Annotated in this window: 44 protein-coding genes and 1 pseudogene (1 of these 45 running past the window's edge); 25 read left to right on the forward strand and 20 right to left on the reverse strand. The window is 59.5% G+C overall.

Annotation, left to right across the window (positions count from 1 at the left end):
* From HXW87_RS19300 to HXW87_RS19320, 5 genes are all read left to right on the forward strand, one after another.
* Positions 1-1,082, forward strand: partial view of an aldehyde dehydrogenase gene (locus HXW87_RS19300; protein WP_239777509.1) — the 3' portion only. 400 nt of this gene lie to the left of the window's left edge; only the last 1,082 of its 1,482 coding nucleotides appear in the window; the start codon falls outside the window, past its left edge; the stop codon is at positions 1,080-1,082.
* Positions 1,083-1,094: 12 nt separating this feature from the next.
* Entirely contained in the window at positions 1,095-1,580 is a 486-nt protein-coding gene (locus tag HXW87_RS19305; RefSeq protein WP_041062538.1) for a flavin reductase family protein, read from the forward strand.
* 206 nt (positions 1,581-1,786) lie between these two features.
* Positions 1,787-2,176 (forward strand): carboxymuconolactone decarboxylase family protein, encoded by a 390-nt coding sequence (locus HXW87_RS19310; RefSeq protein ID WP_047293876.1) that lies wholly within the window; start codon positions 1,787-1,789, stop codon positions 2,174-2,176.
* Positions 2,177-2,234: 58 nt separating this feature from the next.
* Complete coding sequence (locus HXW87_RS19315; RefSeq protein WP_007968636.1) at positions 2,235-2,987, forward strand: GntR family transcriptional regulator; 753 nt, start codon at positions 2,235-2,237, stop codon at positions 2,985-2,987.
* A 1-nt stretch (position 2,988) separates the two neighbouring features.
* Positions 2,989-3,552, forward strand: coding sequence for an NUDIX hydrolase (locus tag HXW87_RS19320; RefSeq protein WP_047293875.1), 564 nt, complete (start codon positions 2,989-2,991; stop codon positions 3,550-3,552).
* Between the two features lie 57 nt (positions 3,553-3,609).
* Here HXW87_RS19320 and HXW87_RS19325 read toward each other — a convergent pair whose 3' ends face one another.
* From HXW87_RS19325 to HXW87_RS19335, 3 genes are read right to left on the reverse strand one after another with little or no spacing between them, the layout of a single operon-like run.
* A complete protein-coding gene (locus HXW87_RS19325) occupies positions 3,610-4,086 on the reverse strand; it encodes a hypothetical protein (RefSeq protein ID WP_047293872.1) in 477 nt (158 codons plus the stop codon).
* Positions 4,061-4,759, reverse strand: a complete 699-nt coding sequence (locus HXW87_RS19330) for a hypothetical protein (RefSeq protein ID WP_239777510.1) — start codon at positions 4,757-4,759, stop codon at positions 4,061-4,063. The genes HXW87_RS19325 and HXW87_RS19330 overlap by 26 nt, the downstream gene beginning before the upstream one ends.
* Positions 4,759-5,265, reverse strand: a complete 507-nt coding sequence (locus HXW87_RS19335) for a PAAR domain-containing protein (RefSeq protein ID WP_080963269.1) — start codon at positions 5,263-5,265, stop codon at positions 4,759-4,761. Before HXW87_RS19335 ends, HXW87_RS19330 begins: the two co-directional genes overlap by 1 nt.
* Positions 5,266-5,788: 523 nt before the next feature.
* Between HXW87_RS19335 and HXW87_RS19340 the strand changes: the two genes are divergently transcribed.
* Positions 5,789-6,055 carry a hypothetical protein gene (locus tag HXW87_RS19340; protein ID WP_047293867.1) on the forward strand — a complete coding sequence of 89 codons (267 nt, stop codon included), beginning with the start codon at positions 5,789-5,791 and terminating at the stop codon, positions 6,053-6,055.
* A gap of 94 nt (positions 6,056-6,149) precedes the next feature.
* Here HXW87_RS19340 and HXW87_RS19345 read toward each other — a convergent pair whose 3' ends face one another.
* Positions 6,150-6,443, reverse strand: coding sequence for a DUF1330 domain-containing protein (locus tag HXW87_RS19345; RefSeq protein ID WP_239777511.1), 294 nt, complete (start codon positions 6,441-6,443; stop codon positions 6,150-6,152).
* Positions 6,444-6,512: 69 nt separating this feature from the next.
* On the opposite strand from HXW87_RS19345, the gene ribBA reads away from it, so the two are divergent.
* The 5 genes from ribBA to HXW87_RS19370 all read left to right on the forward strand — a co-directional run bounded on the left by ribBA (position 6,513) and on the right by HXW87_RS19370 (position 11,874).
* Positions 6,513-7,622: a bifunctional 3,4-dihydroxy-2-butanone-4-phosphate synthase/GTP cyclohydrolase II gene (gene ribBA, locus HXW87_RS19350; protein ID WP_239777512.1), complete on the forward strand. Its 1,110-nt coding sequence runs from the start codon at positions 6,513-6,515 to the stop codon at positions 7,620-7,622.
* A 327-nt stretch (positions 7,623-7,949) separates the two neighbouring features.
* Positions 7,950-8,975, forward strand: coding sequence for an ABC transporter substrate-binding protein (locus HXW87_RS19355; protein WP_239777513.1), 1,026 nt, complete (start codon positions 7,950-7,952; stop codon positions 8,973-8,975).
* Complete coding sequence (locus HXW87_RS19360) at positions 8,972-9,886, forward strand: ABC transporter permease (RefSeq protein ID WP_239779173.1); 915 nt, start codon at positions 8,972-8,974, stop codon at positions 9,884-9,886. Before HXW87_RS19355 ends, HXW87_RS19360 begins: the two co-directional genes overlap by 4 nt.
* A gap of 6 nt (positions 9,887-9,892) precedes the next feature.
* Positions 9,893-10,702, forward strand: a complete 810-nt coding sequence (locus HXW87_RS19365; RefSeq protein WP_239777514.1) for an ABC transporter permease — start codon at positions 9,893-9,895, stop codon at positions 10,700-10,702.
* A gap of 17 nt (positions 10,703-10,719) precedes the next feature.
* Complete coding sequence (locus HXW87_RS19370; protein WP_239777515.1) at positions 10,720-11,874, forward strand: ABC transporter ATP-binding protein; 1,155 nt, start codon at positions 10,720-10,722, stop codon at positions 11,872-11,874.
* Between the two features lie 127 nt (positions 11,875-12,001).
* Here HXW87_RS19370 and map read toward each other — a convergent pair whose 3' ends face one another.
* The 3 genes from map to HXW87_RS19385 form a co-directional block, all read right to left on the reverse strand.
* On the reverse strand, positions 12,002-12,793 hold the full coding sequence (gene map / locus HXW87_RS19375) for a type I methionyl aminopeptidase (protein ID WP_239777516.1): 792 nt from the start codon (positions 12,791-12,793) through the stop codon (positions 12,002-12,004).
* The gene (locus tag HXW87_RS19380; RefSeq protein WP_003225727.1) at positions 12,790-13,017 is read right to left on the reverse strand and encodes a ParD-like family protein; all 228 of its coding nucleotides are present in this window, start codon (positions 13,015-13,017) and stop codon (positions 12,790-12,792) included. Before HXW87_RS19380 ends, map begins: the two co-directional genes overlap by 4 nt.
* Positions 13,018-13,196: 179 nt before the next feature.
* Positions 13,197-13,448 (reverse strand): hypothetical protein, encoded by a 252-nt coding sequence (locus HXW87_RS19385; RefSeq protein WP_239777517.1) that lies wholly within the window; start codon positions 13,446-13,448, stop codon positions 13,197-13,199.
* On the opposite strand from HXW87_RS19385, the gene HXW87_RS19390 reads away from it, so the two are divergent.
* On the forward strand, positions 13,447-14,382 hold the full coding sequence (locus HXW87_RS19390; RefSeq protein WP_239777518.1) for a Ppx/GppA family phosphatase: 936 nt from the start codon (positions 13,447-13,449) through the stop codon (positions 14,380-14,382). The two genes, HXW87_RS19385 and HXW87_RS19390, sit on opposite strands and share 2 nt — an antisense overlap.
* 125 nt (positions 14,383-14,507) lie before the next feature.
* Here the strand turns inward: HXW87_RS19390 and metE are convergent, their stop codons facing one another.
* On the reverse strand, positions 14,508-16,796 hold the full coding sequence (gene metE, locus HXW87_RS19395; RefSeq protein ID WP_239779174.1) for a 5-methyltetrahydropteroyltriglutamate--homocysteine S-methyltransferase: 2,289 nt from the start codon (positions 16,794-16,796) through the stop codon (positions 14,508-14,510).
* A gap of 392 nt (positions 16,797-17,188) precedes the next feature.
* On the opposite strand from metE, the gene HXW87_RS19400 reads away from it, so the two are divergent.
* From HXW87_RS19400 to yecR, 5 genes are all read left to right on the forward strand, one after another.
* Entirely contained in the window at positions 17,189-18,565 is a 1,377-nt protein-coding gene (locus tag HXW87_RS19400; protein WP_121185011.1) for a cystathionine beta-synthase, read from the forward strand.
* Positions 18,562-19,734, forward strand: a complete 1,173-nt coding sequence (locus tag HXW87_RS19405) for a cystathionine gamma-synthase (RefSeq protein ID WP_239777519.1) — start codon at positions 18,562-18,564, stop codon at positions 19,732-19,734. The genes HXW87_RS19400 and HXW87_RS19405 overlap by 4 nt, the downstream gene beginning before the upstream one ends.
* Positions 19,735-20,266: 532 nt before the next feature.
* Positions 20,267-21,031, forward strand: a complete 765-nt coding sequence (locus HXW87_RS19410; RefSeq protein WP_239777520.1) for a hypothetical protein — start codon at positions 20,267-20,269, stop codon at positions 21,029-21,031.
* 185 nt (positions 21,032-21,216) lie between these two features.
* A complete protein-coding gene (locus HXW87_RS19415; RefSeq protein WP_121185009.1) occupies positions 21,217-21,531 on the forward strand; it encodes a hypothetical protein in 315 nt (104 codons plus the stop codon).
* Between the two features lie 31 nt (positions 21,532-21,562).
* Entirely contained in the window at positions 21,563-21,871 is a 309-nt protein-coding gene (yecR, locus tag HXW87_RS19420) for a YecR family lipoprotein (RefSeq protein WP_095666814.1), read from the forward strand.
* 1 nt (position 21,872) lies between these two features.
* Here yecR and HXW87_RS19425 read toward each other — a convergent pair whose 3' ends face one another.
* Positions 21,873-23,498 (reverse strand): hybrid sensor histidine kinase/response regulator, encoded by a 1,626-nt coding sequence (locus tag HXW87_RS19425; RefSeq protein ID WP_239777521.1) that lies wholly within the window; start codon positions 23,496-23,498, stop codon positions 21,873-21,875.
* Positions 23,499-23,612: 114 nt separating this feature from the next.
* On the opposite strand from HXW87_RS19425, the gene HXW87_RS19430 reads away from it, so the two are divergent.
* Both HXW87_RS19430 and HXW87_RS19435 read left to right on the forward strand, forming a co-directional pair.
* On the forward strand, positions 23,613-24,227 hold the full coding sequence (locus HXW87_RS19430) for a response regulator transcription factor (protein ID WP_239777522.1): 615 nt from the start codon (positions 23,613-23,615) through the stop codon (positions 24,225-24,227).
* A gap of 54 nt (positions 24,228-24,281) precedes the next feature.
* The gene (locus tag HXW87_RS19435; RefSeq protein WP_027613057.1) at positions 24,282-24,476 is read left to right on the forward strand and encodes a PLD nuclease N-terminal domain-containing protein; all 195 of its coding nucleotides are present in this window, start codon (positions 24,282-24,284) and stop codon (positions 24,474-24,476) included.
* Between the two features lie 40 nt (positions 24,477-24,516).
* Here the strand turns inward: HXW87_RS19435 and HXW87_RS19440 are convergent, their stop codons facing one another.
* Positions 24,517-25,515, reverse strand: coding sequence for a bile acid:sodium symporter family protein (locus HXW87_RS19440; RefSeq protein ID WP_239777523.1), 999 nt, complete (start codon positions 25,513-25,515; stop codon positions 24,517-24,519).
* Between the two features lie 85 nt (positions 25,516-25,600).
* On the opposite strand from HXW87_RS19440, the gene HXW87_RS19445 reads away from it, so the two are divergent.
* From HXW87_RS19445 to HXW87_RS19455, 3 genes are all read left to right on the forward strand, one after another.
* Positions 25,601-26,389, forward strand: a complete 789-nt coding sequence (locus HXW87_RS19445; protein WP_145596954.1) for a helix-turn-helix transcriptional regulator — start codon at positions 25,601-25,603, stop codon at positions 26,387-26,389.
* A gap of 139 nt (positions 26,390-26,528) precedes the next feature.
* The gene (locus HXW87_RS19450; RefSeq protein ID WP_239779175.1) at positions 26,529-28,241 is read left to right on the forward strand and encodes an amidase; all 1,713 of its coding nucleotides are present in this window, start codon (positions 26,529-26,531) and stop codon (positions 28,239-28,241) included.
* Positions 28,242-28,425: 184 nt separating this feature from the next.
* On the forward strand, positions 28,426-29,403 hold the full coding sequence (locus tag HXW87_RS19455) for a TerC family protein (RefSeq protein WP_041062608.1): 978 nt from the start codon (positions 28,426-28,428) through the stop codon (positions 29,401-29,403).
* A 94-nt stretch (positions 29,404-29,497) separates the two neighbouring features.
* On the opposite strand, the gene HXW87_RS19460 is transcribed toward HXW87_RS19455, so the two are convergent.
* Positions 29,498-30,598: a polyamine ABC transporter substrate-binding protein gene (locus tag HXW87_RS19460; protein ID WP_131670242.1), complete on the reverse strand. Its 1,101-nt coding sequence runs from the start codon at positions 30,596-30,598 to the stop codon at positions 29,498-29,500.
* A gap of 298 nt (positions 30,599-30,896) precedes the next feature.
* The gene (locus HXW87_RS19465; RefSeq protein WP_182401526.1) at positions 30,897-32,318 is read right to left on the reverse strand and encodes a cytosine permease; all 1,422 of its coding nucleotides are present in this window, start codon (positions 32,316-32,318) and stop codon (positions 30,897-30,899) included.
* A 323-nt stretch (positions 32,319-32,641) separates the two neighbouring features.
* Here HXW87_RS19465 and HXW87_RS19470 point away from each other — a divergent pair, with 323 nt between their 5' ends.
* Together HXW87_RS19470 and HXW87_RS19475 are read left to right on the forward strand one after the other, a co-directional pair.
* Positions 32,642-33,127 carry a flavin reductase family protein gene (locus tag HXW87_RS19470; protein ID WP_239777524.1) on the forward strand — a complete coding sequence of 162 codons (486 nt, stop codon included), beginning with the start codon at positions 32,642-32,644 and terminating at the stop codon, positions 33,125-33,127.
* 149 nt (positions 33,128-33,276) lie between these two features.
* Positions 33,277-34,320, forward strand: a complete 1,044-nt coding sequence (locus HXW87_RS19475; RefSeq protein WP_239777525.1) for an LLM class flavin-dependent oxidoreductase — start codon at positions 33,277-33,279, stop codon at positions 34,318-34,320.
* Positions 34,321-34,444: 124 nt separating this feature from the next.
* On the opposite strand, the gene HXW87_RS19480 is transcribed toward HXW87_RS19475, so the two are convergent.
* From HXW87_RS19480 to HXW87_RS19505, 6 genes are all read right to left on the reverse strand, one after another.
* The gene (locus HXW87_RS19480) at positions 34,445-34,699 is read right to left on the reverse strand and encodes a hypothetical protein (RefSeq protein WP_182401528.1); all 255 of its coding nucleotides are present in this window, start codon (positions 34,697-34,699) and stop codon (positions 34,445-34,447) included.
* A 67-nt stretch (positions 34,700-34,766) separates the two neighbouring features.
* Positions 34,767-35,342, reverse strand: coding sequence for a transposase (locus HXW87_RS19485; RefSeq protein WP_239777526.1), 576 nt, complete (start codon positions 35,340-35,342; stop codon positions 34,767-34,769).
* Between the two features lie 213 nt (positions 35,343-35,555).
* Positions 35,556-36,038, reverse strand: a complete 483-nt coding sequence (locus HXW87_RS19490) for a hypothetical protein (RefSeq protein ID WP_239777527.1) — start codon at positions 36,036-36,038, stop codon at positions 35,556-35,558.
* Positions 36,038-47,623, reverse strand: a complete 11,586-nt coding sequence (locus tag HXW87_RS19495; RefSeq protein WP_239777528.1) for a filamentous hemagglutinin N-terminal domain-containing protein — start codon at positions 47,621-47,623, stop codon at positions 36,038-36,040. Before HXW87_RS19495 ends, HXW87_RS19490 begins: the two co-directional genes overlap by 1 nt.
* 24 nt (positions 47,624-47,647) lie before the next feature.
* Positions 47,648-49,354 carry a ShlB/FhaC/HecB family hemolysin secretion/activation protein gene (locus HXW87_RS19500; protein ID WP_239777529.1) on the reverse strand — a complete coding sequence of 569 codons (1,707 nt, stop codon included), beginning with the start codon at positions 49,352-49,354 and terminating at the stop codon, positions 47,648-47,650.
* A gap of 154 nt (positions 49,355-49,508) precedes the next feature.
* Positions 49,509-49,958 carry a helix-turn-helix domain-containing protein gene (locus HXW87_RS19505; RefSeq protein ID WP_239777530.1) on the reverse strand — a complete coding sequence of 150 codons (450 nt, stop codon included), beginning with the start codon at positions 49,956-49,958 and terminating at the stop codon, positions 49,509-49,511.
* A 172-nt stretch (positions 49,959-50,130) separates the two neighbouring features.
* Between HXW87_RS19505 and HXW87_RS19510 the strand changes: the two genes are divergently transcribed.
* A complete protein-coding gene (locus HXW87_RS19510; RefSeq protein WP_239777531.1) occupies positions 50,131-50,949 on the forward strand; it encodes an alpha/beta hydrolase in 819 nt (272 codons plus the stop codon).
* A 45-nt stretch (positions 50,950-50,994) separates the two neighbouring features.
* On the opposite strand, the gene HXW87_RS19515 is transcribed toward HXW87_RS19510, so the two are convergent.
* The gene (locus tag HXW87_RS19515; protein WP_131670234.1) at positions 50,995-51,708 is read right to left on the reverse strand and encodes a DUF72 domain-containing protein; all 714 of its coding nucleotides are present in this window, start codon (positions 51,706-51,708) and stop codon (positions 50,995-50,997) included.
* A 1,001-nt stretch (positions 51,709-52,709) separates the two neighbouring features.
* A pseudogene (locus tag HXW87_RS19520) lies at positions 52,710-52,971 on the reverse strand (thiamine pyrophosphate-requiring protein); the annotation flags it as partial.

The raw sequence follows: 52,971 nt of genomic DNA on the forward strand, positions 1-52,971 counted from the left end.
ACCTGTTTGCCTTCACCGTGCACGAAGCGATGGGTGTGGTTGCCGCGATCATTCCGTGGAACAGCCCGCTGTACCTGACCGCGATCAAACTGGCGCCGGCCCTCGCCGCCGGCAACACGATTGTGATCAAGCCGTCCGAACATGCGTCGGCAACCATCCTTGAGCTGGCGCGTCTGGCCCTCGAAGCCGGGATTCCACCGGGCGTGGTCAACGTTGTCACCGGTTACGGCCCGAGCACCGGCGCCGCCCTCACCCGCCATCCGCTGATCCGCAAGATCGCCTTCACCGGCGGCGCGGCCACGGCCCGGCACGTGGTGCGCAGCAGCGCCGAGAACTTCGCCAAGCTGTCGCTGGAACTGGGCGGCAAATCGCCGAACATCATCTTCGCCGACGCCGACCTGGACAGCGCGATCAACGGTGCGATCGCCGGGATCTACGCGGCTTCGGGCCAGAGCTGCGTGTCCGGTTCGCGCCTGCTGGTACAGGACGAAATCTACGACGAATTCGTCAGCCGACTGGTGGAACGCGCCCGTCGCATCCGCATCGGCAACCCGCAGGACGACCACAGTGAAATGGGCCCGATGGCCACTGCGCAGCAATTGGCGGTGGTCGAAGGTCTGGTGGCGGATGCCATCGCTGAAGGCGCGCGGTTGCGCACCGGCGGCAAGCGTCCGGCCGACCTCGGTGACGGCTGGTTCTACGAGCCGACGCTGTTCGAGTGCGACCGCAACTCGATGAAGATCATGCAGGAAGAAGTCTTCGGCCCGGTGGCTTCGGTGATTCGCTTCAAAGATGAAGCCGAAGCGCTGGCGATTGCCAACGACTCGCAGTTTGGCCTTGCCGCCGGCATCTGGACCCGCGATCTGGGCCGCGCCCATCGTCTGGCCCGGGACGTGCGCTCAGGGATCATCTGGGTCAACACCTACCGCGCGGTATCGGCCATGGCGCCAATTGGCGGTTTCAAGAACAGTGGCTATGGACGCGAAAGCGGCATCGATTCGGTGCTGGCCTACACCGAACTGAAAACGGTGTGGATCAACCTCTCTCAGGCCCCGATGCCTGATCCGTTTGTGATGCGCTAGGAGTCCTGCGACATGATCGAACCCGGCATTTACAAAGACGTCATGAGCTCGTTTCCGTCCGGGGTCACGGTGGTCACCACCCTCGACCCGGACGGCGCCATCGTCGGCATCACTGCCAGCGCCTTCAGCGCGCTGTCGATTGACCCGGCGCTGGTACTGTTCTGCCCCAACTACGCCTCCGACACCTACCCGGTGCTGCGCGACAGCCAGAAATTCGCGATCCATTTGCTGTCCGCCGAGCAGACCGCCGAGGCCTACGCCTTCGCCGGCAAAGGCAAGGACAAAGCCAAAGGCATCGAGTGGCACTTGAGCGAACTGGGTAACCCGATCCTCGCCAAGGCCACGGCGATCATCGAGTGCGAGTTGTGGCGTGAATACGACGGTGGTGATCACGCGATCATTGTCGGCGCGGTGAAGAACCTGATCCTGCCCGAGCAACCGGTGACGCCGATGATTTATCACAAGGGCAAGCTCGGGCCGTTGCCGACCCTGGCCTGATGGATACATAGATCCCACTGTGGAACTGCCCATTGTGGTGAGGGGATTTATCCCCGACAGGCTGCGAAGCAGTCGTAAGATCCTTGCACGCGGTGTGTCTGGCAATTCGCAGTTGCAGGTTTGGGGGCGCTTCGCGCCCCGTCGGGGATAAATCCCCTCACCACAGGTTTCATTCCAAAAGGGGGTCTCTGTTGTGAGGAGGCATGATGAGCAACGAAAAGTACAAAAAAGGCCTGAAGATCCGCACCCAGGTGCTGGGCGAAGCCTACGTGCAGCGCTCGATCGAGAATGCCGACGACTTCACCCGCCCGCTGCAGGAAATGGTCACCGAATACTGCTGGGGCCATGTCTGGGGCCGTGAGGGTTTGTCGCTCAAGGAGCGCAGCATGATCAACCTGGCGATGATCTCGGCGCTCAACCGTCCGCACGAACTCAAGCTGCATGTGCGCGGCGCCTTGCGTAACGGCCTGAGTCGTGAGCAAATACGCGAAATTCTGCTTCAGGTCGGTATTTATTGCGGCGTCCCGGCAGCCGTGGACAGTTTCCGGCTCGCCCGTGAAGCCTTCGCCGAAGCCGACGCCGAGGCCTCCAGTTAACCCCTCGGCTGTTTAGATGCCCGTCTGGCATGGACAGCCAACATCAAGAGCGGACCCCATGAAACGCCAGCCACTCGACGACAGCTTCAAGGTCAATCGCAACCCCGTTACCCTGCGCGAAATCGTGCTGGACAAACTGCGTAGCGCGATCATGAATTTCCAGCTCATGCCCGGCGATCGTCTGGTTGAGCGCGATCTGTGCGATCGCCTCGGTGTCAGCCGCACGTCGGTGCGCGAAGCCTTGCGTCACCTGGAGTCAGAAGGCCTGGTCGAATTCGCCGATGCCAAAGGCCCGCGCGTAGCGATCATCACCCTCGCCGATGCAGTCGACATCTATGAACTGCGCTGCGTGCTCGAAGGCCTGATCGTCCAGCTGTTCACCCTGCGGGCCAAGGCCAAGGACATCAAGGCCCTGGAAAAAGCCCTCGACGAGAACCGCAAGGCGCTCAAGGACGGCGAACTGCAACAGGTGATCGACTCGGTGCAGGGCTTCTACGACGTGCTGCTCGAAGGCTCGGGCAACCATGTTGCGGCCACGCAGTTGCGCCAGTTGCAGGCGCGCATCAGCTACCTGCGCGCAACCTCCGTATCGCAGGAAAACCGGCGCGGCGCGAGTAACCACGAAATGGAAAAAATGGTCGAGGCGATCAAGAGCGGTGATCCGCTGGCGGCGCATCAGGCCTGCGTCGACCACGTGCGTGCGGCAGCCGCCGTGGCCCTCGATTACCTCAAGCGCAAACAGGAAGAGACCGGCGCCACGCCGAACATCACCCTGCCGATCGCGCTGAAAGAACCACGCATAGGTCACTGACATGTTCAGCCCGAGCTTTTGCCCGAAATGCGGTGGCCCTGACCTCGGTCAGCAGGTGCCGCCGGGCGATACGCACGAGCGCCTGATGTGCCGCGGCTGCGGCTACATCCACTATGTGAACCCGAAAATCATCGCCGGCTGCATCATCGAGCAGGACGGCAAATACCTCTTGTGCCAACGGGCGATCCCACCGCGCCCGGGCACCTGGACGCTGCCCGCCGGCTTCATGGAAAGCGGCGAAACCACCGAGCAGGCCGCCCTGCGCGAAGTCTGGGAAGAAAGCGGCGTACGTGCGGAAATCGTCTCGCCGTATTCGATCTTCAGCGTGCCGAAGATCAGCGAGGTGTACATCATCTTCCGCGCGATCGCGCTGGAGATCACCGGCCAGTTCGGGCCCGAGACGCTCGACTACAAGTTCTTTGCCCCTGAAGACATTCCGTGGGAGCAGATCTACTACCCGGCGATCCGGCAGATCCTCGAGCGCTATATCGAGGAGCGTCAGGCCGGGGTCTATGGCATGTACATGGGCAATGACGACAGCGGCAAGATTCATTTCATGCGTTGATCAGCCGTCACTTGCAAGAGATACAGAGCCCGGCCCGATTCCTCGGTAGATAGGTGCTCAGTCCGGCATCGCACGAATGATATCCGCCAGATCATCTTTGGTGATTTCATTGGCTTTGAGAGCAGCGGAGATATCTTTTTTGGAGAGCGGGAAACGCTTGAAAATGTCTTTCAAGGTATCGGCATCAATATTGGCCAGCCAAAGAGGATCGATAAATGAACCGCCATATTCAGGCTTCATTGGGACCTCTTCGTGGGCAATGGCACCTTTGTGATTCAGATACACAACATAACGATCGTGCCCTTCTGGAAAGCTTTTATCGTGATATAGCGTTGTCCCCATCGGCAGGACATAGTAATTGTCATCGCCACCTTGCCCTTCGATCAGCAGGGGTTCTTTGGTTTTAATCATCTTCATAGTGTGTTCCTTTGCAGTATCGCCAAAAATAAGAAAAGCCATAAAGACTGCATTTACAAATAAAGCCGCCGTCAGCCAAAAGCCAATCTGCCTATTTGTAAACATTCTTTTTATCATAGTGCGCCTCAGTATTTGCTTCGAGCATGGCTTGTAAATCCGCAGGCATGAAAATCCCGTCCTGAGGTTTAGTCTGCGTGCGCGCAGCTTGCCTTTCCAGGAATGACAATCCACGCATTTCGCTATATTTAGAGGGATTCTGCACGATTGGCTTACCCGAAATTTTGGCTCCTGCAATCGTTACAGTCGTGCAGTTATTGGTGGTTGGATGATAGTTGGACGGCAATACATAGCGCGCAGACGTTGCTGTCTTTCTTCTCAGCTCCTTTTTCTGGGCGACAATACCGTCGAAGTGAGCGATAACGGCCTCAGCGGTTGCACTATCCAAAAAATAAACAAAGCCAGTTGTTGTGCGCCCCAAGCTGTTCTCACCCGAGATGTACGCTTTGAAGGATGTCCAAACGTTCAGCACTCCCTCCCCTTCGCTATCAAACGTCCCCCAGGTTTTTCCATAGCGCCCAAAGTCATAGGTGATGTCTTTAGAACCAACCACTACATGTAAAGCAGCATGCCCGAAAGGATGCTCTTCCTTGTCACGGGTGTAAGGGCCACCCACAAGTATCTCCATATATGCACCCGACACGACGACTTGGTTGGTTTTCGTAGTTTTCCCCGATGCGCCTGTACTTTTTGCGGCCTGTGTTGTGCTGGTAGTTTTAGTAGGCTGAACCATTAAAGATGTTCCGTATCTTCAAGTTTCGGGAATTTTATACTGCAACTTCCCCTAGGAATGTTTGCGACATGCACGAAGCCGTTTTCGTCAAGGACGCCTGTCATCAACGTTCCATCGGGGAGTGTCAGTTCGTACGCCTCGTTGGCGACAGGCTCATCTCTATCGTTCAGCAACTGAAACTCGACAAACGTCTTTTCTTTCAGGAACTGCGAGAAAAAGCTAGTGGGCGCCCCTCCACCGGATTCACCCACGAAGGTATCGGGAGATCCGGCAGTGATCGTCGCTCCGCATGCTGTCTGCGAGCCGACGTGTGCTACATCTTTTCCCAGCCCGAACACGTGAGGAGCACCGGACGTTATGGGATTACTGCCGTGAACAGGGCAGGAATAGGTGTCTCCTACCAAAGCTACAGGCATCGAGTTAACGAAAATTGGGCTCGATCCAGTGGTGATATTTCCGCCGTGACTTCCTGGATCTCCAAGTCGCGCTACTGGCTTTCCTGCCATCGTTTCTCTCCTTTGAACATCACAATGGCTGGATAGTAACCGATCCTTGATCCCTCCTGAACGAGCAAAATACGAAACGGAACCGGCTTACAGGACACGCAGCGTTTTCCGGCGCGACTCTGGTTGACGACCCTAGTCCCACTCCCTATCCTCGCGCCTGTCACGACTCATTCGTGATCGGGTTTGACGGCCCGTAATCTTCTCACGACGTGCATAGCCTTCTCTGCTCGAGCACTCCTGTGTCCGATGCATTCTTAATGGCGACTGTGCGCGGGGCATCTTCGGATGCGCCGGTGTCCGTGAGAGCCGGTCCGTCAACCCACGCACAGTTGCCACCCAATTTCGTTTGACGGCGTTTTTGTGGCAGCTCTACTGGATCTTACGGAGCTACACCCATGACGGAATCGACCATAGAAATCATCCCCTACACTCGCCGCGATCGACTCAGACAATTCCTAGTCGACAATATGTCGATAGCGCTGAGAAGAACCTTCACATGTAATCTTCAGGCAGGTGCTGGCGTATGAATACCCACATTTCTATGACCCACAACGAAGACAGCATTCCAGTGCTCCTGGTCTCAACACAGGCACCGCTGGACATTTTGCACAGCAGCGCGGCGAGCAGGTTTTTGGCAGCTACACAGATGATGGAAAGCCTCGCCAGCCTGGATATCTCAGCTGCCAAGGGTGTCGATGTGCAGCAACTCGCCCACGCAGCAGCGATTTTGCTTCGTGATGGCTGTGATGTAATGGACGTATTAGGGCGGAAGATTCAAGCACAAGGCTGAGCAAAGAATCACAGTCCTTAACCGCTGATAGCTGCGATCTTCTGATCACGAAAAAGAGCATCAAAAGATCGCAGCTGGACTCGTAAACAAGCGCTTACGGCGCCATCCCTTCCACAATAATGATCTCCGCCCTCGCCCACTCCTCGCGGTAGCTTCTCGCCTCCTGATACGCCGCCGAGCGGTAGCACGCCACCGCCTGTTCGTAGTTGTCGAATTCGATCACCACGCTGCGCTGGGGCGTCGTCCGGCCTTCCATCGCTTCGCTGCGCCCGCCCCTGGCCAAGAATTTCGCGCCGAACTTGGCGAACGCTTTCGGCGCGCGCTGGGTGTATTGGTTGTAGTGCTCGGCATCGTCGACATCCACGTGGGCAATCCAGTACGCCTTCATAGTGACCTCTTTGTTGATTTTGTATTATGGTATACCAATATTATTTGCAACCAACCCTGAGAGTCCAGCATGGCCTTTAACAGCATCGAAGAAATCCTCGAAGATTATCGCCTCGGCAAAATGGTCCTGCTGGTCGATGACGAAGATCGGGAAAACGAAGGCGACCTGCTGCTGGCCGCCGATTGTTGCACGCCCGAGGCGATCAGCTTCATGGCCCGTGAAGCGCGCGGATTGATCTGCCTGACGTTGACCGACGAGCATTGCCAACGCCTGGGCCTGGAGCAGATGGTCCCGAGCAATGGCAGCGTATTCAGCACCGCGTTTACCGTGTCGATTGAAGCGGCGGTCGGCGTCACCACTGGCATTTCTGCGGCCGATCGCGCGCGCACGGTCGCGGCCGCTGTGGCGAAAGACGCCCGCGCTGAAGACCTGGTGCAGCCTGGGCACATCTTCCCGCTGCGCGCCAAGGAAGGTGGCGTGCTGACCCGTGCCGGCCACACCGAGGCCGGCTGCGATCTGGCGCGCCTCGCCGGTTTTACCCCGGCCTCGGTGATCGTCGAGGTGATGAACGACAATGGCACCATGGCCCGGCGTCCGGACCTGGAAGTGTTCGCGCGCAAGCACGGGATCAAGATCGGCACCATCGCCGATCTGATCCACTATCGCCTGAGCACCGAGCACACCATCGAGCGCATCGGTGAGCGTGAGCTGCCGACGGTGCATGGCACCTTCCGTCTGATCACCTTTGAAGACCGCATTGAGGGCGGTGTGCACATGGCGATGGTCATGGGCGATCTGCGCCGCGAAGAGCCGACGCTGGTGCGTGTACATGTGATCGATCCGCTGCGTGATCTGGTCGGCGCCGAGTACAGCGGGCCGAGCAACTGGACGCTGTGGGCGGCGCTGCAACGGGTCGCGGCCGAAGGTCATGGGGTTGTGGTGGTGTTGGCCAATCATGAATCGTCGCAGGCGCTGCTCGAGCGCGTGCCGCAATTGACCCAGCCGCCACGGCAGTTCAGTCGCTCGCAATCGCGGATTTATTCGGAGGTCGGCACCGGGGCGCAGATTCTGCAGAACCTCGGCGTCGGCAAACTGCGCCATCTTGGGCCGCCGCTGAAGTATGCGGGGCTGACCGGGTATGACCTGGAGGTGGTGGAGAGCATTCCGTTTACCGAATAACGCCCAGACACAGGTGATTTCCTGTGGCGAGGGAGCTTGCTCCCGCTGGACTGCGCAGCAGGCCCCAGCTTTTCAGAGAAGCGAGGGTCGCTGCGCAACCCGGCGGGAACAAGCTCCCTCGCCACAATTTCATCTATAGAAAATCCTTCAGCGGTCAAAAAACAGCTTCGCCAGATAACCGGTAAGGCAAAGTGCTTGCACAAAGTTTGGAATACCATAATATGATATTCCATAGACCGGGCGATCTGAAAAACCGCCCGGCTACTGCTCCCGACAGGCGGGCAACAACGCAAGCCCGCTCAAAAACACAACAATGAGGGCGTAAAAATGGTGTTGAACAAAGCTGCAACCGCAATCCTTTTTGCGGGACTGCTGAGCGTGACTGGCCAGGCTGCAATGGCCGCCGAGAGTGTGAACTTTGTCAGCTGGGGCGGCAGCACCCAGGATGCGCAGAAACAGGCCTGGGCCGATCCGTTCAGCAAGGCCAGCGGCATCACCGTGGTGCAGGACGGCCCGACCGACTACGGCAAACTCAAGGCCATGGTCGAGAGCGGCAACGTGCAATGGGACGTGGTCGATGTCGAAGCTGACTTTGCCCTGCGCGCCGCTGCCGAAGGCCTGCTCGAACCCCTCGACTTCAACGTCATCCAGCGCGACAAGATCGACCCGCGTTTCGTCAGCGACTACGGCGTCGGCTCGTTCTTCTTCTCCTTCGTCCTCGGCTACAACGAGGGCAAGCTCGGCGCTGCCAAGCCGCAAGACTGGAGCGCCCTGTTCGACACCAAGACCTACCCCGGCAAACGCGCCCTGTACAAATGGCCAAGCCCCGGCGTGCTCGAGCTGGCGCTGCTGGCCGACGGCGTAGCGGCTGACAAGCTCTACCCGCTGGATCTGGATCGCGCCTTCAAGAAACTCGACACCATCAAGAAAGACATCGTCTGGTGGGGCGGCGGCGCGCAGTCGCAGCAACTGCTGGCCTCCGGTGAAGCAAGCATGGGCCAGTTCTGGAACGGCCGGATTCATGCCCTGCAGGAAGACGGCACACCGGTCGGCGTGAGCTGGAAACAGAACCTGGTCATGGCCGACATTCTGGTGATTCCAAAAGGCTCGAAAAACAAGGACGCGGCGATGAAGTTTCTGGCCAACGCCAGCAGTGCCAAAGGCCAGGCGGACTTCTCCAACCTGACCGCCTACGCCCCGGTCAACGTCGACAGCGTGGCGCGCCTGGACTCGGTGCTGGCCCCGAATCTGCCGACGGCCTACGCCAAGGATCAAATCACGCTTGATTTCGCGTACTGGGCCAAGAACGGTCAAGCCATCGCGACACGGTGGAACGAATGGCTGGTCAAATGAAAATGGCGGCCATTGCGCCCCGTCCTGCAACGGTGACCGGGAGCGCCACTGGCGCTGCCGGCTCGACCCCCACCTTCAGACAACGCTGGAAAGGTGCCGGCAATCTCATCCCGGCCCTGCTGTTCCTCGGTTTGTTCTTTCTCGCGCCGTTGATTGGCCTGCTGTTGCGCGGCGTGCTGGAACCGGTGCCGGGCCTCGGCAACTATGAACAACTGTTCGCCAACTCGGCATATGCACGGGTGCTGCTCAACACCTTTTCGGTGGCCGGTCTGGTGACGATTTTCAGCCTGTTGCTGGGCTTCCCACTGGCTTGGGCGATCACCCTGGTGCCACGCGGCTGGGGGCGCTGGATCCTCAACATCGTGCTGCTGTCGATGTGGACCAGCCTGCTCGCCCGCACCTATTCGTGGCTGGTGCTGCTGCAAGCCTCGGGGGTGATCAACAAGGCGCTGATGGCGCTGGGCATCATCGATCAGCCGCTGGAAATGGTGCACAACCTGACCGGCGTGGTGATCGGCATGAACTACATCATGATCCCGTTCATCGTCCTGCCGTTGCAGGCGACCATGCAGGCCATCGACCCGATGATCCTGCAGGCCGGCTCGATCTGTGGCGCCAGTCCGTGGACCAACTTCTTCCGGGTGTTCCTGCCGCTGTGCCGGCCGGGGCTGGCGTCCGGCGGGTTGATGGTGTTCGTGATGTCGCTCGGTTACTACGTTACCCCGGCGCTGCTCGGCGGGGCGCAGAACATGATGCTGCCGGAGTTCATCATTCAGCAGGTGCAATCGTTCCTCAACTGGGGCCTGGCCAGTGCCGGCGCCGCGTTGCTGATCGCGATCACGCTGGTGCTGTTCTACTTCTACCTGAAGCTTCAGCCGGAATCCCCGGTTGGCGCCAGCAACGCGAGGTAAGCCGAGATGCTCCTGACTCCCAATGCCATGAGCCGGCGGATGCGTTTCGGGCTCTACGCCACCACCGGTTTGATCGGCCTGTTTCTGCTGTTGCCGATCGTGTTCATCGTCCTGCTGTCGTTCGGTTCGTCGCAATGGCTGGTGTTCCCGCCGCCGGGCTGGACGTTGAAATGGTACGGCCAGTTCTTCTCCAACGCTGACTGGATGAACGCCGCGGCGGCCAGCCTCAAGGTCGCGGTGCTGACCACGATCTGCGCCGTGGCCCTCGGCCTGCCGTCGGCGTTCGCTTTGGTGCGCGGGCGTTTTCCCGGTCGGGAAATGCTCTACGGCCTGTTCACCCTGCCGATGATCGTGCCGCTGGTGATCATCGCCGTGGCGGTGTACGCGCTGTTTCTCAAGCTCGGTTACACAGGGACGATGTTCGCCTTCGTGGTCAGCCATGTGATCGTCGCGCTGCCGTTCACCATCATCTCGATCATCAACTCGCTGAAGCTGTTCGATCAGTCGATTGAAGACGCGGCGGTGATCTGCGGTGCCTCACGCCTGCAAGCAGTGTTCAAGGTGACGTTCCCGGCGATTCGCCCGGGCATGGTCGCCGGCGCCCTCTTCGCCTTCCTCGTATCGTGGGACGAAGTGGTGCTGAGCGTGATGATGGCCAGCCCGACCCTGCAAACCCTTCCCGTGAAAATGTGGACCACCCTGCGCCAGGACCTGACCCCGGTGATCGCCGTCGCTTCGACGCTGCTGATCGGCTTGTCGGTTTTGGTCATGGTCATCGCCGCCGCGCTGCGCCGGCGCAACGAAATCAGCGCCTGAGCGCCCAGGAGTACGACATGAGTGCCGTGATCAAAGACGCCTCCCAGCAGAACGACAAACCTCTGGTCAGCCTGCGCAACCTGAACAAGCACTACGGCGACTTTGCCGCCGTCGACAACATCTCGCTGGACATCAAGGACGGCGAGTTCCTGACCTTCCTCGGCTCCAGCGGCTCGGGCAAAAGCACCACGCTGTCGATGCTCGCCGGGTTCGAAACCCCAAGCAGCGGCGAGATCCTGGTCAACGGTCAGTCGCTGGTCAATGTGCCGCCGCACAAGCGCGACATCGGCATGGTGTTCCAGCGCTATTCGCTGTTCCCGCATCTGTCGGTGCGCGACAACATCGCCTTCCCGCTGGCGATCCGCAAACTCGCCGCCGCCGAACGTGACAGGCGCGTCGACGCGATGCTGAAACTGGTGCAGCTCGAACAATTCGCCCATCGCCGCCCTTCGCAATTGTCCGGCGGCCAGCAACAACGCGTCGCCATCGCCCGCGCGCTGGTCTACGAGCCACGCATTCTGTTGATGGACGAACCCCTTGGAGCGCTGGATAAAAAACTGCGTGAAGACTTGCAGGATGAACTGCGCCAGTTGCATCGGCGCCTGGGCATCACCATCGTCTACGTGACCCACGATCAGGAAGAAGCGATGCGTTTGTCGCAGCGCATCGCGATATTCAGTCACGGCAAGATTGTCGGTCTGGGCAGCGGTTATGACCTGTACCAGAATCCGCCGAACGCGTTTGTCGCGTCGTTCCTCGGCAACTCGAACTTCCTCAAACTCAAGGCCCAAGGCAATGCGGCGGCGGGTTTTGAGGGGCAGTCGTTGTCGATTCGCCTGACCGCAGGCTTGCACACCGATCAGGATGTGCTGCTGATGGTGCGGCCGGAAAAGGCAGTGGCGCTGAGCGTGCAGCAGGCGAGCACAGAACCGCTGGCAGCGGGTTGGAACGAGGTGTCGGCGCAGGTGGTGGAGGTGTTGTTTCTTGGTGAGAGCCAGACGTGCAGCGTGGTCACCGCAGGCGGTACTTCGATGACGGTAAAAGCCTTGTCCGCCGCCGGCATGCCGCTCAAGGCTGGCGATCCGGTGCGGGTACGCTGGGCGACGGCGGATGCCTGTGTCTACACCGAATGGGCTGAAAGCGACCTCAACAAAGCCGCCGGCTCCCACTGATATACCCCACGCAATACACCTCCCTGTGGGAGCGGGCTTGCCCGCGAAGAGGCCGGTACATTCAATATCAATGTTGAATGTGCTGACGTCTTCGCGGGCAAGCCCGCTCCCACAGGAATCTCAGTGTTCAGGCGATCGGAGTGAACCCTTCAATTTCGTCCGGCCACGCCGTGAGGATTTCGAAGCCTGTCTCCGTCACCGCCACCATATGCTCCCACTGCGCCGACAACGAGCCATCCTTGGTCAGCACGGTCCAGCCGTCCGGCATGTTCTTCACATGGCGCTTGCCGGCGTTGAGCATCGGTTCGACGGTGAAGATCATCCCCGCCTTGAGCTTCATGCCCTGATTGGGGAACCCGTAATGCAGGATCTGTGGTTCATCGTGGTAAACCTTGCCAATGCCATGCCCGCAATACTCGCGCACCACGCTGAAGCCTTCTTTCTCCGCCAGACTCTGGATCGCATGGCCGATGTCGCCCAGCGTCGCGCCCGGACGCACCCTGCGGATGCCGGCGCACATGGCGTCGTAGGTGGTCTTGATCAGGTGTTGCGCCTCAGGCGACGCCGTGCCGACCACGTACATGCGGCTGGTGTCGCCGAACCAGCCGTCCTTGATCACCGCGATGTCGAGGTTGACGATGTCGCCGTCTTTCAACGGCGTGCCGGACGGAATGCCGTGGCACACCACGTCGTTGACCGAGGCGCAGACGGTTTTCGGGAAACCGTGGTAACCGACGTTGGCCGGAATCGCTTTCTGCACATTGACGATGTAGTCGTTGCACAGGCGATCCAGTTCATCGGTGGTCACGCCCGCCTTGACATGCGGTACCAGCATCGCCAGCACCTCGGCGGCCAGCTTGCCGGCAGCGCGTGACTGAGCGATTTCGGCGGGGCTGTTGATCTTGATCTGGTTTCTCATGCGCTGACGGCTTCCTGAGTCAGTTGGTGCAGATCCAGCCCGCCGTTCTGTTCGGCGCGGATCAGCAAGCGGCAAATGGCGCTGTGGTCGAGGTTGGGGTGCAGTTCGGCAAGCATGCCGATGCGCATCCAGTGCTCGGCCTGCGCGTTGATCGAGCGGCTGAGTGCATTGCTGGAGATGCGCAGGTTCTCGTGCATGTCTTCCGAAATCTTTACGATGCCCATATCCAAATCCAATACGAAGTGTATATGGATCGTATATTAGCCAACCCTCACGAAGAATTGCAAATACGCTCCGCAAACCTACTCACATAATCCTGTAGGAGCTGCCGCAGGCTGCGATCTTTTGATCTTGCTTTTGTTTATAAAAACCAAAATCAAAAGATCGCAGCCTGCGGCAGCTCCTACAGGGTGTGGTGTTGGTTTGGGGGGGCATGCCGAATTTCAGGCAAAAAAAAGCTGCCCAAAGAGGCAGCAAAAACTTTAAGAACACGCGATGTATTGGGCTCAGGATAGACGCCGGATAATGACAGGGTCATGACAGCCAACAATTCACTGAACCGCCCCTGCCCCGTCATCAGGATGTCATCAAGCGCACCGCAGAATCCTCGCAAACCGTCTTGAGCCTTCGACGGATGCTTTGCAGGGATTCCCATGAAAGAAGACGCCTCGCTGTTTGCCGCCATCGACCTGGGTTCGAATGCGTTTCGCCTGATGATCGGCCAGTCAGTTCGCAGTCGAAAAGGCTTGATGATCCAGGAAGTCAAAACCCTGCGTGAGCCGGTGCGACTGGCCGAAGGTTTTGACGGTGGTGCTCTGGACGAAATGGCGCTGGACCGGGGCTGGCAGGCGCTGGCGCGGTTCGGCAAGAAACTGCGCGGATTCGAGGCCGGCAAAGTGCGGGCCGTGGCAACCAGCGCGGTGCGCGAGGCCGACAATGCGCAGCTGTTTCTGCACAGCGCCGAACGTCATCTGGGTTTTCGCATCGATGTCATTTCCGGCCATGAAGAGGCGCAACTGGTCTATGCCGGCGTCGCCCATTCCCTGCCGGGCGCTGAAGACATGCGCTTGGTGGTCGATATCGGCGGTGGTTCCACCGAGCTGATTCTCGGCCAGGGCACACAACCGCTGCTCACCGAAAGCATCGCCATCGGCAGCGGCACCCTGGGCGCCCGCTATTTCCCCGACGGCCGCATCGCACCCGGTGCGCTGCAAGAAGCCAAACGCGTGGCGATCCTGCACTTCGAAAAAGTCGCCCGCCGCTACCGCGCGCAGGGTTGGCAGCAGACCATTGGCTCGTCCGGCACGGCGCGGATGCTGGCGAAAGTGCTGAAGGCCAATCGCTTGAACGACTTCGGCCAGGATGGCATTACCTATGGCGGGTTGTTGCGCTTGTCGCTGTTGCTGCTGAAGGTGAAGAACGTTCAGCAGTTGAAGCTGGCAGGTTTGCAGCCGCATCGCCAGAGCATTTTGCCCGGCGGATTGGTATTGATGCTGGCGGCGTTCAAGGCATTCGGGATTTCGCAGATGGCGCCGTCGGAACCGGGGCTGCGCCTGGGTGTGCTGCATGGTTTGATGAGCCGGCACTGACCGATCACTAAACCCATTGTGGGAGCGAGCCTGCTCGCGAAAGCGGTGTATCAGAGAAACATCATTCGACTGACACGCCGCCTTCGCGAGCAAGCTCGCTCCCACAGGGTTTGGTGGTTGTCTGCTCAGGCCAGTTCTTTGCGTAGCTGACGGGCAGCGGCAACCATGTGCACCAGTGCCGCCTCAGTCTCCGGCCAGCCACGGGTTTTCAAGCCGCAATCCGGGTTGACCCACAACCGCTCGGCCGGAATCCGCTGCGCTGCCTTGCGCAGCAAACTGGCCATCTCCGAAGCATCGGGAACGCGTGGCGAGTGGATGTCGTAGACGCCCGGCCCGATCTCGTTCGGGTAGTCGAATGCTTCAAAGGCATCGAGCAATTCCATGTCCGAACGCGAGGTTTCGATGGTGATCACGTCGGCATCCATCGCCGCGATGGACTCGATCACATCGTTGAATTCGCTGTAACACATGTGCGTGTGAATCTGGGTTTCGTCACGCACACCCGAGGCGCACAGGCGAAACACTTCGGTGGCCCAGTCCAGATAGTGCTGCCATTGCGCGCGGCGCAGCGGCAAGCCTTCGCGGAATGCGGCCTCGTCGATCTGCACGATCTTGATTCCGGCGGCCTCCAGATCCACCACTTCGTCACGGATCGCCAGCGCCAGTTGCCGCGCCTGCACTTCACGGGACACGTCCTCGCGGGGGAACGACCACATCAGCATGGTCACCGGGCCGGTCAGCATGCCTTTCATGACCTTGCCGGTCAGGCCCTGAGCATAGCGGATCCAGTCCACGGTCATGGCTTGCGGACGGCTCAGATCACCGAAGATCACTGCCGGTTTCACACAACGTGAACCGTAGCTCTGCACCCAGCCAAAACGGCTGAACACATAGCCGTCGAGTTGCTCGGCGAAGTACTCGACCATGTCGTTGCGCTCGGCTTCTCCGTGCACCAGCACATCGAGCCCCAGTTGCTCCTGGATTTCCACGGCGTGACGGATTTCGCTGTACATGGCTTCGGTGTATTCGGCTTCGCTGAGCTTGCCTTGCTTGAACGACTGACGCGCCAGACGAATCGAGGCGGTCTGCGGAAATGAACCGATGGTGGTGGTCGGGAACAGCGGCAGATCGAGGCCGGCGCGCTGCTTGGCGATGCGCTGGGTAAACGGCGACTGGCGCTGGCTGTCCTGCGCGGTAATGGCCGCCACACGGGCCTGCACCGCCGGTTTGTGAATACGTGGCGAGGCGGCGCGGCTGGTCTGTACCGAGCGGCTTTGGGTCAAGGCGCGGAGCACCTTTGGTGACTCAGGCTCGTTGACGGCCTGCGCCAGCACGGCGACTTCTTCACACTTCTGCACGGCAAACGCCAGCCAGCTTTTCAGCTCGGCATCGAGCTGGTCTTCGCGACTCAGGTCCACCGGACTGTGCAGCAGCGAGCAGGACGGCGCGACCCACAGCCGATCCCCCAGCCGTTCATGCGCATGCTGCAACGTCGCCAGCGCATGTTCCAGATCGCAACGCCAGACGTTGCGACCGTTGACCAGGCCCAGCGACAACACTTTGTAGGCCGGCAGGCGATCGAGGATGGTCGGGTACTGTTCCGCTGCGCGCACCAGATCGATGTGCAGACCGTCAACCGGCAGGTTGGCGGCCAGACCGAGGTTCTCTTCCAGACCACCGAAGTAAGTGGCGAGCAGTTTCTTCAGCGGATCGCGCTGGATCTGGTTGTACGCACGCTCGAAAGCGTTCTTCCACTCCTGCGGCAGGTCGAGCACCAGAATCGGCTCGTCGATCTGCACCCATTCCACACCGAGGGCGGCGAGCCGGGCGAAGATCTGCCCGTACAGCGGCAGCAGGCGGTCGAGCAATTCCAGCTTGTCGAATGCGGCGCCTTTGGCCTTGCCCAGCCATAGATAAGTCAGTGGGCCGATAATCACCGGTTTGACGTTATGGCCGAGGGCACGGGCCTCTTCGACTTCTTCGAACAACTGTTCCCAGCCGAGCTGGAACTGTTGCTCGGCGCTGAATTCCGGGACCAGATAGTGGTAGTTGGTGTCGAACCACTTGGTCATTTCCTGAGCGTGCGCACCGCCGCAGCAGCTGTCGCTGACACCACGGGCCATGCCGAACAGGGTCTGCAGGCTGGGTTTGCCGTCGTGCGGACGGAAACGCTCGGGGATCACCCCGAACATCAGCGAGTGAGTCAGCACCTGGTCGTACCAGGCGAAATCGCCCACCGGCAGCAGCTCGATGCCGCTGTTTTTCTGCAAGTCCCAATGGGCCTTGCGTAGTTCACGACCCACTTCACGCAGGCCGGCCTCGTTCAGTTCTCCTTTCCAGAACGCCTCTTGCGCTTTCTTCAGTTCGCGGTCGCGACCGATGCGCGGAAATCCGAGGGAATGGGCCAGTGCCATGACAAACAACTCCAATGTCTTGTTGATGGCGGCCATTGTCGGGATCAGGCACTGGTGAGACAAACTCATTTTAATCTTGATGATCACAAGTTTCCCTCATGATCGAAGGCAAGCTGTTTGCCCGCTGAAAACATGTTTTGCCCTGCAGGATATTCCTGCGCGAATCAAGCAATCGAGCGCGTTCACGACGCCCTTTGAATACTCAATGACGCCTTGATGTAAACCCTCTGAAACCGCGCCGTTGCAGGCTTTGATTCTGTTCTATGGTTAGATCGAAATGGCTGTATCTGCGGCTGACTAATGGTTGCGACAGATCATGTCTGCGCCTATGTTGCACGCGAGCTTTTCCCCGCGAATGGAACGCGATCAACACCACTACAAGAGGTGAAGAAATGTCAAAGGATTCACGCCCTGCCGTACTTGGGCTGATCGGCAATACGCCGCTGGTACAAGTTACCCGCTTCGATACCGGCCTCTGCACACTGTTTCTCAAACTGGAATCACAAAACCCCGGCGGCTCGATCAAGGACCGCATCGGTCTGGCGATGATCGACGCCGCTGAACGCGACGGGCGCCTGCAACCGGGTGGCACCATCGTCGAGGCCACCGCCGGCAATACCGGCCTGGGTCTGGCGCTGGTCGGCCGGGCCAAGGGCTACCGCGTGGTGCTGGTGGTGCCGGACAAGATGTCCACCGAGAAAGTCCTGCACTTGAAAGCCATGGGCGCCGAAGTGCACATCACCCGCTCGGACGTCGGCAAGGGCCACCCCGAGTATTATCAGGACGTCGCCGCCCGCCTGGCGAAAGACATTCCCGGCGCGTTCTTTGCCGACCAGTTCAACAACCCCGCCAACCCGCTGGCACACGAGTGCAGCACCGCGCCAGAGATCTGGGCACAGACCGAGCATGATCTGGACGCGATCGTGGTCGGCGTCGGGTCTGCCGGCACCCTGACCGGGCTGAGCCGTTTCTTCAAACGCGTACAGCCGGATCTGCAGATGGTCCTCGCCGATCCGGTGGGTTCGGTGATGGCGCAATACAGCCGCGACGGCACGATGCCGACGCCCGGTTCGTGGGCCGTGGAAGGCATCGGCGAAGACTTCATTCCGTCGATCACCGACCTCAGCAGCGTGCGCCACGCCTACTCGATCAGCGACGAAGAAAGCTTCGATCATGCCCGTCAGTTGCTCAAGGCCGAAGGCATTCTCGGGGGTTCGTCCACCGGCACCCTGCTCGCCGCCGCGCTGCGTTATTGCCGCGAACAGACCGAGCCCAAACGCGTGGTCAGCTTCGTCTGCGACACCGGCACGCGCTATCTGTCGAAGGTCTACAACGACCAGTGGATGACCGATCAGGGCCTGTTGCAGCGCAAACGCTATGGCGACCTGCGCGATCTGATCGCCCGGCGTTTCGAAGACGGCCGCGTGATCAGCGTCGGCCCCGACGACACCCTGCTGACCGCGTTCCAGCGCATGCGTCTGGCGGATGTCTCACAACTGCCGGTGCTGGTTGAAGGCAAACAACTGGTCGGCGTGATCGACGAATCCGACATCTTGCTCGCGGTGCACGAAGACGCCGCGCGCTTCAGTCAATCGGTGTCCAGCGTGATGACCGACAAACTGCAAACCCTCGCACCTGGCGCCCATCTCACCGAGCTGGAAGCGGTGCTCAGTCGTGGCCTCGTGGCGATCATTGCCGACGCTTCGGGCTTCCACGGTCTGATTACCCGCACCGACATGCTCAACCAATTACGGAGATCCCTCGCATGAGTCAGCACGACGATAAATCCCAAGGCTTCGCGACCCGGGTGATCCACGCCGGGCAAGAGCCGGACCCGACCACCGGTGCGCTGATGCCGCCGATCTACGCCAACTCGACGTACCTGCAAGACAGCCCCGGCGTGCACAAGGGCTTCGACTACGGGCGCTCGCACAACCCGACGCGTTTTGCCCTGGAGCGTTGCGTGGCGGATCTGGAAGGTGGCACCCGCGCCTTCGCGTTCGCGTCCGGGCTGGCGACGATCTCCACCGTCCTCGAACTGATCGATGCCGGTTCGCACGTCATCTCCGGCAATGACCTGTACGGCGGCACGTTCCGCCTGTTCGACAAGGTGCGCCAGCGCAGTGCCGGACACCGTTTCAGCTATGTCGATCTGACTGACCTGGCGGCGTTCGAAGCGGCGCTGCAGGACGACACCCGCCTGGTGATTGTCGAGTCGCCGACCAACCCGCTGCTGAGCCTGTCGGATCTGGCCGCGATTGCGCGCATCTGCCGCGCACGCGGAATCATCAGCGTTGCCGACAACACCTTCGCCAGCCCGTACATTCAGCGCCCGCTGGAGCTGGGTTTCGACATCGTGCTGCACTCGACCACCAAGTACCTGAACGGTCACTCCGACGTGATCGGTGGTATCGCGGTAGTTGGGCAGAATGCCGAACTGGCGGACAAACTCGGCTTCCTGCAAAACGCGGTCGGCGCGATTTCCGGCCCGTTCGATGCGTTCCTGACCCTGCGCGGGGTGAAAACCCTGGCGCTGCGCATGGAACGTCACTGCAGCAACGCGCTGGAACTGGCCAAGTGGCTGGAGCAGCAACCGCAGGTCAAACGCGTCTACTACCCGGGCCTGCCGTCGCACCCGCAGCATGAGTTGGCCAAACGGCAGATGCATGGTTTTGGCGGGATGATCTCGGTGGATCTGAACAGTGATCTGGAGGGCGCACGGCGCTTTCTGGAAAACGTGAAGATCTTTGCCCTGGCAGAGAGTTTGGGCGGTGTTGAAAGCCTGATCGAGCACCCGGCGATCATGACCCACGCGACCATTCCCGCTGAAACCCGCGCCAAACTGGGCATCGGCGATGGCCTGGTGCGTCTGTCGGTGGGGGTCGAAGATCTCGAAGACCTGCGCGCCGATCTGGCGTACGCGCTGACGAAAATCTGATCCTGCAACAACGACAAAGCCCGCAGTGATGCGGGCTTTGGTTATTCGAGCAGGCGGCCAGTGCTGGTCTCTGGCTTACAAGGTTTATCGGGCCTCTCACAGTACAAAAGCAACCATGGAAAAAGAGCGGTGCTTTGCTGCCTCACACGGCATAAGGGCTGGATCTCAGCGCGGAGATCTTTCTAACCGTGTACCCTTCGGAACGCGCCCCACGTCCCCTTGCTATCCGCTTGCGCATCAGTCTGCGTCTTCGCCTACACCTTTGAGGCTAGCAAATGCCACCGAGTGATGGTCAGGTGTTTTTAGACTGATTTCCTTCAAGCCCCCGTCTGCAAGGAAGTTAACCGACTATCACTTGCTCCCCCGGCCAGCCATGGCCCGTGTTTGACGATCTATACTTTTCAGCTCGCTTTCGCAGTTTCATGCAATACGTCGACACCCGTGCGCGTTACCGTGCGCCCGTGCCAATCGCCAATCTGGTCAACCCCGGGCCAACGGAATGCTGTGTGGCTGATGGGTCGTGGAGAAAATCATGAAACACACGCTTTTATCAGGCGCCATTCTTGCGGTCGCGGCGACCGTGATGTTGCCAACGGTTTGGGCTGCGCAGCCGCAGGCGATGGCCTCTGATGGTTCGGATCATGTGGGAGCCGGCGCAGTGGCGTCCGATGGCTCTGATCACGTCGGCGCCGGTGCAGTCGCCTCCGATGGCTCTGATCATGTCGGGGCTGGCGCAGTGGCTTCCGATGGTTCCGACCATGTCGGCGCCGGTGCAGTCGCCTCGGATGGCTCTGATCATGTCGGGGCCGGCGCAGTGGCGTCCGATGGCTCTGATCACGTCGGCGCCGGTGCAGTCGCCTCTGATGGCTCTGATCATGTCGGGGCTGGCGCAGTCGCCTCTGATGGCTCTGATCATGTCGGGGCTGGCGCGGTAGCCTCCGATGGCTCTGATCATGTCGGGGCTGGCGCAGTGGCCTCGGATGGCTCTGATCATGTCGGGGCGGGCGCAGTCGCCTCTGCTGGCTCTGATCATGTCGGGGCGGGCGCAGTGGCTTCCGAAGGTTCCGACCACGTCGGGGCCGGTGCAGTCGCCTCCGATGGCTCTGAGCATGTCGGGGCTGGCGCAGTGGCTTCCGATGGTTCCGACCACGTCGGTGCTGGTGCACTGGCCTCCGACGGCACCGACAAGGTCGGCGCCAATCGGTATGCCTACTCACGCGTCGGTGTCGGTTCTGATCGCGTCGCTTCGGCGCTGATGACCGGCAGCTATTCCGACCAGTTCAACGCCCCTCAGTAATCAACGCGGGGCGACCCGTTCGGGTCGCCTCTCCCACCGCGGCACTAGCACATTTGTGCTAATCGACCACCTCGCCACCCGGCGCTATATTCCCTCGCAACCCCCGACGTTCCCCAACATTGCCACTGTGCAGTGCGCGGGATCGTTGTGCCTGGACATCAGAACAACACCAAGGAAGAAGCACCATGAAACTGCATTCCAATCTGTGCAAAGTGGCCATTGTCGGCGCCCTGATGCTGGGCGCCAGCGGTTGCCAGACTGCCAAACCTACCGAAGCCAGCATGAAAGAACGGGCCCAGACCGTCATCGGCAAACCGGTGTCGAAAATCGACAACATCCGCAGCGACAGCACCCTCACCTACTACACCGCGTATACCCCGGCCGGCGAGTACAACTGCGAGTTGCCCAGCGGGGCGATTATCGCGGTGGCGAGCATGGGCATCATGACTCCGCCGCTGTCTTGCCTGCCCAAAGGCGCCTCACCGATCCCCGTTCAGTAATTGATTTCTCCGGTAAAGGACGACGCTCATCATGAAAACCCTGATCGCTACTCTCACCCTCACCGCCCTCGCCCTGACCGGCTGCGCCACGCCCAAACAGTGGGAAGCCACCGGCGGCAGCAAGAACGACGGCGTGGTCCAGGTCTCCTACGAACTGGGCCAGTTCGAAAGCGGCCAGACCAACGCCGCGCAAGGTCTGACTGTCGCGATGGAGCGCTGCAAGACCTGGGGCTACAAGAATGCCGAGGTGACCGGTTCGGAGAAAAACATCTGCCGCACCATGGGCCAGTTCAACTGCCTGCAAACCACCATCACTCAGGACTACCTCTGCAAGCGTTGAGTCAAACCTGCTCGGCCGGTTCGGTTTGCCGGTCGCGCAGGGTTCGCAAGGTCGCGCGCAGCTCGGCCGGACGTACCGGTTTGGACAGGATGGCAATTTGGCGGTCATGCAAGGCCGCCTGTATTTTCTCGATGTCATGCCCGGTGATGATCATCGCCGGCACCGCAAAACCCCGCTGGCGCCGCACCTCGTCGATGCACTCGATGCCCGTGGAATGTGGACCCAGATCGTAATCGGCGACGATGATGTCGCAATCGGTGACCAGCCCCTGCCCGCTCAACTCGCCTTGCACCACGCAGCCCCAGCGCTCAAGCAGCGCCGACGTCGCCAGCAACACGTTGCGATCATCCTCCACCAGACACACCTTCAGCCCGGTCAACAGGCCGGCCTGCCGCACATCGTCACGCATGACCGGCAATTGCGGCGCCACGGCCACTGGCAAGCCATACAGGGTGACCGCCGTGCCGCGCCCAAGCTGCGAGCGCAACGCCACATCGACGCCGATCAACTGCCCCAGACGCTTGACGATCGACAACCCGAGGCCGACGCCTTCCACGTCCTTGTCACGCACTTGGCGCACCCGATAAAACTCTTCAAACACTTTCGGCAGATGCTCCTCGGCAATGCCGTTGCCGCGGTCATAAATCACGATGGCCAGCCCGACACCGCGTTTGCGCACGCCGATCAGCACCGGGCGTTGCGCGCCGTACTTGAAACAGTTGGAAAGCACGTTCTGCACCATGGTCGCGAGCAACGCCGGATCGCTCTGTACCCAGTATTTGCATGGACGCAGGCGCAATTCCACACCGGCCCAGCGCGCGGCTTCGGCGTTCTGGCGGACCAGATCGGCCAGCCACTCGCCCAGATTGAACACCTGCAACCTGGGCAGGACGCGCCCGTTGTCGAGGGTGTAGAGGTCAAGAATCGAACGGAACAACTGCGAGACGTTGAGCAGCGAACGGTCGATGTTGTCGACCAGTTGCCGCTCCTGCTCACCCAGCCGCGATTCGCGCAGGCACGCCGTGAACAGACCGATGGAGTGAATCGGCTGGCGCAGATCATGGCTGGCCTGGGCGAGAAAACGCGACTTTTCCAAATTGGCTGCGACGGCTTCTTCAGAGGCCTTGCGCGTGCGTTCCAGCAGCAAGTGCGCGTAGAACGGGATCACCGTGCTGGTGAGCATCAACATCAGCACCATGTACGGTTGCGCCTGCCACACCGGCGTCAACCGGTACACCGCCAGCAACGCCAGCAGCGCCAACCCCGTGGCAATCGCCAGGTAGCGCGAGCCATAGCGCATGCCGTTGCCCAGATTGACCCAGATGATCACCGCGTACAGCGGCAACGCCGCTTCACCGCCGAGCACCAGGCCGAAACAGGTGCCGGTGTAATCGTGGATCATGCCGAAAATCCGCCGCGCCGGGTAATACCCGGGCCAGCGCGCAATGGCCTGACGCAAGGCAATCGACGCCAGCAGAAACAGCGCGATGTAGACCACCACCGGCAGATAGGTAGCGAAGCGCTGACCCGGCAACACGCCGAGCACGCCAATGTAAACCATGGCAATGCTGGCGATGATGATCCGCAGATTGGCCTGATCCAACTCGGTGTTTTTCTCGAACTTCATGGGCAACGTCCTTGTGCGACAGTCGTCAGTTTCAGCACCGGCCAGCAGGCAATCCGCGTCTGCGGTGCTAAGGTGCATGCCGTAAACCACGCCTGATCCAGGGAGGGTCACGCCATGACCGGCCGAATCATCATAGCCGACGATCACCCGTTGTTTCGCGAGGCCATGCGGCGCACCGTGCAGCGCCTGCTGCCCGAAGCATCTATCGAGGAGGCCGGCGATCTCGACGCCGTGCTGGCCTTGCTGCCCGCCGGCAACGAGCCGGACACGCTGATTCTCGACCTGCGCTTCCCCGGCCTGACCTGCATCAGCCAACTCGCCGAACTGCGCCGAAAACTGCCGCGCACCACATTGATCGTGGTGTCGATGGTCGACGACGAGACGTTGATCGGCGAAGTAATGGCGGCCGGCATCGACGGTTTCATCGGCAAGAACATCGCCCCGGATGAAATCGGCCAGGCCATTCTGGCGATCCGTGAAGGCGAAGTGCTGGTCAGGTTCGCCCCTTCCGGGCTGCTGCCGCTGGAGACCGGCACCGCCCTCACCCCGCGTCAGCAGGATGTGTTGCGGCTGATCGCCCAAGGCAAGACCAACAAGGAGATCGCCCGGGAACTGGATATCTCGCCGTTCACCGTGCGCATCCATGTGTCATCGTTGCTGCGCACGCTCAATGTGCCGTCGCGGGCAGCCGCTGCGGTGAAGTATTCGGGAGGCAGCGGCGCAATTTAAATGAACCCTGCGCGCTTGGGCTCACCTAACTGAAAGACCATCAGGAGGTAGCCCATGCAAATTGAACCCGTCTGGATCGTACTCGCCGTCGTTCTTGTGATCGTTGAATTGTGGGCGATCAACAGGGTGCGCAAGAGCGCAGGCAAAGGCAGCAATAAAGGCGTGTGGATTATCGCCATCGTGTTCGTGCCGTTGTTTGGCCTGATTGCCTGGGCACTGGCCGGCCCGAAACACGTTACGCAGGATTGAGAAAATCCCCCTGTAGGAGCTGCCGCAGGGAATGCAGCGTTTACGGATCAACTTGTGCCATCAACTCCGGCAGCGATTCCGGACGCTTGGCATAGCGCTGCGCCAGCACTGCGCAGACCATCAATTGAATCTGATGGAACAGCATCAGCGGCAGGATCAACACGCCAATCGTGCCGCCGGCAAACAACACCTGCGCCATCGGCACGCCAGTGGCCAGACTCTTTTTCGAACCGCAGAACAAAATGGTGATGCGGTCTTCCTGGCTGAAACCGAACGCCTTGCCCAGCAAGGTCGACGCCAGCAACACCAGCGCCAGCAAGATGCAGCAAACCACCACCAGCCCCAACAGATCGACCAGCGGAATCTGATGCCAGATACCTTCGTTGACCGCCTCGCTGAACGCGCCGTACACCACCAGCAGAATCGAACCCTGATCGACAAACTTCAGCCAGTGCTTGTTGCGCCCCACCCATGCGCCGATCCAGCGCCGAGCGATCTGCCCGGCAATGAACGGCAGCAGCAATTGCACGCTGATCTTCAGAATCGCATCGACGGTCGAACCGCCGTCACCGTGCACGTTCAGCAGCAGCGCCACCAGCAACGGCGTGAGGAAGATCCCGAACAGGCTCGATGCCGCCGCACTGCAGATCGCCGCCGGAATATTGCCCCGGGCCAGCGAGGTGAAAGCAATCGCCGACTGCACGGTGGCCGGCAACGCGCAAAGGTAGAGCATGCCCATGTACAGCTTGTCGCCGATCAGCGGTGACAGCAGCGGTTTCAACGCCAGACCGAGGAGCGGGAACAGCACAAAGGTCAGGCCGAACACCAACAGGTGCAGGCGCCAGTGGCCGGCACCGGCGATGATCGATTCGCGCGAGAGCTTGGCGCCATGCAGGAAAAACAGCAGCGCGATGGCGATGTTGGTCAGCCAGCCGAACCCGACCGCGACCTGACCGCTGGCCGGCAGGAAACTGGCCAGCAGCACGACGCCGATCAGGGTCAGGGTGAAGTTGTCGGGCAGGAATCTTGGTCGGGTCATGGGTCTGTTCATCCGGGGGTTGCCAGTACGTGACTGCGACTCTAACGTGAGCAGAAATTACCGACTAACGCCGAAGAGCCAACAGATGCCGCCTAAAGGACACGAGAAAAGTTTCCGGCGCAGCATTCCCGGGTTGCCCAGCCTGCCCCGTCCGCTGTACGGGCGCACCGAGTCGCTGCCTAATCGCGCGCTGACCCGGCGTCACAGTCACCCGTGGGTGCAATTGTCATACGCGATTCAGGGCGTGCTTGAGGTGCAGACCAGCGCCGGGCGTTTCGTCGCGCCACCGGAGCGTGCGGTGTGGATTCCGGCGGGCGTGCCGCATCGCGTGTTCAGCTCGCCGCACACTGAAATGCGCAGCCTGTACATCGATTGCAGCGTGGCCGGCTGGGCGCTTGAGCGCTGTCATGTGCTGGGCGTCAGCGACCTGCTGCGCGAGCTGATTCGCGCCTTCAGTCGGGTGCCGGTGGAATACGACGAGAGCGGCGCCCATGGCCGGTTGGCCCAAGTGATCCTCGATCAACTGGCCGAGGCGCCGCAGATTGACCTGATGCTGCCGCTGCCTCAGGACAGCCGTCTGCGGCAGATCTATCAAAGTCTGGAGCAACATCCGGAACAGCAGACCACACTGAACCATTGGAGCGAGAAGTTCGGCGTCACCGAAAAAACCCTCAGCCGCCTGTTTTTACGCGACACCGGCCTGACCTTCCGCGCCTGGCGTCAGCGCTTGCGCCTGTTGGGTGCGCTGACCCCGCTGGAACGCGGCGAACGGGTCACCGACGTGGCTCTGGCCTGCGGTTATGACTCGACGTCGGCGTTCATCGCGGCCTTTCGCCAGCAGTTCGGCGAGACGCCGGGGGAATTTTTTCGCTGACTTTTGTCGATATTTATCGAATTAGCACATGCCAATCGACAAAGTTCAGGGTAGAGTTTCGCCCATACGAAATGCTTCACGCATTTCGACGATAACCCTGATGACCCACCCCTTTAGCGAACCTGTCGGCGGTAACAGCATGATCGAAGTCACTGAAGTCTCCATTGCTCAATTACGCGCGGCGCTCGACGCCGGCCAGACCACCGCGGTTGAACTGGTGCAGGCCTATCTGGCCCGGATCGACGCCTACGACGGCCCGAACACCGCCACCGCACTGAATGCGGTGGTGGTGCGTAATCCCGAAGCACTCGCCGAAGCCCAGGCCTCCGACGCGCGCCGGGCCAAGGGCGAAACCCTCGGCCCGCTCGACGGCATCCCTTACACCGCCAAGGACAGCTATCTGGTCAAGGGGCTGACCGCCGCCTCCGGCAGCCCGGCCTTCGCCGATCTGGTGGCGTATCGCGACGCCTTCACCATCGAACGCCTGCGCGGCGCCGGGGCGATCTGCCTGGGCAAGACCAACATGCCGCCGATGGCCAATGGCGGCATGCAGCGTGGCGTCTATGGCCGGGCCGAGAGCCCGTACAATGCCGCCTACCTGACCGCGCCGTTTGCCTCCGGCTCGTCCAACGGCGCCGGCACCGCCACTGCTGCGAGTTTCTCGGCGTTCGGCCTGGCGGAAGAAACCTGGTCGAGCGGTCGCGGCCCGGCGTCGAACAACGGTTTGTGCGCCTACACGCCGTCGCGCGGAGTGATTTCGGTACGCGGCAACTGGCCGCTGACGCCGACCATGGACGTGGTGGTGCCGTACGCACGGACCATGGCCGATCTGCTCGAAGTGCTCGACGTGGTCGTCGCGGAAGACCCCGACACCCGTGGCGACCTGTGGCGCCTGCAGCCGTGGGTGCCGATCCCGAGCGTCGCCTCGGTGCGCCCGGCGTCCTACGCCGAACTGGCAGTGAAACCCGCGGCACTGGCCGGCAAACGCCTCGGTGTGCCGAAGATGTACATCAATGCTGACCCTGAAGCCGGCACCAGCGAAGCGCCGGGCATCGGCGGCCCGACCGGGCAACGCATCAACACTCGTGCGTCAGTGATCGACCTGTGGAAACAGGCCCGCGCGGCTCTGGAAGCGGCCGGCGCCGAAGTCATCGAAGTGGATTTCCCGCTGGTCTCCAACTGCGAAGGCGACCGTCCGGGCGCGCCGACCGTGTTCAATCGCGGCATCGTTTCCAAGGAGTTCCTGCACCACGAACTGTGGGACCTGTCGGCCTGGGCCTTCGACGATTTCCTGCGCGCCAACGGCGATCCGAAGCTCAACCGTCTGGCCGATGTCGACGGGCCGAAAATCTTCCCGCACGACCCGGGCACCCTGCCCAACCGTGAGGGCGACCTGGCCGCCGGCATGGACGAATACGTGCGCATGGCCGAGCGCGGCATTACCCCGTGGGACCAGATCCCGACCCTGCCGGACGGCCTGCGCGGCCTGGAAAAGACCCGCAAGCTCGATCTGGAAGACTGGATGGACACGCTGAAACTCGACGCGGTGCTGTTCCCGACCAACGCCGACGTCGGCCCGGCAGATGCCGATATCAATCCGGAATCGGCGGACATCGCCTGGAGCAATGGCGTCTGGGTCGCCAACGGCAACCTGGCGATCCGTCACCTCGGCGTGCCGACCGTCACTGTGCCAATGGGGATCATGGCCGACATCGGTATGCCGGTCGGCCTGACCTTCGCCGGTCGCGCCTACGATGACTCGAATCTGCTGCGCCTGGCCTCGGCGTTCGAGGCGACGGGTTCGAAGCGTCAGGTGCCGCCGCGTACTCCGGCGCTGACTGCCGGCAAGTAATCAGAACGGCGGGGTTGAGACCGCAAAAGGTCTCAATTCCCGTCGTCGGTATTCCCCCTCGCTGATCGCGACACTTCGCTTTTCCCGAACTATTGCTCAGAAATAAGCGATTTTTCTTGCACCCAAACTCGCCGCTAGCATGGCCCTGCCTGACCCTAATTCAATAAAAGCCAGGGAGCCCGCCATGCCAACGACCAACATCAATATCGGCGAACCATGGATGTGGGGCGCGTTTATCGTCTTCGTTCTCGCCATGCTTGCACTGGACCTGTTCGTCTTCGGCGGACGCAAGGCACACCGCGTTTCAGTGCGGGAAGCGTCCTGTTGGGTGATCGCCTGGTGTGCGCTGGCGATGGCTTTCGCCGGGTTGCTCTGGTGGTATCTGCACGGCGAGTTCGGCGCCGACATTGCCCAGCGCAAGACCCTGGAATTCCTCACCGGTTATCTGATCGAGCAGTCGCTGTCGATCGACAACATGTTCGTTTTCGTGATGATCTTCAGCTACTTCGCCGTGCCACCGGAACTGCAACGCCGGGTGCTGCTGTATGGCGTACTCGGGGCGATCGTGATGCGCGCGGCAATGATCTTCGCCGGGGTGTGGCTGGTGTCGCAGTTCGAGTGGCTGTTGTATGCCTTCGGGGTGTTCTTGATCATCACCGGGATCAAGATGCTGATGTTTGCCGAGCAACAACCTGATCTCGACAAAAACCCGCTGCTGCGCTGGGTGCGCGGGCACATGCGAATCACCCAGGGCTTTCATGGCGAGCGCTTTTTCGTGCTGCAGAACGGCGTACGCTGGGCCACGCCGATGTTTCTGGTACTGGTGCTGATCGAGGCCAGCGACCTGATGTTTGCGGTCGATAGCATCCCGGCGATCTTCGCGGTCACTACCGATCCGTTCATCGTGTTCACCTCGAATATCTTCGCGATCATGGGCCTGCGGGCGTTGTACTTCCTGCTGGCAGACATGGCCGACCGCTTTCATTTGCTCAAATACGGACTGGCGATCGTGCTGGTGTTCATCGGCGGCAAGATGACGTTGATGCCGTGGTTTCACATGCCGGTGGAATGGTCGCTGGCGGTGGTCGGAGGGGTGATTCTGGGGTCAGTGGTGTTGAGCCTGATCGTCACCCGCAAGGAAGACCAAACTCAATCCCTGTAGGCGCTGTCGCAGGCTGCGATCTTTTGGCGTTGTCTCCTGGAAAAACAAGATCAAAAGATCGCAGCCTGCGGCAGCTCCTACAGGGGGGTTGCGGTTACTTGTCGGACTTGATGCTGGTCCACACCCGGGTGCGTACGCGTTCGAGTTTTTGCGGCAGGGGCTGGACGACGTAGAGGGTTTTCAGGGCTTCAGGCGTTGGCGTCAGGTTCGGGTTGGCGGTGATGTCTTTGTTCACCAGCGACATCGAGTCTTTGTTCACGTTCGGGTAGCCGAGGAAGTCGCTGATTGGCGCAATGACTTTTGGATCGAGCAAGGTGTTGAGGAATTCATGCGCCTCTTCGACATTCTTCGCGCTCTTCGGAATGGCGAAGGTATCGAACCAGATCGGCGCGCCTTCCTTCGGCAAGCGCCAGTCGACCACCACACCATTGCCCGCCTCTTTCGCACGGTTGCCAAACTGATAGAAGCTGCCGGAGTAACCGATGGCCACGCAGATGTCGCCGTTGGCGATGTCGGTCATGTACTTGGCCGAGTTGAAATAAGTCACGTACGGACGAATCTTCAGCATCAGGTCCTTGGCCTTTTCATAGTCGGCCGGGTTCTGGCTGTTCGGATCGAGACCGAGGTAATGCAGGGCCAGCGGGAGGATTTCCGACGGCGAATCGAGCATCGCCACGCCGCAGGATTTGAGCTTCTCCATGTTCTCGGGCTTGAACACCAGATCCCAGCTGTCGACCGGCGCGTTGTCGCCGAGCGCTGCCTTGACTTTGGCCGGGTTGAAACCGATCAGTACTGTGCCGTACATGTAGGGCACGCCGTACTGATTGCCAGGGTCATTGGCGTCGAGCAGTTTGAGCAGCGCCGGATCCTGATGACTCCAGTTCGGCAGTTTCGACTTGTCGAGTTTCTGGAACACCCCGGCCTTGATCTGGGTGTCGATGAACTGGTTCGACGGCACCACCAGGTCGTAACCGGAGTTGCCGGTGAGCAACTTGGCCTCCAGCGATTCGTTGGTGTCGAAGGTGTCCCAGGTCACTTTGATGCCGGTCTTTGCGGCGAAATCCTTGGGCACCGACGGCAGGATGTAATCCGCCCAGTTGTAGACCCGCAGCTCGCGCTGCTCGGCGTGTACCGCGCTGGCCAGCAGCGTCAGCCCACAGACGGTGGCACCCAGAATGCGTTTCATCGTGACCATGGTTGTTTCCCCGGAATGCGACGTGAGATCGATGGTTTTTATGTTCTGTACACGGCAGCGGCTGTAAAAGTAGCCAAGGGCAAGCAAAGTCCAGCGTTTTATTGTGGCTTTGATTCTTGCCGACCGCGGGGTCGCGGCACAGTGGGTGATGGGCCAAAAGGGGATCGAAATGGCCAAATTGAATGACCGCACGAATGCACAAGGTCTAAGCAGACATCATTTGTGGTGAGGGGATTTATCCCCGATGGGACGCGAAGCGGCCCCCTTTATATCTCAAAGGGGGCCGCACTCGCTGATTTCACGACTGCTTCGCAGCCGATCGGGGATAAATCCCCTCGCCACGTTGCTTCTGGGTCTGCCCACGTGTAGCGAGGCAGTAATACAGCGGCACCGTCACCACCAGACCAAACAGCCACGACAGGTCGGCGCCATCGACCAGATTGGCGTACGGCCCGACGTACAGCGACGTATTGGCGAACGGCAGTTGCACAATGATCCCGATGAAGTAGGCAATGATTGCGTGCAGATTGAAGCGCCCGTAAATGCCGCCGTCCGCGCGGAAAATCGAGCTGATGTCATAGTTGCCGCGCTTGATCAGGTAGAAGTCGATCAGGTTGATCGACGCCCACGGCACCAGTACCAACAGCAACGCCAGAATCAGCCCGATGAACTGCGAAATGAAATCCGCCGAGGCACCCAGCGCTACCACGCAGCAAGCCGCCAGCACCACGCTCGACAACACCACGCGCACCTTGATGCTCGGCGTCCACTGGCTGGCGAAGGTCTGGATCGAGGTGATGATCGACAGCACCGCGCCGTACAGATTCAGCGCGTTGTGGCTGATGATGTTGAGCAGGAACAACACCATCAGAATCGGCCCCAACCAACCGGTGGACTGCTTGACCGCTGCCATCGCCTCGGTGCCTTCCGGCGTCGCCAGAACCGCCACCGCGCCAAAGCTGAACGACAGAATCGTCCCCAGCGTCGCGCCCAGATAAGTGGCCCAGAACGGTTTGGCGATGCCGATATCCGCCGGCAGGTAACGCGAATAATCGGACACATACGGCGAGAAGCTGATCTGCCAGATGATTCCCAACGATACCGTTGCCAGCCAGCCCGACAGGTTGAAGCTGCCGCGCGTCAGGAAGTCCGCCGGCAAGTCGTGGGCGAAGATGTAGAGGAAGCCGGCGAGCAGCGCGCTGCCCATCACCCAGGTGCCGATGCGGTTCAGCGTGTGGATGAAGTTGTAACCGATCACGCCAATCGCCGTGGCCGCCAGTGCGCCGATCAGAATGCTCAGCGGCGCTGGTACCGACGGCGCAATGCCGACAATCGATTTACCGGCCAGCACGATGTTGGAAATGAAGAAGCCGATGTAGATCAGCGCTGCAAAAAACACGATCAACAATGCGCCGTAACGCCCGAACTGACCGCGACTCTGGACCATTTGCGGAATGCCCATGCGCGGCCCCTGCGCCGAGGCCAGGGCGATCACCACGCCGCCGATCAGGTGCCCGAGCGCAATCGCCATTAGCCCCCAGAGCAAATCGAGATGGAACACCTGAACCACCATGGCGCCGGTGACGATGGGCAGTGGCGCAATGTTGGTGCTGAACCATAAGGTGAAAAGGTCGCGGGCCTTCCCGTGGCGTTCCGCGAGTGGGACATAGTCGACCGTGTGATTCTCGATCAACGGATCTTGCCGGGACATCTGGGACATATGCATGAACTCGAGTTTGTCTGTTCTTATCTTTGTATGAAGCCAAACCGGGGGGACTCTGGGTCGCCCCTCAGATGCAGACCATATTATGGTATTCCAAACATTTCACAAAACTGATCCGTAGTATACGGCGCTAGCTGATCCGCCATCCTCACTGATACTGCGGCCTGCAGGCCAGCCAGAAGCCCAATAGATGCTGAGTTTCCGACGAAAGCACCACGTTTATCGGTTCAGCCTAAAAGCCCTTGCAAAGAAAAAATACTGGTATACCATCAGACCAACAAATACATAAAAATCGCGTCACAACACCCGAGGACCGTCCAATGATCGATGCTGCCATCTACAAACAAGTCATGGGCTCGTTTCCGTCCGGCGTCACTGTCATCACCACGCTGGACGATGACGGTCAGATCGTCGGCCTCACTGCCAGCGCCTTCAGCTCGCTGTCGATGGACCCGGCGCTGGTGCTGTTCTGCCCCAACTACAGCTCCGACTCCTACCCCGTACTGATCAAGAACAAGCGCTTTGCGATCCACGTCCTGTCCGGTGGCCAACAGAGCGAAGCCTATGCCTTTGCCCGTAAAGGCAAAGACAAGGCGCAAGGCATCGAGTGGACATTGAGCGAGTTGGGCAACCCGATCCTGGCCAACGCGACGGCTATCATCGAGTGTGAGTTGTGGCGCGAATACGAAGGCGGCGACCACGCGATCATGGTCGGCGCGGTGAAGAACCTGATCGTCCCGGAGCAGCACACCGGGCCGCTGGTGTATTGCCACGGCAAGATGGGCGCCCTGCCCATTCTGGCCTGATCGTCAGCCCTACACAAATCAACTGTGGGAGCGAGCTTGCTCGCGAAGGCGTCTTGTCAGTCGCCATAGATGCCGGCTGTTACACCGCTTTTCGCGAGCAAGCTCGCTCCCACAGGTAGCCTCAACAATAAAAGATCCGAGGAAGCGTCATGAAATTTTCCCTGTTCATCCACATGGAACGCTGGGACGAAAGCGTCAGCCACCGCCAACTGTTCGAAGACCTGACCGAACTGACCCTGATGGCCGAGGCCGGCGGTTTCAGCACCGTGTGGATCGGCGAACACCACGCAATGGAATACACCATCTCGCCCAGCCCGATGCCGCTGCTGGCTTACCTCGCCGCCAAAACCACCACCATTCATCTTGGCGCCGGCACCATCATCGCGCCGTTCTGGCACCCGCTGCGGGTGGCCGGTGAATGCGCGCTGCTCGACGTCATCAGCAACGGGCGCATGGAAGTCGGCCTGGCCCGTGGCGCCTATCAGGTTGAATTCGATCGCATGGCCGGCGGCATGCCCGCTTCCAGCGGCGGCCAGGCCCTGCGCGAAATGGTCCCGGTAGTCCGCGCCCTGTGGCAAGGCGACTACGCCCACGACGGCGACATCTGGAAATTCCCGATCTCGACCAGCGTGCCGAAGCCCATCCAGAAACCCAACCCACCGATGTGGATCGCCGCCCGCGACCCGGATTCACACAACTTCGCCGTGGCCAACGGCTGCAACGTCATGGTCACGCCGCTTATGAAAGGCGACGAAGAAGTCGTCGACCTGAGGAACAAATTCCAGACCGCGCTGGACAACAACCCCGACGTGCCGCGTCCGCAATTGATGGTGCTGCGCCACACCCACGTGCACTCGGCGGACGATCCGGACGGCTGGAAAGTCGGCGCCAAAGCCATCTCACGGTTCTATCGCACCTTCGATGCGTGGTTTGGCAACAAGGAAGTACCGGTCAACGGCTTCCTCGCTCCGAGCCCGGAAGAGAAATTTGCCGGGCGGCCGGAGTTTGAACTGGAGAGCCTGCACAAGACGGCGATGATTGGTACGCCGGAAGAGATTATTCCCCGCATCAAGTACTATCAGGAACTGGGGGTGGATGAGTTCAGTTTCTGGTGTGACAACAGCTTGCCGCATGCGGAGAAGAAGAAGTCGCTGGAGTTGTTTATCAGGGATGTGGTGCCGGCGTTTCGGTGACATTTCTTCTAATTTCAATCATGAAAACGCCCGAATCTCTTCGGGCGTTTTTATTTTTCCCCACGGTTCCTCGCGACACGTCGACCAGTGCTATCTGAACGAAAGCATTGTCGCGCTCTTGGCTTCACTCATAAACGCTAGCCGCTGATAGGATCTTGGCAAAGGTTTTCCAGCTTGGTCGCAGAACGTCAACGTCGCCAGAGTTAAAAGCATAACCTTCCATTGAATTGACCCAAGCCTCCATCGCGTCTAAAAACCTTTCAAGTGTCGAATTTTCCCACTCATCCGGTTGTCGCAACAGAGTTTCACGAAACGCATGGAGGAAATTCGCGAAATCCTCTTTGGTTTCAATTTCTTCTACTTGATCATCAAGATCCATACGTATCCTATTTACAAATGTCAAGAAGAGAAAACGAAGAAAAAAATGGGGACAGACCACGTTTTCACTAGTTGGTCGACTTTTTCGGCCGTCCCGGGCTCCCCCGCTGCACGCGGCGACCGATCATTGTCTCGACCTCAACAGCAAATTTTGAACCGCCAAAAACATTAGTTCCATTCGTCGCGTCACGAATCTGGTCAACCAACTCTGACTCCAAGTCATTTTTGAACAGTTCGCGGTAAGCATCCGCCGGGTGCCCGCCCCACCCTCCAAGCGCCAAATACTTTTTATGAGGGGTAACAATGTGCGAGCGTTCTGATTGTGCATTAACACGGTAACTTGACCAGCGATATTCTGCCGGATGAATTACCATTTTCGCTCTAACAGGATTCATTTCAATGTATCGATAACAGCACAACAAATATCGTTCACTCTCAACAAGGCAGGAACGATACCTGCCTTCCCATAAACTTCCGCTGCGACCATACGTACGATTTATATATTGGACGTATCTCTGGCCAACACCTTTCATCAGCAGGCTTGCACTGTTGGCATGATGAGGACTGACTAACAAATGAACATGATTAGTCATTAGGCACCACGCATGAATGTCACAATTAGTTTTGGACGCCTGTTCAACCAAAAGCTCCAGGTAAAAAAGGTAGTCTTTCGCGGTAAAAAAACAAACAGATCTATTATTTTCTTATTGAATCAATTAGTTAACAGATAAGCCACATTTTCGTGGTGTTTTCTAAACGTGGTCTGTCCCCATTTACCCTTTTGTCCCTATTTACCCTTCCCATTTACCCTCCCTCCAATTTACACTACTCGCAATTCAGCTCCCGCAACTCTCTGGCTATTTTATTCCTAGCTGACTTAAAAGCTCATTAAGCTGCCTATTATCTGAAGTAGCCATTAACACCGGATCTTCATATTCATCCAGATTGTCGCGCAGCCAAAATTCATGCATCCTGACGACATGAGCTTTTACCATGGCGCCAAATTCGTCACTCGAAACAATGACCTGAAGTACTTCAGGATGTAAATTAGCTGACCAACGATCAAGCAACTCGCTAGCAAATTGCAACGCATTACCAAGCCAGTTCGATTCTACATAATCGTCAATATGAATCGAGTTGACAAAGCATTCATACCCCGTTTGATCCTCGAAGTGATTCAATCCAACACCGACACTCGACTCTTTGAAATAATCGAGCAACTCACACCCATCTTTTTTGAAAAAACCTTTTTCAATTATCGAGGACAGCTCGACAGAGGAATGCTCCGGCAGCCTCAAACTCAATAGAGCATTAGCCATTGCTGCATTATATTTCAACATCAGTTTTCTCCAAGGTATTTCTTCATGCCTTTCTCTACTGCCTTCTTGAAGTCAGGTCTCTCCAGCAACTTATTCACTGATTTCGGCGCTCCTACAAACGTGTTAGTAACTGGATCATAAATATATTTAACATTATCGACACCCTGATAATGAAGCTGGCCCGGCCGTCCGCCTGGGTCGGGATTTTCCACATCAAGCCTTTCCTTTCCCACACCTTTCCAGATAGTTTTGCTTCCGGCAAGCTTCACACCATTTGCCCCCAGCATACCGCCGGTTTTTTTGGCAATAATCAGCGATACCGCACCCTGCGCCGCAGCTTTTACTATTGGATTGTTGATATCCAGCCCAACCGCTTCGATAAATTTCTCGATAGACGGCATTGCTACCTGAGCAGTTGGTTCGGCACTCGCATCAAGATTAAACTCATGGAATGAGTTAACAATCTTTTTTAAATCTGGTGGCAAGTCCACATCGTAATCGCCACGCATGAACCCTGTCGTTGCATCATAAATATCTCGCAACGCCGCTTGGCAGCCGGTTATATCAACTGCACATACTTCTTTAAGCACCTTGTCGTTCGCCAAATGCTTCTCAAAATACTTGACTGAAACACCGTCACAAGTATTAGTTTCTTTGCACGTCGCAAGCTCATTGGCAAGCGCCTGCATTTCAGCATGATTCAGATAGTTAAACTGTGTAGCATTTGCAGTAACATCTGCTGCAACAGAAGGATCTCCATTAGTGAACGCGGCAGTTAAAACTCCAATCAACTGCGACGCAGCCATTAGCTTATTGATGCCGTTTCTATACTCAACGCTATTGCTATCAAGACCTTTGGGTAGCAAATTTTCAGCCAGAAAATCAACAAGAGCTTCGTTCGCGCCGGCAGCGATCGCTCCAGTTCGAAAATCACCTCCGGAAGCTTCCGCCATTAAGCCTCCGAGTGCGGCATGCATTACTACTTTTGACAATTTTCCATTTTCAAATACGGTGATATCGCCAATTTTGTTTGCAGTGATAGCACCACCAATGCTGACCACTGATCCTAATGCTGAGACCATCAGGTTATCTTTCAGGCTGCCCCCCATTATTGCCGTTTTAGCGAGAGCATCCGCAACAGCTTTGGTGGCGACTGACTCGACCCCAGGTATATCGAATTGAAGCTCGGTCGGGACATATCCGAATTTCGCAGCAATTCCGGCGGTTACACCAGCAAGCACATATCCTTTCAGGCTTTCCGAGGAGAAAACCTCATGGAACGCAGCGCCAACATTTCCTTTGTTGTTAATTGTGCTTACGGCTGCAGTACTTGCCATCGAAGTCAGGACCGCCGATGCAATGATATTACCCAGCCCGGCAGCAGTCGTTGCAGTTGCTGCTGCCATCGTGCTCCCCATTGCGGTGGCTGATGTTGCACCCAGAGATCCACTTACAGAAGCCACTGCGGTACTTGCAGCGCCAGCTGTGATGACGCTGACAATGATAATTACAGCCAGCATTGCCGCTGGCCCCATTCCTGAATTGCTGTATTTAAAGGAGTCGTGGGTTTCTTTTACCAAGCGCCAATCGACATCGCCGCGCTTTTCCGCATCTTTGAGCCAAGCCAAACCTGGATCAGCCTTGACCATCGCGTCAATCGTTTGGCTGACGGTATTCTGATTGACATCCTTTATATCGATATCCAATCCGTTAACAGCATCAATAACCAAACCTCCGCTTGCCAAGAGCTCCGTTTGGCGCAGAGTCTCATCAGTCGTTCCCCTGCCTTTGGAGGAGCTCCAAGCCATACTATTTCGACTTTTTTCATGGCTCTCTTGGTGGAGGTCTTTCACGCCTTCAAACGTAATTTTTCCACCACTGACCAAATTCAAGCTTTCACCACTTTCCAGCTTGGCTGCCTGATAGCGCTGATCACCTCCACTCAAAAGCGTGAGCTTTCCTCCCGTAGAAATTTCCGTACCGATATTAAGTATGCTGGTTACTTCATCTCTCTTGGTTTGGCTACTACCGAAGCTTCCTTTCTTCTTCTTGTCGTACAGCGAATAGTCGCTATCTTGAGCAGCCAAAACCTCCAAATTTCCGCCTGCAACCAAATAAGCTTCGTCACCCGCAGCAATACGACTGGACACCAACGTCATGTCTTCACCCGCATTCATGGTTATGCTGCCACCAGCATTAATAATGGATGCAACCTGACTGACATGATCCTCCTGTCGAGTTACCTTTTTGGTTTTGGAGTACGAATGACTCTCGTCAGCCGCGGAGGATATGAGCATATTGTCAGTAGCGGTTATGGATAAATCACGCTTCGCGGTTATATCACTAGCAATTACCGCAATATCCCGACCACTTTTCAGCGTCAGATCCCGTCCAACATCAATTGTTGCTCCGAGCTGGGTGATGGTTTCATTAGTATTGCGGTATTTGATATCTGAACTACGCTCTGCGACGGCCAATATGTTGATATCACGGGTGGCATCGATGTACATATCGCCTCCGCTTTTCAACACGCCTCCCGAATTGGAGAAATCACGACCTGCCGATATTGTCAGTTCATTAGCAGACTCGATTCTTGCAGCTGAATCAGCAAAATCGCGATGTTTAGTATTTCCCTCGGTATCTATGCCCGTTACTGTGCGTTCGTTGATAACGTCCCCATCAATTGCAATCAGGTTCACATCGCGCCCGGTGATGATCCCGCCGGACTTGTTGACGATATTGTTGGTCGCCAGCAGATCAAGACGGGTGCCCGCTTCGATCACTCCACTGTTGACCAGATCCTTGCCCGCCGTCGCCGACAGATTATTCGTCGCCTTCAACGTCCCGACGTTATCCAGGTTTTCACCGGCAATCAGCGTCACATCATTACCGGCAATCAGCGCCCCGGTAGGACCCAGACGACCATTGGCCTGCGCCAGATAAACCACCGGCACCAGCACTTTCTCACCGTTCACTTCGTGCTCTTCGAGCCAGACGATGTCGTGGGTCAGCGCGGCGACTTGCTGCGAGGTGAGGCCGACGCCTACCGACAGGTTGAGTGCATCCTTGCTGGCGATGGCGTTGTTCATCAGGTACTTGAACATGCCCTCGTTGGAGGTCTGGCCGTCGATGAACGCCTGGCCGGTGCGGGCGGTGACGGCTTGCTGGATCAGGCGTTGTTCGTAGAAGCCGTCGCCGAGACGCTTGGCGCTCTGGTCGGGGTCGTAGCCGAGTTTTTCCAGCAGGTAGTCGGAGCTCATGAACGACTTGAGGTCGGTCAGCACCGGGTTGGTTTCGATCAGGTATTTGTGCGCGTTGGACGGCGCCTTGGTGTCCGGCAGACCGGTGACACGGGTCACCGGACGGGTGTTGATCGACTCCATGGCGTCGTTGCCACGGTCTTTCATGCCCGGGCCGGCGGGTTTCACCGGCACGTTGACGTCGACCGTGCTGGCCACGGCCTGCACGACACTCGGGGTGCGGTGGAACGTATCCACTGCGCGCGTACTGTCGGAGACTGCGGGCGGTGCATCAATGAAAAGATTGCGCGGGCCGCCGCTGCTTCCGGCTACTACGTGTGCCTCGGTAGTGACGGTTTGCCCACCTACGGTCCAGGTTGGCGCCGGGCCGGTCGCGGCGACTGGCGCGGTATCAGCGGCGCCCTGCCCGCTCAAGCGGAACAGACCATTCTCCCCGGTTGGCAGGGAGAAGCCTGGTAGGGATAGCGGGTTGACCTGCTGTTGGGCGAGGTCCGGCGGCAGTTGGCTGTTGATGCGGATAACGGTGGTGCCGGTGTTGCCGACGTTGGTGTTGCCAACTTTATTGGTACCGCCGGTAGAGCCGTAATCCTCGTGGATCACGCTGTTCTGCAGTTCCTTGGTAGCGGTGATCGAGACATTGCCGCCGGCCTGAATGACCGCGTTGCGACCCGCGACTGGACTGGTGCCGTCAGTGGCGACTTCTTTGTCAGAGGTCAGTGTGAAGCCCTGCAGTCTGGTCGGCATGTCGACCAGGTTATTCGGATCATATTGCGATTGCGGACTGGTGTTACCCCAGGAATAACCGGACAGGGTGAGGTCGCCCACCGACTTGTTTGTTACCGAATCCTTGATCACGACCACTCGGGTCAGACCACCATCGTGGCCGGGCTCCCGCCCCGTTGCCGAGGTAACGACGCCTTGAGCAAAGTTCCCGGTTCCATCGATGTAATAGACGTTCGGAAAGTCAGGGTTATTGCGTTGGTTGTACGCCACCACCTCAGGCATGAAGACATTGAACGAGCCCGAGTCGATCGCGCCGGTACGGAAGATTCGGGTGCGTTCGATGCTGCCACTCACCGCACCGACGTTCCGCATATTGTTGGCGTTGATGGTGATGTTGCCAGAAGCGCTGAGCGTACTTTTGCTGTTGAGGAATTCACCGCCGTTAAAGATGAAATCGCCACCAGCCGTCAGCAACGACGAAGCCGTGGTGTCATTGTCCTGCCCGCCTTCGAAGACTTCGTGGGCAATCAGATTGACGTCGTAGGTGCCACCGGAACAGTCGCCGCACTGAACGCCGATGAATCCGGAAACTAGCTTACGATTCAGGGCGAAGCTCTGCGTACCGTCGTCTCCCGAGGTGCGGTTGGCGAAGTTGGCTGCGTCAATCTTGAAGGTCTTGCCGCTCTCCATCGAACCGGACAGGTTCGACACCTGACTAGCCTGTGCGGTCCCGTAACCCTTGATGGTCACATTCCCCAACCCGTAGAAATCACCGTTCTGGTTGGTCAGATTGCCCACACTCAGCGTCATGTCGTTGCCGCTGAATATCAGCCCGCGATCATTAAGCAACGAAGACGTGTTGATGTTCAGGTTCTGCGCCGCACCCAAGGTGCCGTAGTTGGTCACACTACCGGCATTGACGGTCAGGTCTTCGCCGGAAGTGATGCGCCCGGAGTTGATGAGGGCCCCGCCCACACTGATGGTCGAGGTCGCACCCGCGGCAAAACTGCCGCTCGCGCCGATGTTCATCTGTGCAGCAGAGAGGTAGGTTCCACGCTGGCTCGACAGTCGGCCATTGCCGCTGTAGCCGCCGCTCAACTGCATGTCGATCAAGCCATCACTGGCGATCAAGCCGTCGTTGGTCCAGTTGCCGCCTCGCACCTGCAACACATCCGAGGCCAGCAATTTGCCGTTGGCACTCTGGCTGAACTGCCGGACATTGACATTCAAGGTTCCGGCCTGAATCACGCTGGAGTTGTTCCAGGTATCGGCATTGAGTTCCAGCAGCCCACCAGTGGTGATGCTGCCACCCGCACCGATCACATTGGCCGTGGCGATTTCGAACTTGCCGCGGCCGACGTGGTTGAGTTGCCCGCCGTCATTGAGGAAGTTGCCAACGTTGACGGTCATGTCGGTGTTTGCGGTTTCCAGCACGCCGTTGCGGTTGTCGAGTTGGCCGCCGATCTGCAAATCGGTCTTGCCCCAGTTGCCCAGCGAACGCAGACGACCATTCTGGTTGTTGACGCTGGCCGCTTTGACGGTGAGTTGCGTGTTGCTTTCAATGACACCCGCAACGTTGTTCAGTGCGCCGCTGAGGCCGAAGTCGATGCGCTCGCCGGCGATCTGCCCGGCGCCGTTGTCCAGGCTGGTGCCGCTGACGCTCACCAGACCTTTGGCATAAAGCACACCGATGCGGTTATCGAATCCGGCGGTGGCGATGTTCGCGTCTGTCGCTTGCGCGGAGATGCGTCCGCCGTTGTTGTCCAGCCCCGCCAATGCCGTCAGCTTCAGACCTTGCGCCTGAATGATGCCGCCCTGGCGGTTGTTGTTGAGGTCGTAGCCATTACGCAGCACACCCACCGTCCGCGCTTCGAGTGCGCCTTTGATGCTGGACAGGATGCCGCCGCGGTTATCGATGTTGGCGGCGTTGACGCTCACATCACCGTTTTGCGCGATGACTTTGCCGCTCTGGTTGTCGAGATTGCCGCTGACATCGAGGGTCAGGGCGTTTGCACTTTGCAACGCGCCTTTGCCATTGTTCAGGCTCGCCGCCTTCAGTTGCAGAGCTGCGTTCTGACTGTAGATCAAGCCGTCAGCATTGTTGCGCACCGCGCCGCTGGCGGTGATTTGCAGCAGATCATTGGCGGCGATGGTGCCCTTGTTGCTGTTGTCCAGTGAGCCGGTCGATAGCTCCAGGTTCTTCTGGCTGGCGAGTTGACCGTTCTGGTTACTCAGGTCGGTCACGCCTTTGATCTGCACCGGGCCTGCACCGGCCAATCGGCCGCCGTTGTTGTCGAGGTCGCCGCTGAGGTTGAGGGTGATCGCGTCGTTACTGGCGATCTGGCCGCCACTGTTGTCCAGTCGCGAAACCGTGGCGTTGATCGCCTGCTGCGCATTGATCGCGCCGTCGACGTTGGTCAGCGCCATGCTCAGCAGATCCAGCGCACCGTCGCTGGCGATCAAGCCGCCCTGACTGTTATTGAGCGCGCCGTTCAGCGTCAGGCTCTGCCCTGCTCCGCTGCTCAGAATGCCTTTGTTGCTGTTATCGAGGCTGCCGGCCTTGACGGTCAGGCTGCCCTCGGCAACCAGTGCACCGGCGCCACTGTTGAGCAACGCGTCCTGGAGCTCGACCGCGACATCACCGAATTTGCTCGAGAGTGTGCCGCTGTCGCGGTTGTCGAGACTGTTGCCGCTGACGCTCAACCCTTTCCAGCCGGACAGCAAGCCCTTCTGGTTGGTCAGTGTGGTGCCACGCAGCAACAGTTTTTCGCCGCTGATCAACTTGCCGGCGTTGTTGTTCACGGCACGAGCGATGACGTCGAAACTCAGGTTGCTGGAGATCTCACCGCGCTGGTTGTTCAGGTCGCGCAGGCGCTTGAGGGTCAGCGGGCCTTTGGCGGTGAGCAGGCCGCTCTGGTTGTCGAGATCGCCATTGGCCAGGTCCAGCGTGATGGCTTGGTCGCCCAACAGGCGGCCGCCGTTCTGGGTCAACGAAGTCAGGGTCAGATTGATGTCACCCGCGGCGGAGACTTCACCGCCATTGCTGGAGTCGAGACTGGTCGCGGTCAGCTTCAGATTGCCCTTGCTGTTGATCAAACCACTGTCACGGTTGTTCAGCGCCATCGCATTGAGCGTGACCGCGCTGACACCCAGCAGCGTGCCGCTCTGGTTATTCAGATCGGCGTTGCTGATGTTCAGCGCCTGCGCGGCACTGATCAGGCCGCTGGCATCGTTGCGCAGCAGGCCATCGACCGTGAGCTCAAGATCGCCACGGCTGACCAGGCTGCCACCGCTGTTGTTCAGGCTGCCTGCCCGCGCATCAATCGACGCCGCGCCGATCAGGCCCTTGACGTTGTCCAGCGCGTTGGCGATGCGCAGGGTCAGGCCCTGATTGCTCAAGAGTTTGCCGTTGCTGTTGTCCAGGCTCTGCGCGGTCAGGGTGAACGCTTCAGTGCTGGAGATCGTGCCGCCCTGGTTGTTGACACCGTTGAGTTGCTTGAGCAGCAGAGTGCCGGGCGCGCTGATCACGCCGTTGATGTTGTTCAACTGGCCGTGGTTCAGGTCCAGGCTCAGGCGCGTGTTGCTGAGCAGCTTGCCGCCCTGTTGATCGAAGCCTGTCACCGACGCGGTCAGTGCGCCCTGGCTGCCGATACTGCCGGCATCGCTGTTGGTGACCTGGCCGGCGACGAGATCGAGCGTGTCGGCGCTGCTCAGCGAACCGCTGCTGTTATCGAAGTCACCGGTCGCGACCGTGACCGCGCCTTTGCCGCTGACGGTGCCCTTCTGCCGGTTATCCAGACCGGTACTTTTGAGCACGAGGAGGCCATCGGTGACGATCCGCCCGCCTTGGTTATCGACCTTGCCAGTGCTGTCGAGGGTGAGATCTGCAGCGCTGGACAGGCTGCCGCCAGTGTTGCTCAGTTGCGCGGAAGTGAAGGTCAGCGCGCCTTCGCTGCTGACTTTACCGAGGTGATTGGTGAAGTCGCCGCTGAGGTTCAGCAGCGTGTCCTGCTGGCTGAGCAACTCACCGCCGCTGTTGTCCAGCGTATGGCCTTGGAGCTTCAGCAGCGTGCCCGTATCGATCAGGCCTTTGTTGCGGTTGAGCAACTGATCGACCGTAAGCGTCAGTGCCTTGCTGGTGAAAACCTTGCCGCCATCGCTGTTATCGAGTCTTTTACCGGTCAGCAGCAGATCGCTGTTGGTGGTGATTTCACCGCCACGGTTGTCCAGTTCATCGACCGTCAGGGTCATGGCCTTGGTCGAACCGAGCAAGCCACCGTGGCGATTGTCGAGGGTCTCGGCGCTGAGGTTGAGCACACCGGTGGCGATCAGTTGAGCGTCCTGGTTGTTCAGGCTTTTTACCTGAATGGACGCATCGGACTTGCCGGCAATGCTGCCCTGCTGGTTGACCAGCGTATCGGCGGTCAGCATCAGTTCACCATCGGCAATGAGAGTGCCGGACTGGTTGTTCAAGGTCTTGTTGGTGGTCAGCACCAGTGGGCCGCGACTGCTGATCAAGCCATCCTGGTTGTCGAGGCTCACGGAATGGCTATCGAGTGCCGCCGCAGAAATCACGCCTTTGAGGTTATTCAGCGCTGCCGCAATGCGCAGCGTCAGCCCTTGCTGGCTGATCAACTTGCCGTTGCTGTTGTCCAGGTCATTGGCCGCGAGGGTGAATGCTTGCTGGCTGGAGATTTCGCCGCTGTGGTTGTTCACGCCATTGAGGTTTTTCAGCAGCAGCGTGCCGGGCGCGTTGATCAAACCGTTCTGGTTGTTCAACTGACCGTTGTTCAGATCAAGGGTCAGGTCTGCCTTGCTGAACAGCTCGCCATCCTGCTGATCCAGCCCGGTGACCGATACGTTCAACGCTTGCTGGCTGGCAATCCGGCCAGTGGCGTTGTTGACCTGAGCGGCCTTGAGCGTCAGAGACGCTTCACTGGTGAGTTTGCCGCCCAGGCTGTTGTCGAAGTCGCCGGTATCGACATGACTGGCGCCTTTGGCACTGATCAAACCTTTCTGGCTGTTATCGAGACTGGCGCTGGTCAGGGTCAACGTGTTGTCGGTGCCGATCGAACCCGCCCGATTGAGTACCAGGCCACGGCTGGTTACCGACAAGACGCCGGCTGTGCTCAGGCTACCGGCACTGTTGTCGAATCGGCCGAGATTGGCCGTCAGCGTGCCCTCGCTGCTGATAGTGCCCTGCGCGTTGATCAGGGCATCGTCGAGGGTAATCACCAGGCCGTTGAGGCTGTTGAGGCGACCGCCGCTGTTATCCAGGCTGCTGCCAGTAAGCGTGGTTGCGCCCTTGGCGCTGATCAGGCCTTTATTCAGGTTGATCAGTTCCGCCACGGCGAGGCCCAGATCGGTGCCGGCCAGCAGCTTGCCGCTGTCGCTGTTGTCCAGGCGCTGGCCTTTGATGTTCAGCAGCAGACTGCTGGAGATTTCGCCGTTACGGTTGTCGATGTCGTCGACAGTCAGGGTCAGCACTTTTGTGGTGCCGACCAGACCGCCATTGCGGTTGTCGAGCGTCTTGCCGGTCAGGCTCAGATTGCCCTGAGCGACCAGCGCACCACCCTGCTGTTGCAGCAACCCGATGGCCGCAGTCAGATCGCCTTGGCTGGAGATCCGACCTGCGGCGTTTTGCACTTCGCCCGCGTTGAGGCTGACCGGACCGACCGCACTGATGAGTCCGCCGCTGTTGTCCAGACGTGTACCGGCGTAAGCGATACCGGACTTGCCGGTGATCTGGCCCTTGTCGCGGCTGTCCAGGCGATCGACGTTGAGCGTCAGTTGCTGATCAGCCTGGATCACGCCGGCACGGTTGTCCGCGGTATCGCTGCGCAGTGCCAGGGTGGTTTTACCGATGAGTTTGCCGTCGCGGTTGTCGAGGCTGCCGGCTTGCGCATCGATGGCGCCCTTGGCGGTGATCTCGCCTTTGTTGCGGTTGTCGAGTGCGCCGCGCAGACGCACGGTCAGGCTACCGTCGCTGACGAGCACACCGCCATCGCGGTTATCCAGGCTGGCCGCCTGCAGACTCACCCACTGGCCGGAGCCGAGCACGCCATCACGGTTGTCCAGCGCGCCGCTGAGGTCGATATTCAGCCCCAGATCGCCGAGGATCTGACCGCTGCGGTTGTTCACCGTTGCCGCGTTGAGCCGGGTGACGCCGCTGCTGGAAAACTCGCCGTTGCTGTTGTCCAGTTGACCGAAACTACCGGTCAGATTGCCCGAGCTATGGATCACCCCTTGAGTGTTGAATAGCTGATTGGCGGTGACGTTCAGCGTCGCATTACCGAGCACGCGGCCGCTGTTGCGGTTGTCCAGCGTGCCCGCCGTGATCGCCGTGGTTTGTCCGCTGAGCGTACCGCCCTGGTTGTTCAGGGTTTGCGCGGTGCTGACGGTGAGATTGCGGCTCGCCACCAGACTCTTGCCGCTGTTGTCGAGGTACTGCGCATTCAGGCTCAGATCACCGTTGGCGTTGCGACTGCCGTCGGCGTTGACCCCGGCCTCAATGACGCCGGCGTTGGTCAGTTGACCGCCGGCACTAAGGGCGATGCTGTCGCGGGCGGCGAGTGTCTGGCGGTTGATCAGGTTGCCCTGGGTCTGCACATTCAACGCGGTACCGGCATACACCGGCCCGCGCGCATCGAGACTGGCCGCCTTGACGTTGACCGCACCGGTCGCCGAGGTATCAACCAGGCTCAATTGACCATTGGCATCAAGCTGAATATCGCCACCGCTGGCGATCAGTTTGCCGTCGAGCTTCACCCCGACCCCGGCCTCGGTGCCGACCAGTTTGATCGCCCCGGCATACATCCCGCCCAGCGCCGACGAGTCGATCGCCAGTTGCGGCTTGGCGCTGCCATCATCGGCGCGGGCCGTGGCGCTCAAGGTTTGCGCGTTGACGTCGTTGCGCCCGGCGACGATGGTCAGGTTCTGCGCCTGCAGTTGCGCGTTGATCTTCGCACTGCGGGTGATGATTTCGAAACGGTCGACGTTGCTCGCGTTGAGGCCGGCGCCTTCGATGGCGACGCTGCCCTGGTCGACCTGGAAGCGATCCAGACGGCCGTTATCCAGCACCGGTTTGCCGGTGGTCAGCGTTACGCGCGGCGCGTTGATGAAGCCGCAACCATTACAGGTGATGCCATACGGGTTGGCCACGATCACCCGCGCCGACTGCCCCGCCACTTCGGTGTAACCGCGCAACTGGCTCGGGTTGCCGCTGATGACTTCGTTGAGAATCACTTGCGCCGAGCCACTGTTTTTCAGGTTCGGGTTGCCGATGATGTGGCCGGCCAACTGGGTGTTCGAGGTCTGCGCCGAGCCGTTGTTGAGGATGACGCCCTGCGTGCTGACGTTGTAATCGTGAAACTGGTTGTGCGACAGCCCGCTGCCGTTGGGCGTGGCAATGTTGATGATCGGCACGCCATTGCCGGCCCGATCCAGCGAGGTGTTCGGGTTGGCCACGACAATGCCGTCGGCCTGCGCCCACATCGGCTGCCAGAACATGACGTTCGCCAGCAGGAACGCCAGCCCGCGTTTGGGCATGCCCAAGAACAACTCACGGTTTTTTACGGCCGCAGAAGGCTGGCCTGCAAGGAAGGCGAACTGGCGAACATCCATGTCGATGGTCTCGAAGAATTTGAATTAGATGAAAAAGTCGAGGCGGAAATAAATCGGCGCTTCACGCTCGGTCAGCACATCCGGGCGTTCGAGGGAATGGGCAAAGGTCACGCTGGCAGCCACGTGTTGACCACGGGCGAACAGTTCCAGCGAGTTGCTCGACATGCGTCCGTGCTGATCGCCGTTGTAGCGGTCGCCGCGAATCACGCCCTGGTCGTAGCCGAGGCTGGTACCGTATTCAGCGAACACCGGGCGCAGCCACTCGGCGCTGACCGGACGGCTCCAGCGCAGGTCGTTGCGCCAGTAACCGCCGCTGTCGCCAGACAGCGACTGATCCTTGTAGCCACGGATCGACGACAGTCCACCGAGGCTGGTGCGCTGCGGACTGAACAGCACATCCTCGCTGCGCTGGCCGGTCATCAGGCTGCTGAAGCTGAAGGATTCGCCCCACAGCTTGAGCGGTTGCAGGTAGCTCAGGGTCGCGGTGTATTTGCGGTAGCGTGCGTCGGGCTCGCCGGGGCCTGGATCGTGGCTGCCCTGCGCATCGAACGCGCCGATGCCTTCCTGCATGCCGGCGTCGAAGTTGACGAAGGCGCTGCCGATGCGGCGACCGTGGTTGAAGCCGAACTGCGCTTCGCTGATGCGGTTGCTGCTCAGCTTGAGCTTGCTGTCTTCGATGAAGTTGTTGGTGCGCAGGTAGGACAGGCCGGCGCTGAGCGAGGTCTTGCTCACCGAGTCGCGATGGATCACCCGCTCGGCGCGCAGCTGATGGTTTTCGCTGTCGCCGGTCTGCTTGAAGTTGTAGCCGTTGGCGGCGATCTGCGAGCGGTAGTCGCTCTGGCTGTAGGTGTAGCTGAAGTTCCACCAGCCCCACGGCAGGTTGTAATTGAGCATGGCGTTGCTGGAGGTGTGCTGGTGGTCAGTCATTGCATCGTGACCGCCGCGCAGGCTCAACTGATCGGCCAGGCCCAGCGGGCTGTCCCAATCGAAGGTCGTGCCCCACTGCTGTTCGCCGGTGCTGCGCTGGCCGTCGTTGCTGCGCGACACTCCGGCACGCCATGGCTTCTGCGGCGTATTGGTGACCAGCACTTCACTGCCGCCGACGTTTTTGCCCGGCGCCAGCTCCATCTTGGCCTGATTGGACGGCAGGCGATTGAGCTGATCGACCATCTGCTCGATCTCGCGCAGGTTGACCAGTTCGCCGGACTTGCCGGGAAAGGCCATCGCCAGTTCGCGCTGCGAAAGCTGGCTGTTCTCGGCGCCCTTCATGCCTTCGAGTTTGCCTTCGACCACCAGCACTTTCAGGTGCCCGCCAGACAGATCCTGCTGCGGCAGGTAGGCACGGCTGGTGACCAAGCCTTTATCGATGTAATGGTCGGTGATGACCTTGAGCAGCTCGTTGAGTTGCGGCACCCCGAGGCACTGGTCGATGTAGGGCTTGAGCAGGCGGGTTTTGCCGCTGTCGGACAGACTGTCGGCGCCCTTGAGTTCGATGTCCTTGATCGGGAAACAGCGGGTATCGGTGGGCGCTGCCGGTTGCGAAGGCTTGGCATCTTTGCCGGGCAAATCCTTGAGTTCTTCCAGGCGCCGCTGTTGCTCTTCAAGCAGGCGATTCTGGCGATCGCGGATCAGGTCGGTTTCACCGGGGGTGGGTGCAGCGAAGGCAATTTGAAGCGGAGACAGGCACAGCAAAGCCACGCACAACCTCGCCACGAGGGCGGGTGGGTACATGTTCGATCCCTCGATACGGAATGACATCAAAATAGTGGCGCGATATTAGATGGCCATCATTTTGACGTCAAACAATCGTTTCAACCTTTTGTCGGGTTTGTAACAGGGATTGAACAATCGACGCGGCTGAGGTTTTCCGGGGGTAATCCTTGGTTCAGTGGGCAACGCCCAACTTCGTCGCCACGTCCTGAGGCGCCAGCAGGCGGCCATCCGCTGAACGCAATTCCAGTTTCCTGATCGGCTGCCGCTGCTGCGCATCAACCATCACCGAACCCGGCTCCCCCGGCGCATACAGGTGCTCGCCGCCCCACTGCGACAGCGCAACGATCACCGTCTGCAAGGCCTTGCCGCGTTCGGTCAGCACGTATTCCTTATAGGCACCGCCATCGGCGGCCGGCACGGTTTGCAGGATCCCCTGCTCCACCAGGCTCTTGAGCCGAGCGCTGAGCATGTTCTTGGCGATGTCCAGATTCTTCTGGAAATCGCTGAAGCGGCGAATGCCCTCCAGCGCATCGCGGATGATCAGCAGCGACCACCAGTCGCCGATCAGGTCCAGCGTACGGGCGACCGGGCAGGCGTTGCCGTGCAGGCTTTTGCGCTTCACAGGGTGTTTCTCCGTCAAATCCAGCGTGTGGTTGCATCTTACAACTGTGTTCGCGGAAAAGAACCACGCCGACAGCGCAGCACCTGCATACAAGTGGCCGCGGTCGATTGCGCGGATAGTGAATCCTGCTTTTACAGCCCCTCCCCAACGCGTACTCAAGCAAGGAGTTTCCATGAGCACATTCACTACCGATGACGGCACACAGATCTATTTCAAGGACTGGGGCAGCGGCAAGCCCGTGCTGTTCAGCCATGGCTGGCCGCTGGATGCCGACATGTGGGAATACCAGATGGAATACCTGAGCAGTCGCGGCTACCGCACGATTGCCTTCGACCGCCGTGGTTTCGGGCGCTCCGATCAACCGTGGAACGGCTATGACTACGACACCTTTGCCGACGACATCGCGCAACTGATCAAACACCTCGACCTGCGCGACGTCACGCTGGTCGGTTTCTCCATGGGCGGCGGCGACGTCAGCCGCTACATCGCCCGCCACGGCAGCGAGCGCGTTGCCGGGCTGGTACTGCTCGGTGCTGTGACGCCGCTGTTCGGCAAGAAGGCCGATTACCCGCAGGGCGTCGACGCCTCGGTGTTCGACGGGATCAAGGCCGGTCTGCTCAAGGATCGCGCGCAATTCATCGCTGATTTCGCCGCGCCGTTCTACGGCACCAATCAGGGCCAGAAAGTCTCCGACGGCGTGCTCACGCAAACCCTGAACGTCGCCCTGCTCGCCTCGCTGAAAGGCACCGTGGATTGCGTCACCGCGTTTTCGCAAACCGACTTCCGCCCGGACATGGCGAAGATCGACGTGCCGACTCTGGTAATCCACGGTGACGGCGATCAGATCGTGCCGTTCGAAACCACCGGCAAACAGGCCGCCGCGCAGATCAAGGGCGCCGAGCTGAAAGTCTACGCTGGCGCGCCCCATGGTTTTGCCGTGACCCACGCCGAGGCGCTGAATGAGGATCTGTTGGCCTTCCTCAACCGCTGACGATCATCGGCGCGACGATCGTCTGCGACGACGTGTCCGCCTGGCTCAATCCGCCATCAACGCTGCCAGTGCCAACGCGTTACCCAGCGCGGCACCACTGGCGGTGTTGTCGAAGATGCACCAGACCGCGGCGCCCTCTGCTGCCGCGACCTGCATCTGCTCTGCCAGCGCTTGCAGATAACGCTCGTTGTAGGCGCTGTGGTAGATACGTGGCGAACCGTGCAATCGCCAATAACACACACCTTGCCAGCCCTGCGCCGAACCGTCGGTACTGATCCGCGACGGATCGACCATGGCCTGGGCAATCCGATACGCCTGCAGCATCGGCGCTGCCGTTACCCATGACTCATGCCGTGGCTCAAGCACCACGGCACCGGCGAAGCGTTGGCGCAACGCCACGAAAAACGCCTCTGCGCTTGTCGGTTCAAAGGCCAGCGACGGTGGCAGTTGCACCAGCAAGCATCCCAGCCGATCGGCCAGCCCCTCGCACTGCCCGAGAAATTCGTCCAGCGCTTGATCACAGTCCCGCAGACGCCATTCATGAGTGATCTGCTTTGGCACTTTCACTGAAAAGCGAAAGCCCGGCGGCACCGAATCCGCCCAGCGCGCATAGGTCTGACGCCGATGCGGACGATAAAAAGAGCTGTTGATTTCCACGCAGTCAAACCGCGCCGCGTAACGCTGCAGATGCGTACCCTCGGCCGGAAACTGCGGCCAATACTCGCGCCCCAGACTCCAGCCCGCGCAACCGATGAACATCAAAAAAGCACCTTCGCTGCTTCACCCATGAAAATCTCCACGGTCCTCGTTCACAGATTCAGGACACAACGAAATACCTTGGGAGCTGGCTTGCCAGCGAAGGCGTCGACACCTCCACAATCGCTGCACCTGACACAACGCTTTCGCGAGCAAGCTCGCTCCCACAGGGTTCTGCGGCGCTCACAGATTTGGGACACGACGAAATACCTGTGGGAGCTGGCTTGCCAGCGAAGGCGTCGACACCTCCACAATCGCTGCACCTGACACAACGCTTTCGCGAGCAAGCTCGCTCCCACAGGGTTCTGCGGCGCTCACAGATTTGGGACACGACGAAATACCTGTGGGAGCTGGCTTGCCAGCGAAGGCGTCGACACCTCCACAATCGCTGCACCTGACACAACGCTTTCGCGAGCAAGCTCGCTCCCACAGGGTTCTGCGGCGCTCACAGATTTGGGACACGACGAAATACCTGTGGGAGCTGGCTTGCCAGCGAAGGCGTCGACACCTCCACAATCGCTGCACCTGACACAACGCTTTCGCGAGCAAGCTCGCTCCCACAGGGTTCTGCGGCGCTCACAGATTTGGGACACGACGAAATACCTGTGGGAGCTGGCTTGCCAGCGAAGGCGTCGACACCTCCACAATCGCTGCACCTGACACAACGCTTTCGCGAGCAAGCTCGCTCCCACAGGGTTCTGCGGCGCTCACAGATTTGGGACACGACGAAATACCTGTGGGAGCTGGCTTGCCAGCGAAGGCGTCGACACCTCCACAATCGCTGCACCTGACACAACGCTTTCGCGAGCAAGCTCGCTCCCACAGGGTTCTGCGGCGCTCACAGATTTGGGACACGACGAAATACCTGTGGGAGCTGGCTTGCCAGCGAAGGCGTCGACACCTCCACAATCGCTGCACCTGACACAACGCTTTCGCGAGCAAGCTCGCTCCCACAGGGTTCTGCGGCGCTCACAGATTTGGGACACGACGAAGCGCCTGCACGATTATTTTTTGCCGGGGAGGACGCTGGCCAGTACCTGCTTGGCGGCTTGCACGATCACCCCCGCCTCGTCAGGGTCGCCCTTGAGCAAGGTCGTGGCAAACTTCTTCGCCTGTTCGAGTTTGATGTGTGGCGGCAACGGCGGCACGTTGGGGTCGGTCTTGAACTCGATCAGCACCGGCACGTCCGAGGCCAATGCCTTGTCCCAAGCCGCGGCGACGTCCTCGTCGCGGTCGACGAAAATCCCTTTCAGGCCGATGGAAATG

Origin of the sequence: Pseudomonas sp. Y5-11 (genome assembly GCF_022368695.1) — a bacterium.
Classification (GTDB): domain Bacteria; phylum Pseudomonadota; class Gammaproteobacteria; order Pseudomonadales; family Pseudomonadaceae; genus Aquipseudomonas; species Aquipseudomonas parakoreensis.

What these genes read in the sequence shown, in the direction of transcription:
- HXW87_RS19450 (WP_239779175.1), top strand. Translation starts at nt 26,529, where the DNA reads ATGATCGAAGTCACTGAAGTCTCCATTGCTCAATTACGCGCGGCGCTC.
- HXW87_RS19400 (WP_121185011.1), top strand. Translation starts at nt 17,189, where the DNA reads ATGTCAAAGGATTCACGCCCTGCCGTACTTGGGCTGATCGGCAATACG.
- HXW87_RS19385 (WP_239777517.1), bottom strand. Translation starts at nt 13,448, where the DNA reads ATGGGAATCCCTGCAAAGCATCCGTCGAAGGCTCAAGACGGTTTGCGA.
- HXW87_RS19445 (WP_145596954.1), top strand. Translation starts at nt 25,601, where the DNA reads ATGCCGCCTAAAGGACACGAGAAAAGTTTCCGGCGCAGCATTCCCGGG.
- HXW87_RS19315 (WP_007968636.1), top strand. Translation starts at nt 2,235, where the DNA reads ATGAAACGCCAGCCACTCGACGACAGCTTCAAGGTCAATCGCAACCCC.
- map (WP_239777516.1), bottom strand. Translation starts at nt 12,793, where the DNA reads ATGAGAAACCAGATCAAGATCAACAGCCCCGCCGAAATCGCTCAGTCA.
- yecR (WP_095666814.1), top strand. Translation starts at nt 21,563, where the DNA reads ATGAAAACCCTGATCGCTACTCTCACCCTCACCGCCCTCGCCCTGACC.
- HXW87_RS19335 (WP_080963269.1), bottom strand. Translation starts at nt 5,265, where the DNA reads ATGGCAGGAAAGCCAGTAGCGCGACTTGGAGATCCAGGAAGTCACGGC.
- HXW87_RS19310 (WP_047293876.1), top strand. Translation starts at nt 1,787, where the DNA reads ATGAGCAACGAAAAGTACAAAAAAGGCCTGAAGATCCGCACCCAGGTG.
- HXW87_RS19340 (WP_047293867.1), top strand. Translation starts at nt 5,789, where the DNA reads ATGAATACCCACATTTCTATGACCCACAACGAAGACAGCATTCCAGTG.
- HXW87_RS19460 (WP_131670242.1), bottom strand. Translation starts at nt 30,598, where the DNA reads ATGGTCACGATGAAACGCATTCTGGGTGCCACCGTCTGTGGGCTGACG.
- HXW87_RS19425 (WP_239777521.1), bottom strand. Translation starts at nt 23,498, where the DNA reads ATGAAGTTCGAGAAAAACACCGAGTTGGATCAGGCCAATCTGCGGATC.
- HXW87_RS19515 (WP_131670234.1), bottom strand. Translation starts at nt 51,708, where the DNA reads ATGTTCATCGGTTGCGCGGGCTGGAGTCTGGGGCGCGAGTATTGGCCG.
- HXW87_RS19455 (WP_041062608.1), top strand. Translation starts at nt 28,426, where the DNA reads ATGCCAACGACCAACATCAATATCGGCGAACCATGGATGTGGGGCGCG.
- HXW87_RS19355 (WP_239777513.1), top strand. Translation starts at nt 7,950, where the DNA reads ATGGTGTTGAACAAAGCTGCAACCGCAATCCTTTTTGCGGGACTGCTG.
- HXW87_RS19380 (WP_003225727.1), bottom strand. Translation starts at nt 13,017, where the DNA reads ATGGGCATCGTAAAGATTTCGGAAGACATGCACGAGAACCTGCGCATC.
- HXW87_RS19495 (WP_239777528.1), bottom strand. Translation starts at nt 47,623, where the DNA reads ATGGATGTTCGCCAGTTCGCCTTCCTTGCAGGCCAGCCTTCTGCGGCC.
- HXW87_RS19410 (WP_239777520.1), top strand. Translation starts at nt 20,267, where the DNA reads ATGAAACACACGCTTTTATCAGGCGCCATTCTTGCGGTCGCGGCGACC.
- HXW87_RS19440 (WP_239777523.1), bottom strand. Translation starts at nt 25,515, where the DNA reads ATGACCCGACCAAGATTCCTGCCCGACAACTTCACCCTGACCCTGATC.
- HXW87_RS19405 (WP_239777519.1), top strand. Translation starts at nt 18,562, where the DNA reads ATGAGTCAGCACGACGATAAATCCCAAGGCTTCGCGACCCGGGTGATC.
- HXW87_RS19415 (WP_121185009.1), top strand. Translation starts at nt 21,217, where the DNA reads ATGAAACTGCATTCCAATCTGTGCAAAGTGGCCATTGTCGGCGCCCTG.
- HXW87_RS19365 (WP_239777514.1), top strand. Translation starts at nt 9,893, where the DNA reads ATGCTCCTGACTCCCAATGCCATGAGCCGGCGGATGCGTTTCGGGCTC.
- HXW87_RS19390 (WP_239777518.1), top strand. Translation starts at nt 13,447, where the DNA reads ATGAAAGAAGACGCCTCGCTGTTTGCCGCCATCGACCTGGGTTCGAAT.
- metE (WP_239779174.1), bottom strand. Translation starts at nt 16,796, where the DNA reads ATGGCACTGGCCCATTCCCTCGGATTTCCGCGCATCGGTCGCGACCGC.
- HXW87_RS19370 (WP_239777515.1), top strand. Translation starts at nt 10,720, where the DNA reads ATGAGTGCCGTGATCAAAGACGCCTCCCAGCAGAACGACAAACCTCTG.
- HXW87_RS19320 (WP_047293875.1), top strand. Translation starts at nt 2,989, where the DNA reads ATGTTCAGCCCGAGCTTTTGCCCGAAATGCGGTGGCCCTGACCTCGGT.
- HXW87_RS19490 (WP_239777527.1), bottom strand. Translation starts at nt 36,038, where the DNA reads ATGTTGAAATATAATGCAGCAATGGCTAATGCTCTATTGAGTTTGAGG.
- HXW87_RS19305 (WP_041062538.1), top strand. Translation starts at nt 1,095, where the DNA reads ATGATCGAACCCGGCATTTACAAAGACGTCATGAGCTCGTTTCCGTCC.
- HXW87_RS19480 (WP_182401528.1), bottom strand. Translation starts at nt 34,699, where the DNA reads ATGGATCTTGATGATCAAGTAGAAGAAATTGAAACCAAAGAGGATTTC.
- HXW87_RS19430 (WP_239777522.1), top strand. Translation starts at nt 23,613, where the DNA reads ATGACCGGCCGAATCATCATAGCCGACGATCACCCGTTGTTTCGCGAG.
- HXW87_RS19330 (WP_239777510.1), bottom strand. Translation starts at nt 4,759, where the DNA reads ATGGTTCAGCCTACTAAAACTACCAGCACAACACAGGCCGCAAAAAGT.
- HXW87_RS19470 (WP_239777524.1), top strand. Translation starts at nt 32,642, where the DNA reads ATGATCGATGCTGCCATCTACAAACAAGTCATGGGCTCGTTTCCGTCC.
- HXW87_RS19500 (WP_239777529.1), bottom strand. Translation starts at nt 49,354, where the DNA reads ATGTACCCACCCGCCCTCGTGGCGAGGTTGTGCGTGGCTTTGCTGTGC.
- HXW87_RS19345 (WP_239777511.1), bottom strand. Translation starts at nt 6,443, where the DNA reads ATGAAGGCGTACTGGATTGCCCACGTGGATGTCGACGATGCCGAGCAC.
- HXW87_RS19465 (WP_182401526.1), bottom strand. Translation starts at nt 32,318, where the DNA reads ATGTCCCAGATGTCCCGGCAAGATCCGTTGATCGAGAATCACACGGTC.
- HXW87_RS19475 (WP_239777525.1), top strand. Translation starts at nt 33,277, where the DNA reads ATGAAATTTTCCCTGTTCATCCACATGGAACGCTGGGACGAAAGCGTC.
- HXW87_RS19510 (WP_239777531.1), top strand. Translation starts at nt 50,131, where the DNA reads ATGAGCACATTCACTACCGATGACGGCACACAGATCTATTTCAAGGAC.
- ribBA (WP_239777512.1), top strand. Translation starts at nt 6,513, where the DNA reads ATGGCCTTTAACAGCATCGAAGAAATCCTCGAAGATTATCGCCTCGGC.
- HXW87_RS19360 (WP_239779173.1), top strand. Translation starts at nt 8,972, where the DNA reads ATGAAAATGGCGGCCATTGCGCCCCGTCCTGCAACGGTGACCGGGAGC.
- HXW87_RS19435 (WP_027613057.1), top strand. Translation starts at nt 24,282, where the DNA reads ATGCAAATTGAACCCGTCTGGATCGTACTCGCCGTCGTTCTTGTGATC.
- HXW87_RS19325 (WP_047293872.1), bottom strand. Translation starts at nt 4,086, where the DNA reads ATGATAAAAAGAATGTTTACAAATAGGCAGATTGGCTTTTGGCTGACG.